The sequence below is a fragment of the Ruegeria sp. HKCCE4148 genome (assembly GCF_017872495.1).
Classification (GTDB): domain Bacteria; phylum Pseudomonadota; class Alphaproteobacteria; order Rhodobacterales; family Rhodobacteraceae; genus Ruegeria.
This window is the reverse complement of the sequence record NZ_JAEDOS010000010.1, coordinates 1-57671: the sequence shown is the minus strand read 5'-3', so window position 1 is coordinate 57671 and position 57671 is coordinate 1. Positions and strand designations below refer to the sequence as shown.

Genomic DNA, 57671 nt, shown 5'->3' with positions numbered 1-57671 from the left:
CTCTGGCACGCCAATTGGGTACGTCAACGTAACCCGCCCATCCAACTGAGAAATTCGCAAACTGATACGCCGTGCCCGGGCTGATTTGCGCAGCCTCAGCGGCACCGGCGGCGTCCCTGGCAATGCGTGCTCTCCCATATCGCGACCTCTCTTGCGCAAAGACTTTGACAGTGCCCTCTGCCTGTGGCAGGTGAGCTGAATCATTTAGACGACTCACCTGATATCAAGGGGATTTGACATGCCCAAGGAAGAATGGGGCGTAAAGCGCGTTTGCCCGACAACCGGTAAGCGGTTCTACGACCTGAACAAGGACCCGATCATCAGCCCCTACACCGGCGAGATCGTGGAGCTTGAAACATCCAAAAGCCGCATGATCGCGGCGGATGCGGAAGATGCAGCTTCGGTCAAGGCGCGTGAAAAGGCGTCAGAAGAGGATCTGGTTCTGGACGATGACGATAATGTTGACGTCGAATTGGATGACGATCTGCTGGACGACGATGACGACAACAATGATGACGTTTCTTTGGACGACATTACCGACATGTCCTCGGAAGACGACAACTGATCAAGCAGAAGGCGGCCCCAAGGGTCGCCTTTTTCATTTGACCTGAAGGCGGGGCGGAAATTCACGCTCAAATCCAATTTTGGACTTGCACTTGCCGTCACTGTCTCCTAAACGTCCGCTCACCGCATCGACGGTACCATGATGGGGCCTTAGCTCAGTTGGGAGAGCGCTTGCATGGCATGCAAGAGGTCAGGGGTTCGACTCCCCTAGGCTCCACCAAAACCTAACAATACAACTAGATAGCAAGCATTAGAGCGGTGTGACACACAGGTGTGACACAAAATGAAGCTGCATGCGTATCTCTCACTGTACAGACACTGCATTTATAACTTCCGTCGGCCACTGTCCTATACGACACCACCACCCCCGCACGAGACCAAGCACCACACCTAGAACCGTTAGGATGAAGTGTATGGCGTTGTCATGGACGCTCCTGTGCAGTAGCGTCCAGCACCATGGTCATCCGGCGATACCCATTTGTGCTTTTGGTTAGCTTTCTGGTCATCCTGACCGGCATAGCTGGCGTTGCTCACGCGGTATCAAATGGTTGCATTGGCATTCATTGTGAAGAACATGCGCAAACTGCGAAACACTCTGTATCAGCAATGAGCAGCGGTGACATCTCGGTTCCAAGTCATCATCATGACCCAGAGAGTTCTGGAACCGGAGAATGTAATCCCTTTATCTGCCAAGTAGTGGTATTGCTCGTCGAGAACGGTGAACCCGCTCAAGGTCAACGTGATATTGACCTAGAGCTCCAGGATAGTGCCCAAGCCAAGCTGAATGAACCAGATAGCCCATACAGGCCCCCTGACCTTTGAAGCAGCGTAAATCCTTGCGGACGCAAGCGACAAGCCCGTGCGGCTGTTCGCGATGTTTCGCAGCACTAACAGCTTCCAAAATGTCAGGACCAATCTATGAAAAAAAGATACTTAACAATAGGCCTATGCACCGTCGCTGCTGTCGCCGCTTTCACAACTCTTCGGCCCGGTTCAATCGAAGAGGCCGCACCACAGGAACCACTTGAAGGCGATGCTATGGTCGCAATTCAGATGCCGCCCATCGAGGGTAACGCTGAAATCGGCCAGCGTGTCTTTGAGGTCTCCTGCGCCTCTTGCCATGGTGTCAATGCGGTCGGTGTGGAAGGCGCAGGACCGCCTCTGATCCACAAGATCTACGAACCCAGCCACCACGCGGATGAAGCCTTTCAGAGGGCAGTTTCACAAGGTGTGAGAAGCCACCATTGGCAGTTTGGCGACATGCCGCCCGTGGAAGGTCTGACGCGAGGTGACGTTGCCATGGTGATCGCGTACATTCGTGAAATTCAACGTGCCAACGGGATAAATTGAGGACAGGACCATGAAAAAGTTCATAACACTCGCACTCATGGCTGCCCTTCCCAGCGGCGTACTCGCGCATTCCAAGATCGAAGAAACAACTCCTGCCGACGGAGCCACAATAACCACTGTGCCCGCTGAAATTGGCCTCAACTTCTCTAAGGATATCCGGTTGACACGGATACAGATGGCCCATGAAGAACACTCGGCCGTAAGCCTGGATTTGGGCGACCAGACAAATTTTGGTCAGGAGTTCACGATCCCACTGCCGAGCAATGGAACGGGCACCTATGTCATCGAATGGCGTGGTTTAGGTGAAGACGGCCATGCGATGCAGGGCAAGTTTTCCTTTACCGTGGAATGAGCATGCCAGACATTTGGGGTATTGCCTCGATCCTCGCAAAGCTAGGGCTCTACATCGGCTTTGCGGGGTCCACCGGGCTTGTGATTGTTAGTTACCTCTATTCCGGCTTTGTCGCACCGATTAGCCTCGGGATAAAACGCCAAGCTAGAGCCTTAGCGTGGCTTGCTCTCGCCGCAACGGTTGTTGGTTTCCTGCTTCGTGGAGCCGCCTTAACAGGCGGAGTTGACGGCATGGTCGATCCAGAAATGCTTGGTCTGCTTTGGCAGACATCCGTGGGAGACGCCTTTGTCTACCGCCTTATCGGCGCAGTGTTGATCCTTGTGGGGCTGTCTGTTCCTCGCTTTGGTCAATGGATCGCACTGTTGGGTGGCACAGTGGCTTTGTGGTCCTTTGCACAGATCGGGCACGTACCCGAGCTAGAGAGTGTCGGCATCCAGCTCTTGCTGCTATTGCACCTGCTATGTGTAGCCTTCTGGGTGGGCATATTTAGCCCGCTGCGGAGTTTGGCTCTCATGCCTGAACATCTGACAGATGCTGCTGGACTGGGGCACAGGTTTGGACAAGCTGCTGCATTGATTGTTCCGACTTTGATCGTGGCAGGTCTCTGGATGGCTTGGTTGCTTGTTGGCAATCTCCAAGGGCTCTTGTTCACTGGCTACGGGCAGGCACTGTTGTTCAAAGTGTTGCTGGTGGGGCTTTTGTTGATACTCGCCGCAGCGAACAAGCTCCGATTTGTTCCGTCCATGCAAAGCGGAGATGCTAAAGCAGCGCGACACCTCGCCCGATCTATCGAGGTGGAGGCAATAGTCGTATTAGTGGTTTTGGCGACAACAGCCACACTCACGAGCGTACTAACGCTTCCGAGTTAAGGTAGGCAGAGATGAAAAAACACCTTTCCGCACTTGCTATATGCTGCATTGGTACCAGCGTCGCTGCAGACCATGAGTTGTTAGATAGAGACCTTGCGAATGGGCAGGAACTCTATGCAGAGCACTGCGCCTCATGCCATGGAGTTAATCTGGAAGGCCAACCCAACTGGCAGACACCCGACGATGACGGAGTGTTGCCTGCTCCACCACATGACGTGACAGGGCACACATGGCACCATGATAATCAGCTGCTGTTCGAGTATACCAAACTAGGTGGGGCAGACGCGTTGGCAGCACGCGGTGTTAAAGACTTTAACAGTGGCATGCCCGGCTTTGAAAGCACCCTGACTGACGAAGACATATGGGACGTGCTGGCCTACATACGTTCCACTTGGCCTGACGATGTTCAACAGATGCAGGCTAGTCGCAACCTGCCGCACCAATAGAAGACATTATTCCAGAGTGGGTTTGGGTACTGGCCGCAGAAGGCGTCTCGGGTAGTGAACTAATCAGCATACACCAATTACTTGAGAACTCGAACTGGAGTTTTGATGCCGCGCACCACTGTTTTGATGCGCGGCTTGCGACATTACTCGCTCCGAACGATGTCCGAGTAAGCACCATTTAGGTTGAGTGTGACGGTTACCGCCTCATCGTCCCTGTTTCGCCAGAACCAGCCGTGATCACCGGCGAAGGGGGTTTCAAAACTGCCCTCGCCTTCGTTTTGACCGCGCCCCTTCTCGTAGGTCACGTTTTGGTCGCCCGCATGCGCGTGGAGGTCGAAGTTGATACGACCACCTTCAGCCGCCCACGCGTAAAAGAGGGTCGCGCCCTCTTCCATAGTTGCCTTAATCTCGGTGAACTCGCCAGGTTCGAGCGTGAACGTGATTGTATCCTGCCACGCCTCCTGAGCAAGTGCTGTGCCAACGAACAGACCGAATACGTTATCCCATAAGCTTGACGACTGATCGGCCCCATGAAGCTGTTGGTCTTGTTCGGCTTCATCCGCCAGGTCCTGTTTGATTTCACCCATCTCGGTCAGGCCAAGCACGCGCCCTGCACCCGTTGGGTCGATCCCGTATTCCGCAGGCAGCACAACAGCGACCAGTATTGCCACGGCGCTGACAGCCGCGATGATGGTGGACCGAAGGAGTTGGGCTGAGCTTGGTAACTCTTCGAGGCTCGGTTTCTTTGCGTTAAACATTTGTGGGGTTCCTTATGCGGCCACAAAATAGCCGGTGAGTTGGTATCCCATCAGCACAAAGCCGATGGTCATCATGACGACATTGACGGTGTAGGCTTGTTCGAAAAACTTGGCGCTCTTTCGCCAGTACCCCATGACGATGAGGATGGCAGCCAATGCCAGAAGTTGCCCGATCTCGACGCCAACGTTGAACGCCAGGAGGTTGGGCAGAAGCCCGTCTGGTGCGATCTGGTAGTCGAGTATCTTCGTGGCCAAGCCGGTGCCGTGAAACAGGCCGAAGATGAAAGTCGCCGCCTTGGTGTTGGGCTGAAAGCCGAACCAACGTTGATAGGCCCCTAGGTTGTCGAGTGCCTTGTAGACAACGGACAACCCAATGATGGCATCCACAATGTATGAACTGATGCCCCAGCCAAACCAGACGCCTGCAAGCATCGTGATGGAATGCCCCACTGCAAAGAGGCTCACGTAGACTGCAACGTCTTTCGACCGATAGAGGAAGAAGACGACGCCAAGGAGGAACAGGATATGGTCGTAGCCCGTCACCATATGTTTGGCGCCGAGGTACATGAAGGGGATGATGTGCACGCCCCAGATTTCTTGGATGTAGCCAGCATCGCCGGGCGTAACATCATGCGCCAAAGCTGCGCTGGTCGATAGCAGCAACATGGATAGGACGAAGAACGCGAGACGCTTAGAATTGCGTCTGACGCCTTCAATGAAGGTTCTCATGGAGTAACTCCGCTTAGTATTTAGATTGATCGGTGATGCGCATGAACTGCGCAGTGCCGATCAAGCGCGCGGAGGTCGGTCTATTCTGAACTTACGGGTGGGGCCGTTGGCCGAAGCTAGCCGCCGCCACGCCTCGCCTATGTGCAATTCAGGAGCAGTGCTGGGACCACTGGAGAGAAACGCCTGGTTGTGGTCATGATCGGCCACATCGTGGCTATGACCGTGCATCGCCCAAAAGAGGTCTTCTTCAAACCCATGTGAGTGGCCATGATCTTCGACCATTTCCAGATGATCTTGGATTGTCTCAAAAATCGCCGGTGCGTGCGAGAATGATGGCGTTACGGACCAAACGACCAACGCGAGACAGAGGACAGCTAGGCCAGCCCTCAAAAAGTGTTGGTATGCCCGTTTCATTGCATGTGCCCGCCTGTCAGTCACGACTTTCTCGCCGCCGTCGAAGTTATGTTTTGTCTACAATAGTGCTCGCCTCATGGTCAATTGCGTCTAACTACCCTGCGCAATGTGCAGCAGGGGTGACTGCGATACTGCGCGACTATAGTTTCGATAGCATCAACTTCTCCTCGATCAACAGAACACTATAAATCACTGTTGGGAGCAATAGACGACCACATGCTGCATACTACTGTGGAAGGGAACAGGGTGTTAACCAACTGATAGAGCAAACAAAAAACCAGACCCATAGATGCACTGACAAACAAACATTTGTACACACTTCGGTGTGGCACACTGTAAACCAACACACCACAATAGTGTTTACTATCAGTGCATTAGGCGTTCGGCGGCATTTCCCTAGGCTCCATCAAGACTTTCACGTGACCACACACCCCTCGCCGAAGCCATCAGGTTTCATTGCCACTGCTGAAGTGCGCAACTTTAGCGCGAGTTGCCTGGTCGCCAATTGGCCTGTCTCATAGCCTCACCAAGGTCTTTCCCATATTTTGGGTCCGCGAACAGCTTTTGAAACAGCGCGTCCACGCGACTGTCGGGCCACTCACGTGACAGTTTTTCTGACAGGGCCTGCGCTTTGCTTTCGTTGCCTAACATCTGATAAGACGCCATCAGGTAAGCAACAGACACAGGTCCGACAGGGCCGCCATTTTCGGTTGCTTGTTCAAAGGCTGATACAGCGCCTTCGTAGTCCTTCAAATGAAACTTGGCCGACCCCATTGCGTTTTGAAACACATATCCACGCTCGAGGTCGAATTTCGACCGCGCGTCCTCACTGATCACAATGACTTCTTCAAACGAACCCGAGTACAGCATTATCAGTGACACAAACTCCAATACATGAACGTCATTGGGCGCCAAACGCTGTGCTCTTTGGGCAGCCTCCATGGCCTCTGGCCAGTTATTTTTGGCGAATTCGACCCAAGCTTTTGCGGATTGGCTCCAACCCGTTTCCGGGGCCAACTCGACGGCCCTATTGGCTCGCGTGTCTGCGTAGCTCAACATGCTACTGGCCAGATCGGGATCCGGTGTCAGCACAGCAATCGTCGCCGCAACCTGCGCGGCGCCCGCATGGCCGCCAAAATAGCTTTCGTCGTTCTCGATCGCCCCTTTGAATATGGTCAAGGCCGCGTCAAGTCGCGCGGGTTCCAGGGCCGGAAAGATCAGGTCCCGACCAGTATTGGCCAGATTTACAGCCTGAAGGCGCATTGGAGAGGCATCAAAAATGGCGCTGCGCTCATCTCGGCTCAGGCCGTCGACTGGCAAATCGGTTGCGCTGTCCTGCCATGTCGAAGCCAACCAAAAAGCAATCACACAACAGCCCAGTAAGAAAACCCCAGCGATCCCTGCACCTGGCTTTACCCATGCAGTCGCCTTGGTTTCAAACTTTGGGGTCTCAGGCAGAGCCGCCTCACCCAACCTTTTCGAGATCAGCGGGGCGTATCCGCCCTTTGGCAGGTCGAACACCGTTTTCTCGTCGCGCCCATCTGTGGCGTAGTATTCGGCAAGCTTGCGGCGCAAGCGACCAGCATCCACCCGCACCACGTTTTCGCGGCGCGGCATCTCGGACATTGATCCGCCATAGACATCCATCGCAATCGTTTTGGCCCGAATGTCGTCGGCCCGACCGTTCAGAGATTCCTCGACCACATACACAAGAAAGTCCTGCAATCTCTGTGATCCCTCGAAGGTCGAAGACCTCACAAGCCGCTGAAGCGCGGCCTGAACATCCTCGGCACTAGGGTTTTTCCCCTCATTCACCACTGCTGATGATCCTCGGATAACACAATTTTTTCAAAAAGTTACACCCCTCGTTATACCGTATTATGCCCCGATAAACCTATTGAAAGAAGTGAATTTGTTGTTCGATCGAGAAAACGTCTTACCCATCAAACGTGCCGCCCAAATGAAAAGCAACGCCATTGAGACATTGTTTCCCAAGAACAAGGCCGCAATCGCGGACTTACGCCGTAGGGATCCTGTATTCGACGAGATTTGCAGGGACTACCAGCTTCTGAGTGAAGAATACCTCTCGATAAACGCTGAGCCGGGAAGTGAATCCGACCGGTTCGCCTGCGATATCCGTGAAACCCTGAATGGGCTTCGAGATGAAATTGCCCAATCGCTGCGGCGCGCGGGGAAGATGTAATTCAAACACGGGGAAGGGATACCAATGAGGTCAGTATTGATACACACCGCGGCCATGGTGCTGACGGCAGGCACGAGCTTTGCTCAGGATGCGCCTATCATTCGTGACGGAGAATTTGAATATCTTCGCGCACAGTTTGGAGAGCAATGGGATGCTCAGGATACAGAAATTGAAGCAAAGCTTGCCGAGATCCGAGACGCCAATGGCGGCAAGCCACCCAATATCCTCTACATTCTGATAGACGATGTCAGCTTTGGTCAGATGGGCAACCGGACGATGAACTACGTCACCGGCTTTGACACGCCCAACATCAACGACTTTGCCACGCAAGGCATGTCTTTGATGAGAATGTATACCGAGCCCTCCTGCACACCGACACGAACGGCCATGCTGACCGGTCGCCATCCGGTACGTGCCGGTGTGGAGGAGGTCAAAGTAGCGTTGGTTGGCGAAGGTCTTTCAGCCGAGGAGGTCACGATTGCCGAAATCCTGAAGGAAGAAGGCTATAACACAGCGCATGTCGGGAAGTGGCATCAGGGCGATATAGAACAGGCCTACCCGCACAATCAGGGTTTTGATTGGGCGGCCTTCCCCTTGCATCAACAGGTTCAGCTCAGCCTGATGACACGGGACGCCATGGTTGCAAACAACATGCTTGGCTTCCATCCGTCGGGTCAGTCGAACCAATTCCAGCTGGACGAGCGGTTCAAACCCTACGGCCTGGTAACCGGCGTGGAAGCGGAAGCTGGCGGTCTGGCGCGCGAAGTCGACATGGCGCCGGGCGAAGAGTGGACTCAGGCTAAATACGAGGAAATGAACCTGCGCTATCAGCGGCAAGCACTGGAGCAGCTTGAGCGGCTCGCAGCACAGGACAACCCGTTTTTCATGCAGTATTGGCCGCTCTATCCACTGAACTTTGCCTATCCCGATCAAGCCGTATCCCGCAATGGAGGCTTCCATGCCGACAAGTTGCAAGTTCTGGACGGCTGGATCGGGGATGTGCTGACCAAACTTGATGAAACCGGCAAAGCAGACAACACCATTGTCGTGATCATGGCTGACAATGGCTTGATGTATCACTACGAAGAAGCGTCCGGCCTGAACCAACTGATTTATCGCGGCGGCAAGACACAGCATCTTGAAGGCGGCGTGCGCACAGATACGTTCATCCGGTGGCCCGCCGCGATTGAGCCGGGCAGCGCAGCAGGTGACATCGTGCATGTCTCGGATCTGTTTACAACCTTTGCCCGTATCGCAGGCGCAACGGACCACATTCCGCGCGACCGCGTGATTGACGGTATTGACCAGACGGCGCTGTTGCTTGAGGGCGAAGGCAATTCGCGCCGCGACTTTGTTTATGTTTACGAAGGGCCCGTCTTACGCTCGGTGGTCAAGCAAGAGTTCAAGATGCATCTTCCAGCCCCTGGACAGCCCGGCGCTGCGGCACCCGTTTTCAATGTCTATCGCGACCCACGTGAAGAACATCCGCTTGTCGGGTACTCGCTTTGGTCCGGGGCGTCCTTCCAGGACATGGTCAAGCGCCACCAGAAAACCATCGCAAAGCACCCCCATCTGCCACTCGGAAAAGGTGTGCCTTATGAAGGCATAGAAAACCTTCGCCCTGAAAGCGAACTGACCCGAGACGTTTTCTCTAGCTGGCAATGACGAATTCAGACGGCGGTACCAAACCGCCGCCGTCTAATTACCCGCACCCATTCCGTCAGGTGAACTATGTCACGAATTTCCCTTTGCTCTGCTTTCCTGACCTCAGCGCAGCTTATGGTGGGTGCTGCCGCCGAAGCCGAAGAAAATGCTTCAAATCCACTGGCTGCAGTGAACAACACCGACATTCGCTATCAGTATTTCGATCTCGAAGGGGATGTCGACCGTCAGGATGCTTTCATCGACGGTGCATACATGTTGCGCCCCAATCTGAAACTGAAATATGAGCTTCACTACAACTCGACGAACGCGACCGGCACGCGGTTCAGTGGATTTGAAAAGACCAATTTCAAGCTGATCTATTTCCCCTCACAGCAGCCCCTGAATGACACCTGGAGCGTCAAATCCGCGCTTGGTTTGGAGTGGATACTTGATTTTGGCGAGCCGAACGAAGGCATCGGAACCGGATCGGATCAGATTGCACCATTTGGCGGGTTCGCCTTCGCAAATGCGAACACCGGATTGACTTTGATCCCTTTGGTCCAACACTTCGCTTCCTATAACGGTCCGACCGATATCAGCCAAACAGCGATGCGCCTGATTGCGCTTCAGCCGTTTGGTGATGGGTATTGGATCAAAGCGGATATCAAAGCGCCATACGATTGGGAGAATGACGCCTGGCCCGCCACTGCAGAATTCCAGATCGGTAAGAACTTCAGCCCCAGAGTTGCTCTCTATGCTGATATTCTGATCGGCATCGGTGCAGACCGCCCCTATGACCAAGGTGCCGGAATTGGGCTGAGATTCAACTACTAGCCTTCGCGACTGAAATGGGTCGCCCCAATACTCCATTCCCGGTCAACTTTCGCCGTAGGAATTGCCACGGTTTTGTAACGCCTGCGGAGTCTTACCTGCGCTCACATTCAAATATTGTTACTTTAGCGTCGACCATGACTATACCCAGAGCGCCGGAGCATTTGCCCGTGACCTAGCCCATCGTGGCCCTGTTTTAGCATCAAGAGTTTTCTAAAGTGAGTTTGTGAAGCCCGCGCCCCGCCCAAACAAAGATGTGGAAATTGTCTGGCTATTGATTTTCTTGGCGCGCGCAAAGAATATGTAAAAACATGATAAGATTAAGGCGGCTGAGTTCCGCAGGCAGACTGGCATGACCAAAATTAAGAACATGGAAGAATTCGCGGCCCTAAGCGGGATATCGCGGCCTACAGTTTCAAAGTATTTCCATGATCCCGATAGCGTTCGCCCAACAACACGGGCGCGCATAGAGGAGGCGCTGGAACGGTTTGACTACCGCCCGAACATCTATGCAGTGAACCAAAACCGGAAGCTTACAAAGAATATTGGCATCGTCGTGCCCTATCTGGCCGATCCGTTCTTTGCCGAAATCGCGCGCTATCTGGAACAATCCTGCATTGCAGCCGGCTATCGCCCATCCCTGTTCAGCTCACATGGCGAACAAAAGCTCGAGAACGAGATCCTGGATGGGCTGCAATCCTTGAAACCCGCAGGAGTGCTTTTGGCACCTTTGGGGCGTACCTCGGACAGATCTACTATCGAAAAGTTCTGTGCCAATGTGCCGACAATCCTGTTCGACAGTAACCTTGATGGCCTGGGGGCAGCCTTTGTCGGTTCGGATAACTTTAGCTTTGTGTCGCAGACCGTGGAGTACATGACAAGGACAGGTGAGCCACCTTCCTTTTTTGAAATGCGCACGCCCGCAAACCCAAACGCGAATAAACGACGTAAGGCCTATGTCGACGTGATGGAGCGGTTGGGCTTCGAGCCACATATCATTAAAGTCGATGGCACAGGCTGGGCCTTTGAAGAGATCGGCCACCGAGGCGCATTGAAAGTCCTGCAAGAGCGCGGGCTGAAGACAGATTCTGTTTTGTGCAGCAACGACCGGTTGGCCATCGGCTTTCTGGCAGCCTGTTTCGAACAAGGGATTCGGGTTGGTCGGAAAGAAGATTGTTCGCTTCGTGTCGCCTCAAACGATGACCACCCATTCGCAAAGTTTACCTGTCCCTCTTTGACGACAGCTGCGCATGACTACGATAATGTAGCCGGCCGAAGCGTCGAAACTTTGTTCGAACTCATTGAAAGTGGTGGGAAATTCTCAACGCGCACTGAAACCTTGTTCCCCGCGCGACTTGTCTTGAGGGATTCTGCATAATTTAACTTTTTAACGCGCGTAAAGTTTTTATTGACGGCGCGACAACTTACACTCTAGGCTCTCTGTACGACATCCAAGCTCAGGGAGGACAGGGATGTATCTGAAGAACGCACTTCGTGCGGCGACTGCACTGACTTTCGTCGCAACGGCAGCGGCTCATGCACAATCCATCACGATCGCCACTGTGAACAACGGCGACATGATCCGGATGCAGGGCTATACCGACAAATTCACCGAAGCGACCGGCATTGATGTGGAATGGGTGACGCTGGAAGAAAACGTACTGCGCCAGCGCGTGACCACCGACATCACCACCAAAGGCGGTCAGTTCGATATCATGACCATCGGCATGTATGAGACGCCGATCTGGGGCGCAAATGGCTGGCTGGTGCCGCTGGACGGCATGTCAGACGAGTATGACGTTGACGACATCCTGCCTGCTATGGCTGGCGGTCTGAGCCACGATGGAACGCTTTACGCGGCACCTTTCTACGGCGAAAGTTCGATGATCATGTACCGAACCGATCTGATGGAGAAGGCCGGCATGGAAATGCCCGAGGCACCGACCTGGCAGTTTATCCGGGAAGCCGCGGCTGCGATGACGGACCGCGACAACGACATCAACGGCATTTGCCTGCGCGGCAAGGCCGGATGGGGTGAAGGTGGTGCCTTCATTACCGTCACCGGAAACTCATTTGGTGCGCGTTGGTTCGACGAGGACTGGAAACCCCAGTTCGATCAACCCGAATGGAAAGAAGCGCTTACATTCTTTGTCGATATGATGAGTGAATCGGGTCCGGCAGGCTATGCCACCAACGGGTTCAATGAAAACTTGTCCCTGTTCCAGCAAGGCAAGTGCGGGATGTGGATTGATGCCACTGTTGCGGCGTCTTTTGTGACCAACCCGGATGACTCGACCGTTGCAGACAAGGTCGGCTTCGCTCTGGCTCCTAACTCGGAAGGCGTAGACAAGCGCGCCAATTGGCTCTGGGCCTGGGCGTTGGCAATTCCGGCCGGCACACAGCAAGAGGATGCGGCGAAACAGTTCATCGAATGGGCAACTTCGAAAGACTACATCGAATTGGTGGCCGAAAACGAAGGCTGGGCCAATGTACCACCCGGTGCGCGGACCTCGCTCTATGAGAACCCGAACTACAAGGAAGTTCCCTTTGCGAACATGACCTTGGAGTCGATCCTGATGGCCGACCCGCAAAACTGCTGCGCACAACCAACGCCTTACACAGGCATTCAGTTCGTCGCGATCCCAGAATTTGCAGGCATCGCCACGCAGGTGAGCCAGGAGTTCTCGGCGGTCTATGCCGGACAGCAAACGGTGGAAGAAGCGCTTGAAAAAGCTCAGGCCTTTACTGCCGAAGAAATGGAAGCCGCAGGCTACTGAGGCCCCAGCTGAAGCGGGCGGGCAGCCCCCTGCCCCCCGCCACACCAGACCCTTCCCTAACCCGCGTTTATCTCGCAGGCTAAGCTACGCCTGAACAGAGAGGTTTTGCGTCATGGCTACCGAACATTCCCGATCCGTTGCTCGCCTTATGATGGCACCCGCAGTGGTCCTGCTGCTTGGCTGGATGCTCGTGCCGCTGACGATGACGCTGTACTTTTCTTTTAAAAAATACCTGCCCCTGCGTGGTGGTGACTTGGGCTGGGTTGGCTTCGACAACTATGTCCGATTTGTCTCCTCAAGCTCTTTCTGGCCAGCGGTGCAGGCGACATTGATGATCGTTGGCGGCGTTCTAGTCATAACGGTCGTGCTGGGTATCCTTCTGGCGATGCTCCTGGACCAGCCGATGTGGGGTCAGGGCGTTGTCCGCATCCTCGTGATCGCGCCCTTCTTCGTAATGCCGACCGTATCCGCGCTGGTCTGGAAGAACATGTTCATGGACCCGGTCAACGGCCTGCTGGCGCATCTGTGGCGTTTTTTCGGGGCCGAGCCGATCTCGTGGCTGTCCGAGGCGTCGATGACCTCGATCATCATGATCGTTTCGTGGCAATGGCTGCCTTTTGCAACGCTCATCCTGCTGACAGCGATCCAGTCGCTGGACAGTGAGCAGCTTGAAGCAGCGGAAATGGACGGCGCGCCGGTGCTGAAGCGCTTCTACCACATCATCCTGCCGCATCTGAGCCGCGCGATAACGATCGTGATCCTGATCCAGACCATCTTTCTTCTGTCAATCTTCGCCGAGATCTTCGTGACCACCGGCGGCGCATTCGGCACCCGTACACTCACCTACCTGATCTTCCAGCGCGTGCTGGAAAGCCAAAATGTCGGCCTTGGATCAGCCGGAGGTGTCTATGCCATCATCCTTGCCAATATCGTTGCGATCTTCCTGATGCGCATCGTCGGCAAGAACCTGGACGCGTGAGGAGGTAAGACCATGGCCCGCGCCGTCACAACCCGCCGCAAATCGCTGAACACTGCCCTTGCCTGGGCCGTCGGACTGCTGATCTTCTTCCCGATCCTCTGGACCATCCTGACCAGCTTCAAGACCGAGGCGCAGGCCATTGCCAGCCCACCGCTGTTTTTGAACTTCGACTGGACACTTGAGAACTATGCCATCGTGCAAGAACGATCGGACTATATGCGGTTCCTTTGGAATTCGGTCATCATTGCTGGTGGCTCGACCATTCTGGGTGTGATCATTGCCGTCCCCGCTGCATGGGCAATGGCCTTTGTGCCTTCAAAGCGTACCAAGGACATCCTGCTTTGGATGCTGTCCACCAAGATGCTGCCTGCGGTTGGGGTACTCTATCCCATCTACCTACTGTTCATCAGACTTGGCTTGCTGGACACGCGTGGAGGGTTGGTCGTGGTCCTGATGCTGATCAACCTGCCGATCATCGTCTGGATGCTGTATACCTATTTCCGCGAAATTCCCGGTGAGATTCTGGAAGCCGCACGGATGGACGGGGCGACGCTGAAAGAGGAAATCCTCTACGTCCTCACCCCAATGGCCATTCCCGGCATCGCCTCGACCGTGTTGTTGAACTTCATCCTGGCTTGGAACGAAGCGTTCTGGACGCTCAACCTGACGGCCGTCGACGCCGCCCCCCTGACCGCCTTCATCGCCAGTTATTCCAGCCCCGAGGGCTTGTTCTTTGCCAAGCTCAGCGCGGCCTCGACCATGGCGATTGCACCAATCCTGATCCTTGGCTGGTTCAGCCAGAAACAACTTGTACGCGGCCTGACCTTCGGCGCTGTGAAATAAGGAACACGACACATGGGACGTATTCAACTCAAGTCCGTGACCAAAAGCTTCGGCGACGTGCAGGTCATTCCACCGCTTGACCTGACCATTGAGGATGGCGAGTTCACCGTTTTCGTCGGCCCCTCGGGTTGCGGTAAGTCCACGCTATTGCGTCTGATCGCAGGGCTGGAGGATATCACCTCGGGCTCCATCGACATCGACGGTGCGGACGCCACTGATGTCCCACCCGCAAAACGAGGGTTGGCAATGGTGTTCCAGTCCTACGCTTTGTACCCACACATGACGGTACGCAAGAACATCGCCTTTCCTCTGCGTATGGCGAAACTGGATCAAGCCGAGATCGACAAGCGTGTCGAAGGCGCAGCCAGCGTCTTGAACCTGACCGACTACTTGGATCGACGCCCCGGGCAATTGTCCGGCGGTCAGCGGCAGCGTGTCGCCATCGGGCGTGCGATTGTCCGCGAGCCGGCCGCGTTTCTGTTCGATGAACCGCTTTCAAACCTCGACGCCGCGCTACGGGTTGGCATGCGGTTGGAGATCAGCGAGCTGCACGAGCGACTTGCGACCACCATGATCTACGTGACCCACGACCAAGTCGAGGCGATGACAATGGCCGACAAGATCGTCGTTCTACAAGCCGGTGTCATCGAGCAAGTTGGAAGCCCGCTAGAGCTGTACCGATCGCCCCGCAACCTGTTCGTGGCAGGTTTCATTGGCTCACCGAAGATGAACTTCATTGAAGGGCCCGAGGCCGCAAAACACGGCGCTCAAACCATCGGGATCAGACCAGAACATATTGGGGTTTCTGAAACCGAAGGGGACTGGTCCGGCGTTGTGAGCGTCTCGGAGCATCTCGGATCGGATACCTTTTTCCACGTGCACGAAACCGGTCTGGCAGAAACAATCACCGTCCGTGCAGATGGCGAGGTTGGATTTCGTCACGGAGATCGCATTCACCTGACCCCACGGACGGATGTAATCCACCGGTTTGACGCGCAAGGTCTGCGTATCGAATGACACGTCTGGCAGGCAAAACCGCCCTGATCACCGGGGCCGCAAGGGGCATCGGGCTGGCCTTTGCCAAGGCCTATGTGGCCGAGGGCGCACGTGTTGCCATCGCTGACATCGATTTTCAACGCGCGCAGGTCGCAGCCGCCGAATTTGGCGAGGATGCAATTGCAATCGAGATGGACGTGACCAAACAGCAGAGCATAGACGCGGCCGTCGCCATAACAGCCTCCTGCCTTGGCCCCATCGACATCCTCATCAACAACGCGGCCATCTTCACGGCCGCACCAATCGTTGAGATCGAGCGTTCCGACTACACCCGTGTTTTCGACATCAACGTCGCTGGTGCATTGTTCACAATGCAATCGGTCGCGCGCCATATGATCGAACACGGCACCAAGGGCCGGATCATCAACATGGCGTCGCAGGCCGGGCGCAGAGGCGAGCCCTTGGTCGCGGTATACTGCGCCAGCAAAGCCGCGATCATATCTCTGACCCAATCTGCCGGGCTGAACCTGGTCACTCATGGGATCAATGTGAACGCAATAGCTCCAGGCGTGGTTGACGGCGAGCACTGGGACGGAGTGGATGCTTTCTTTGCGAAATACGAAGGCAAAGCCCCCGGTCAAAAGAAACGCGAAGTGGCAGCATCTGTGCCGTATGGCCGAATGGGTTGCGCCGAAGACCTGACCGGCATGGCGGTGTTTTTGGCGTCGGACGATGCGAAATACATTGTCGCACAAACCTACAACGTCGATGGTGGGAACTGGATGAGCTGATGGACCCCGTGGCGAACGCAAAAACTCCGGTACGATTGCGGCGTGACAGGCTTGAAGACCTGCCCGTAACAGTCAGGACACCTGCATATGCCCCCTCGGATCTGACGCCGGGCATAGTGCATATCGGGTTGGGAAATTTTCACCGCGCGCATCAGGCCTGGTACATTCACCAGCTTATGCAGCAAGGTCAGGCCCGCGATTGGGCGATCATCGGCGCAGGTGTTCGAAGCTACGACGCCGAAATGCGAAGTAAGCTGCTGGAGCAGGATTGCCTGACAACGCTGATCGAGCTGAATCCGAACGGCGTATCAGCCGAGGTGATTGGTCCGATGATCGACTACCTGCCGATTGAGCCGGGCAACACAGCGCTGACCGTCAAGATGGCAGACCCTTCCATCCGTATTGTGTCCTTAACTGTTACCGAAGGCGGGTACTATCTGGACGCCAATACCGGCGCTTTCGATACACATCACGAAGACATTCGTCATGACGCGGCCAACCCAAATCAACCACGCACAGTTTTCGGAGCCATGGTTGCAGCCCTCAGACAACGACGAATGAAAGGCATCACCCCCTTCACGGCGCTGAGCTGCGATAACCTTCAGGGCAACGGGACAATCCTGCGAAACTGCGTTGTAGGTTTGGCGCGGATGTCCGATCCTGATCTGGCCGACTGGATCGACCAAAACGGCGCGTTCCCAAACTCGATGGTCGACAGCATCGTGCCGGCGACGACGGAACAAGTAGTATCTCAATGCAGGGCACTTGGCATCGATGACCGCGCTCCGGTCTCGCACGAGAACTTCCGCCAGTGGGTGATCGAGGATGACTTTTGCGCAGGTCGGCCGCCATTGGAACAGGTCGGGGTGACGCTGACTCACAATGTTCACAGCTATGAGACGATGAAGCTGCGGATTTTGAACGGAGGACACCAACTGCTTGCAAATGTCGGGGAAATCTTGAACGTCCCGACGATTTCCGACTGTATGCAGGATTCGGACATCCTGGCTTTTTTCGGAAAGGTTCAATCCGAAGAAATTCTTCCTCATGTCGACGCCGTTCCCGGAACCACCGCGAAAGAGTATCTTGAGCTGGTCGAGACGCGATTTGCGAACACCGCGATTCACGATACGACGCGCAGGGTTGCGTTTGACGGATCGGCACGACACCCAGGGTTCCTGCTGCCATCGCTGCGCGACGCATTGGCGTCTGGATCTTCTGTGAACGGGCTGGCGCTGGCCGAAGCGTTTTGGTGCCGAATGTGTGCCGGTGTTCGGGAAGACGGCTCTGAAATCGTGCCCAATGACCCGCAATGGCAGAACTTGCAAAAAACCGCATTAGCGTCCCGATCTGACCCAGAGTGTTGGCTGCAACAAGCCCAGTACTATGGTGAGATTGGGCGCAATACACGTTTTGCCGATGCCTTTACGTCCACGGTGTCTGAGATATGGCAAAACGGTAGCCGAGCAGTCCTATCAGAATACGTCGCTGAAACCTCAATACCGTGAGGATCGCAAATTGAAAAAACGGTCAGCTCTGTAGGCAACTTGCTGCTTTTACAGCAGGAACCGAGGCATTGGTTCAGGTTTGGGTATCTTCCCAGGCAAATACTGTCGCAAGTATTTCTTTCATCATACTGCGGCCAAAGCGAAGCAGCCATCAATCCTCCGCGCAAATGAGGCCTAGTGAAAGCCCACCAAGTACTTTGGGACTTGTTTCCGCGTGCATTCGCGTCAGTAGTTCTGAGCGTCGGCATGACACTGAACGCAGCAGTGCGGCCGCTCACCTAGCCACTGGTGATTCACGCAAAACTCGCGACCACGCTCTGGCAACCTAATTGTTGTCAGTCGGTCAGAACTCTCATCGGCTATTAATTCAACAGGTTTTCGTCGTAAGGATAGCTGTCGAGCTGTTCGAGACCTGTCGCGGTAACCAGAAACTGATGCTCGATCTTGACGCCGCTGCCGCCTCGATCTGATCCAACATACCCCTCAACGCAGATCATCATGTTTTCCTCTATGATCCCGTCATAGCCAATGTCGTCCCAGTCCTGCGGGTAGGGAACATAGGGGTATTCATCGCACATCCCCACACCGTGCATGATGCACGGATAGCGGTGCGCGTGGAATTCTTCAGGGTGGCGGAAGCTCTTGTCCACCAGTTCTTTGAACGACACACCGGGTCGCACATTGGCCTTGTTGTGTTCGATTTCGTCCAGAGCGCGTTTGTAGAGGTCTCGGAATGCGTTTGGCGCCTTCCCTTCGCCGCAGTACCAAGTGCGCGAAATGTCGGACATATAGCCAAAAGGGCCGACCATATCGGTGTCAAAGCCCATCAGCTCTCCTTTTTGAACGCGGCGTTCGCCTGCCTCTTGCAGCCAGGGGTTTGTCCGCTCGCCCGAGGCCAACATGCGGGCTTCGGACCACAGGCCGCCATGGGCGATGTTGACCTGGCTCAGGATGCTCCACAGCTCGTTTTCCGAAATGTCGGGCTGGAAGGCTTCGCGCATCCGGGCGATACCCAGCTGCGCCACTTCGATTGCATAGCGGCACAGCGTAATTTCTTCCTCTGATTTGATCGAGCGGGACTTTTCCAGAAAACCGGGCGCGTCGACGACCTCGAACCCGGCCTGCATCAAGCCCTGAACAGCAGAGGCGTCCAAACGGTCAAGCGCCACACGGCAACGCCCTTTGCCGGCCAAACGGCCGCGGACGAAGTCTACGAATTTGCGCGTATTCTCCACCTGATCAAAGCCCGCAAGGAATGGCGCAAGCCCGAACATTGGGATGTATTCCGTGACATGGTCCAGATCCTTGATGAACGCGCCGCTGAAGACCACCGGGCCGTCGGCAAAGACAAACAGCATCATCAGCGGGATACGCGCCTGGAACTGCATGTATTCATGGTAATTCACCGCATAGCGCATGGTCAGCGGGTTGGTAATGACAGCCAGTTCCACGTCCCGTTCGGCCATGGCCTCGCGGATGCGGCCCATGCGGTAATCGTTCAGTTTGGTCCAATCGATTTCGGGCGCTGGCAGTATCGCTTTGCCAAAGTCAGTAGGAGTGTTCATACCTTCAACCTTTCGTTTTTCGGATCGAACACCGCATCGGCCAGCACTTTGGCTTTGCACATCTGGCCAAATACGATCACCTCCAGCGCCGTACCGGGGTTCGCTGCCTTTGGTTTGACAAAGGCAAAGGCCAGATTGCGACCAGTTACCGGGCCGAACCCGCCTGAGGAAACCGACCCTACTTTCTCGCCATCCAAATAAACCGCCTCGCCGCCCAGCACGTCTGTGTCCACCAGCTCAATGTCGAGATACGCAATAACCGAACTGCTGCCGGTTTCGGCGAGGTTGCGCAGCGCGTCTTTGCCTATGAACTCTTTGTCGAATTTCACAAAGCGCATCTGGTCGGTGTGCACGGGACTGGTGTCATTGGCCAGTTCATGCCCACCGCGATAGGCCTTTTCCATGCGCATCATTTCCACCGCCTTCGATCCAAACGGGACCATGCCATGGGGTTTGCCCGCGTCCCAAACCGCATCCCAAAGCTCGCCAAGTTGGTCCAAGTTTGCGTGCAGTTCCCACGCCAGTTCGCCCGAGAATGACAGGCGCATCGCGATCAGCGGGATGCCCGCCACAGCGATTTCGCGCGCCTTGAGCCACCTGAAATCGGAGTTTTCCAGAAACGCATCGCTGAGCTGACCCAGCACCGCGCGCGCCTTGGGTCCGGCCACGGTCAGGATACCCCAGTCATCGGACAGGTTCCTGACCGTCACGTCTTCGGACCCGCGCTGATGAACCGTGATCCAGTCCCAGACCCGGCGCTCTGAGGGGCCGCCGGTGACGAACCAGAACCGATCTTCGGCCAGCCGGGCAATCGTTGCCTCGCCCTCAATCGTGCCTCGTTCATTCAGCAAAAGGGTCAGGCACGTGCCGCCCACCTTTTTCGGCATTCTGTTCGCACAAAGGCGGTTCAGATAGGCCTCGGCCTCGGGTCCGGTGATTTCGAACTTGGAAAAGGCCGAGAAGTCGCCAATGCCGACGCTTTCATGCACCGCAAGCGCCTCGGCCAGCGCAGCCTCCCACGACGGGCCACGCTTCCATGATTGCGGTTCTTTGCCATCCCATTCCGGTTTGCCATAGACCCGCGGGCGTTCCCATCCGCCCGCTTCCTCAAACACCGCGTTCAGCGCCTTGGTTCTGTCATGCACGCCAGAGGTTCGGATCTCGCGGCAGGTTTCATATTGCAACTGTGGATAAGGCAACGACAGGCGCGTCATGTAATTTTCGCGGCAGCGCTGATAGGTGTAATCTTTATCAACGCGCGAATGGAACCGACGCGGATCAAACCCGCGCATCGAGATATCGGCCGTGCCATGCACCATCCATTGCGCCAGCGCCCGGCCCAGTCCCGGCCCCCAGGCAATGCCCACGGTCGCACCGCAGGCCAGCCAATGATTGCGCAAGCCCGGCGCAGGCCCGACCAACGGGTGCCCGTCAGGTGTATATGTGATTGCGCCATTGACGATGCGTTTGATGCCGCGCTCCATCAGGCAGGGATAGCGTTCAAAGCATTTCTCCAACCACGGCATAATACGGTCATAGTCGGGTTCAAACAGTTCGTTCTCGCTGTCCCAGGGGCAGCCATCGCGCCATTTGGCCAGCGCATCATGGGTGTCATAAAGCCCGATCAGCGCCCCACCCTGTTCGCGGCGCAGATAGCCGGTGAAGTAATCATCGCGGGTGACGGGGATTTCATGACCCATCGCCTCGAACTCGGGCACCGCATCGGTGACCACATAGTGGTGCTGCATCGGGACAATCGGCAGGTCGAGCCCGCTGAAGGCCCCGATCTGGCGCGCATGGTATCCACCGGCATTGACCACATGCTCACAGATGATGTCGCCCTGCTCGGTCACCACCTTCCATTCGCCCGAGGGCATCTGCTGCACATCCGTCACCCGGTTGCGGCGCAGCACTTTGACCCCCCGCATCCGCGCGCCCTTGGCCATCGCCTGACAGGTGCCCGACGGATCAACATGGCCGTCATCGGGCGTATAAATCCCGCCGATGATATGCGACGTGTCATAGATCGGGTTCAGCTTGGCGATTTCTTCGGGAGTAACCCAGCGACACTCCTGCTCACGGGCCAGTACCGCGTCACGCGTGTGCATCAGCCAGGCACGATGATCCTCGGTCGCGGCCACGCGCAAGGACCCGCAATTGTGCCAGCTGACGCCCTGCTCGGTCTCATCCTCAATGGTTTTATACAGATCCACCGCATAATCGTGACAGATCCCCAACGCATGGCCCGCCGTCATTCGGCTGACCAGCCCCGCCGCATGCCAAGTGGCCCCCGATGTCAGCTCGGCCTTTTCAACAAGAACAACGTCTGTCCATCCTTCTTTTGCCAGATGGTACAGGACGCTCGCCCCCATATTGCCGCCACCGATTACAACAACACGCGTGTGTTCAGTCATCTATTGTCTTTTCATGGTAACGGGAGTGTTGGCCCAGACGACCTGGGCCTCGACTTTGCCGGGATTGTGGTAACGGTGTGGGATGTCAGCGGAAAAGCTAAAGCTATCACCAGCCTGAAGGCGAAAGACCTGGCTATCCAAGGTCAGTTCGATTTCACCCTTCAGCACCATCCCGGCCTCTTCCCCTTCATGGGTATAGAGGTCGTCGCCGGTGCTGCCTCCGGGCTCATAGGTGGAAATGCCCATCGCCAGCTGCCGGTCAAGGCTGGCGGACAGCAAGTGATCTTCGAACCCCATATAGTCTGTCCCTGAAAGCCCGGAATAGGTCAGCTTGCGACGCCTGTCGGCGCGCACGACAAAGGGGCGTTCTTCGGCGGGAGCTGGGCCATCGGTCTCAAAGAACCATCCGACAGGTACTCCAAGTGCTTCGGCGACCTCCTGCAGCGCCGTGACTGAGGGTCGGGCCAGACCGCGTTCAATCTTTGACAGAAACGAAACCGAGCGCCCCGAAGTTTCAGACAGGTCGTTCAGGGTCATGTTCTGTGCTTTGCGCAGGGCGCGTAAGTCTTCACCCAACTTATTGAGCGACTCTTGATTGCGTGTTTGAAGTTTTTTCTTGACGATCATGAAAATTTACCGTGCATAATTTTCCCAGTTGCGCAAGAATTATCCGAATGGAGGCCTCATGAGTGGCCAGTTCCCCGATACACCGATCCTCAAAAAGGTTAAGGCATTGCTGGGTGAAGAAGGGTTAGTCCAGACATTTGCCCCGATTGAGGAAGCCAGCGGCCTTCCAAATGCAGCCTATTGGTCCAAAGAATGGTTGGCATTGGAGCAGGAGCATTGCTTTCGCAGGTCGTGGGTATTTGCGGGGGCTGACGCGGAATTGCCCGAGCGCGGCGACATGAAACCGGTCGACATTGGTGGTGCGCCACTGATCATCCTACGCGACCAGGACGGAGCCATTCGCGCACTGCACAATGTGTGCCGGCATCGTGGCGCAAAACTTGTCACTGAACCCTGCAAGAGATCAACCCTGACTTGCCCATATCATGCCTGGGTTTATGGTCTGAACGGCAAGCTGCGAGCACGGCCCCATTTCAACGGACCGGATATAACGGACCACTTCAAAGACGGAGGTGGCGACAAGCTCGATCTACAAGAGGTCCGGTGCGAGGTCTGGAACGGCTGTGTTTTCGTCAATATCTCAGGGGATGCAGAGCCGCTGGAGGACTGGTTGAAACCGATGCTTGCACGTACGCCGGGTTATGATTTCACATCGATCCGCTGGGCCGGGAAAATCGATTTCGAAGTCAATGCCAATTGGAAGTTGGTCTACGAGAATTACATGGAGGGCTATCATGTCTTTGCCGTGCATCCCAAACTTTTGAAGTTTGCACCGATGAACGTGCGGTGGTCGGGTGAATGGGACCAACACGTATTCTACAACGACTACATCTTTCCTGAATTGGGTGAAGGGCGCGGTGATCGTCTGCCGCACTATCCCGATCTGTCACAAGAAGATGCCAAACGCGGTCTTTGGTTCTTATGCTTCCCACATTTCGCCGCCGAAGTCTTCCCAGACCAATTTACAGTTCTAGTAAGTTATCCAATTGCACCGAACAAAACGCGTGAAGAGCTGCATGTTTTCCTGATCGGAGATGCTGCGACGTCAGAGGACCATGCCAACGCAAGGGCCGAACTCATGCAAATGTGGGATGATCTCAACCGAGAGGATCTTGGTATGCTCGAACTGCTGCAGCAGGGGCGCCTGTCGCCTGCCTATGACGGCGGTCGCCTCAGTCCGTATTGGGAAGGACCGACACATGAATTCGGGCGGCGCGTGGTTGAACGTATACTTTCTTGAAATTTCGCGCCGTGTTTTACCGATTTGACGAAGATCTCGTCAGCAATCGGTTTTGACGCCAAGGCTGCTCATCATCGGATTTTGCGCAGCGTCTGAGACGCGGGCAAAAATTGTTAACAAAGTGTGAATCAATTGGCGCTTCGGATCAAATTCATGCTTTGACAACCAACTTCATTTTGTCGTTCGATTGCGCAAAAGTGTCTTTTTGCAAGATACGCGACGCACCCTCTTTAGCTTTCCAAAACCACCATCGCGACAGCCTTAATTGGTTGATCGACTTGACGACTTCGTCGCAACTCGCCTTCAGAAGTTCTTTAAACTCCGCAAAGGAGCACCTTCGAGGATCATTGCCCTCATGTCCGTTTCTTCTCTGAAACCGATATGGGTGTAGTAGGCAAGAGCAGAAGGGTTGGTGCGATGGACCGCCAGTTTAAGGAAGCACGCGCCTGAAGATTTGTCCGCATCGAAAACCGCACGAGACAACAGTTTGTTTCCAATACCTCGCCCTCGCGCCGAAGAGGAAACCCAAAGATCACTTACAAACAAGCCGCCACCCCCCTTGGTCGTTGAAAACACTGGCGTCCAAACAATTGCGCCGACGACCTCGGCTTCATTGTAGGCGAGCAAAGCATTGAAGGCCGGATGGTTACCAACAAATGCAGCTTTCAAAACGTCAACATTCGCGACGTGCCTGTCGTTCATTTCAGCCGACAACGCCCTTAGCGCAAAATCCAGATCGTTTATTTTGTCGAGCGTCACCGGAGAGATGGCAACCTGTGTCATTCGAAACCTAACCTATGTTTCGCAACCGCCAACAAAAGACTGTCTGACCCTTCACAGTGCATCATAATCCGCCAGTCGGTCCTTGAGGAATGTATAGTCTTTTCTTGCTTGTAAGAGCTGGCCCTTGTTGATGGTCACGTGACGGAAATCTTCAGCTGTTTCGGCAAACCGCACAGGCAGAATATTTTCATCCATCCAAGGCCAACAGAAGATCGAATTGCCCCAGGTTTCTCCGGCCCGGTTAAGGGACAAGAAAAAGATCTGATTTTCCATCGCGCGCGCCATGGCGAAATTGTGCCAGGTTTCGAAGGACTCGTCGCGATAATATGCCCCGCAATGCAGGATGAGATCGACGTCGTGCCTTAGTGTCAGGGTGCGTGCCAGTTCGGGAATTCGGATATCGTAGCAAATGATTGGAGAGATAGTTATTCCATTGATTTTGAATGTGAATATGTGATCCCCAGCGTCAAAATATTCCTTCTCCATCGAAGCGCCATATTGGCAAAGGTGAAGCTTGTCGTAATAGCCGGTCAGCGCACCGTCCGGGTTGACGACCGCAATTGAAATATGCGTCCCCAATGCCCCCCGGCGCGCAAAACTGTAAGTGACATGGACACCGAATTCTTTGGCGACCTCGCGCCATTTTTCAAAAGAAGCGCCTTCCAGGGGTTCCGCGATCTCATTGAGCCGGTCGAAGGCCGAGCGGGCATAATCGATACTGGATAGCTCAGGCAAAACCACGAGGTCCACGTTCCGGCGGCTGAGCTGATCTCGCACTTTTGCGGCGCTTTCCGCAAGATGTCTGTCTCTCGCGGCGGCGCTCTTGGTGGCGGGGATTTCGATCTGACAAGCCAGCAGAGACAGGGTGTCACTTGATGTCATTGTTTGGCTTACCCCTCTTGGATCCTTGGCTCGATTGTTTCGGTTGGATTGTAGCTGCGCTGTTCAAGCGGCACCGATGCAAGCCGGTTTCGAAACATGTCAAGCAGTGCTTTTTCCGCGCGATTCAGGCGGGCGCTTTTGTGGTGCACCAGATGAATATCAATTGCCAACGCATTTTCATAAGGTGGCAAACGCCACAGTTCGCCGCGATTGACGAAGCGTTCGGCGATGTGAACAGGCAGAGGGCCAAACCCGAGCCCCGCGCCGATCATCCGCTGTGCCTCGCCCAGGTCAGAAGTGTAACCGATCACTTTGTTGTCGAGCTTGTGCTGCGCGCGCAGCAACGCCACCGGACGTAACGCATCCCAAAGCTGGTCTGTCCGGAATGAAACCGACGAATGGTCTCGCAAGTCGTCGAGTTTCAGATCGCGTTGCCCGAACAATGGGTGGCTGGGACCACAGTAGAACCCAAAGTAGGACCGATAAAGAACCTCATGCTGCAGACTTGGATGGGTGTCATGCACCAAGCAGACGCCAAGTGTCGCGGATTTTTCAAGAACCGCCTGCCTGACGGCTTTGCTGGACATAACCTCAATATCAAAGCTGACTTCGGGGAATTGGCGATGAAAGTCCGCCAGTATCGCATCAAAAAAATCGCTTTCAATCCTACTGAGAAGCGCGAGTTTGACGGTACCCGTCACGATGTCTTCCGTTCCCTGTGCGCTTTGGATAGCCCGCGCCAGGCTTCCAAACATGTCCAGACATTCCTGGTACAGTGTCTGCCCGGCTGGTGTGATGCGGAAATGCGATGGGCTGCGATCAATCAGCGGCATTCCAAGCCGTGTCTCAAGACGTTTCAGGGCTTGGCTGACGGAAGGTTGTCGCCGCATCAGGCGCTGGGCCGCCAGGGTGATGCTGCCTTCCTGAACAATGACCATAAAGGTGCGAAGCAGATTCCAATCCAGCTCGCGGATCAATTTGTCCTGTTCAGCGGCGTTATCCATTGATTCAATCAATATGCTTAATTCTCATTATCTATTTGCCCTATAAAAGAATCCAACACAAGGTTGGGTATCGCTCCTGCATCGCCACACCTGTCAAAGAAGAAAAACCGTGAAGGCATCGAACCTTTTCTATCAAAGTCGCGCGCGCCGCCCCGAGGTCGATCGCGCAGAAGGAATCTATATTTGGGGCAAGAACGGCCAGCGTTATATTGATGGTTCGTCCGGGGCGATGGTCAGCAATATTGGCCATTCAAATCCCAATGTTCTGGCTGCAATGAAGGCGCAGATGGACAGCGCAACCTTTGCCTATCGTCTACATTTTGAGAACGCCCCAGCAGAAGACCTGGCCACAGCCATCGCAGATCGCACACCGGCAGGCCTGGACAAGGTCTTTTTTGTTTCTGGCGGGTCCGAGGCCGTGGAGTCTTGCGTGAAATTCGCGCGGCAATGGGCGGTTGCTGATGGGCAAGCCAGTCGGTGGAAAGTCATCTCGCGCTTTCCATCTTATCACGGTTCTACCTTGGGCGCGCTGGCGATTACCGGATACGGGCCGCTGACGAACGCGTTTGCGCCGCTTTTCAAGGAAATGCCGAAAATTCCTGCGCCCACTTGCTATTTGGACCGCGACAACCTGTCCGACCACGATCGTGGTCTGAAATATGCCGAGATGCTAAGGGATGAGATCATTGCACAAGGGCCCGACACGGTTCTGGCTTTTGCCATGGAACCGGTGGGCGGTGCATCTACCGGGGCGCTGGTTGCGCCCGACAGCTACTATGGGCGGGTGCGCGAGATCTGCGACGAATTTGGCGTCCTGCTGATCATGGACGAGGTCATGTCTGGTGTCGGACGCACTGGTACGTTTCTGGCTTCGGAGCACTGGAACATCCGCCCCGATCTTGTGGCCCTGTCCAAGGGATTTGGCGCAGGCTATGCCCCGTTGGGGGCCATGATCGCCGACAAAGCGATGGTTGAAACCGTGCTGGACAGCGGCGGATTTGCCCACGGCCACACTTATGCCGGTAACCCGCTCGCATGCAGCGCTGGGTTGGCTGTTCTGAACGAAATCGACCGGCTGGACGTGATGACCAATGCGCGGATCATGGGCGAAATCCTGATGGCGGGGCTCATGGACCTCATGGCGCGTCACCCGTTCATCGGTGATGTGCGGGGAAAAGGCCTGCTAACCGCCTTTGAAATGGTCTCGGATCGGGACACCATGTCACCATTGCCCAAGGACCTGAACGCCTATGAACGGTTCGTGGAAATCTGCTACGAGCGCAACCTGATCACTTATTCGCGCCGCACTCGCGGCGGTGTTGAGGGCGATCATTTCCTGATTTGCCCGCCTTTGATCGCGACCGAAGCGCAGATCAACGAAATCCTGAACATACTCGACGACAGTCTCCGGGACTTTGCCCGTGAATGTGCATTGGAGGTTTGACCCATGGCGCAAAAAATTATCCTGACTTGCGCCGTGACAGGCTCGATCCACACGCCGACCATGAGCCCACACCTGCCGGTTTCGCCTGACGAAATAGCTAAGTCTGCAATTGAGGCAGCAGAAGCTGGCGCATCTGTTTTACACCTGCATGCGCGCGACCCCGACACCGGCCGCCCAAGCGCGGATATCAATGTCTTTCGCCAGTTCCTGCCAAGGATCAAGGACGCGAGTGACGCGGTTATAAACTTGACCACGGGCGGCAGCTCACAGATGAGTGTGGAACAGCGGCTTTCGGCCCCCGTGGAACTGGCGCCCGAGATGTGTTCGCTCAACATGGGCTCCATAAATTTCGGCCTCTTCCCGATGAAGGATCGCTATTCCGATTGGACCCATGATTGGGAAGAGTCCTTTTTGGAGAACACACGCGACACTGTGTTCAAGAATACATTCCATGACATAGAAACCGTGTTTCGAATGCTGGGCGATGCTGGTGGCGCGCGGTTTGAATGTGAATGTTACGATGTGGGGCACATTCAGACGCTGGCGTTCTATCTGAAGCAAAAGAGCATTGTGCCACCGGTCTTTCTGCAATTTGTGATGGGTGTACTGGGCGGGATCGACGCCAGCCCGCACAGCCTGATGTATTTGAAGGAAACGGCTGACCGATTGTTGGGCGACGCCTACGAGTTTTCGGCGCTTGCCGCAGGGCGACAGCAGATGCCACTGGGCACTATGAGCGCCATCCTGGGTGGGCATGTGCGTGTTGGTCTTGAAGACAGCCTGATGATCGAACGCGGGCAACTTGCTACCAGCAACGCTCAACAGGTCACTAAAATCCGGTCGGTTCTGGAGGAGCTGGGATACGAGATCGCAACACCTGACGAGACGCGCGCGATGCTCGGTCTTAAAGGGGCAGACAAGGTAGGGTTCTGACACATGAAAGTCTTTTCTGACCAGAAACAGCAGGGCCAGCATAATCCCAGCGGGTTTCTGGTTAACGGAGTTATGCAACCCAACCCCGAAAAACCTGAGCGGTTGGAGCGCCTACTTGCAGGCGTCGCGGCGGGCGGTCACGCTGTGCACGCCCCGACTGATCATGGCCTAGCTCCGATCGCGGCAGTACACACTCCGGCCTACCTGAAGTTCCTGTCGACGGTTTATGAACGGTGGGCGCGCATTCCCGACGCCACGCCCGAGATATTCCCGAATATCCACCCGGATCGCCGCACGGCCAGCTATCCCTTGTCGGCAGTCGGTCAGGCAGGATTTCACGTCACCGACATGTCCTGCCCTATCGGTGCACACACCTGGGAAGCAGCGCGCTGGTCCGCAAACTGCGCCGTGAGCGCAACCCAGGCAGTATTGGACGGGGACAACGTGGCCTATGCGCTCTGCCGGCCGCCGGGGCATCATTGCTTTAGCGATCTAGCTGGCGGATTCTGTTATCTCAACAACAGCGCTATTGCTGCACAATACCTACGGCAAACTCATGACCGCGTGGCGATCATCGATGTTGACCTGCACCACGGCAACGGAACGCAAGGCATCTTTTACGAACGTAACGACGTATTCACCCTGTCTATCCACGCGGACCCGGCGCGGTTCTATCCATTCTTCTGGGGTCACGCTCATGAGGTCGGTGAAGGCGCGGGGCACGGATACAATTTGAACATACCGCTCTTACGTGGCACCGGGGATGACGGGTTTATGAAGGGTCTGAACGAAGGTTTGAACGTCGTCAGGAACTTCGCGCCCGGTGCAATCGTCATAGCCCTTGGACTTGATGCCTTCGAAGGCGACCCCTTTGGTGGTCTGGCGGTTTCGACACCTGGATTTGCCAAGATGGCAAGGATGCTGGCAGCGCTCAACCTGCCTACCGTGATCGTGCAGGAAGGCGGGTATCTCTGCAATGAATTGGGCGCAAACCTGCAGTCTTTCCTCGACGGCTTCGAGGGCAGGTCCGCATGAGTCAAGGGGATACATTGCAGGCCGGACACGTGGACCGACTACAGCGACTACATGAGACATGATGGCCTTTAACGATACACTGGATGCCACCCTGGCCGCGAAGCACAGGCATATCGCCCTTGCGGCCAAGCCCGGCCAAACAATCGCGCTTTCCCGACAATGATGAAGCAAAGCCTTGTTGCCACGAGCTGCGAAACCAAGAGTTACTCAAAAAAATCAACTGAAGGAGGGGCTAAAATCAAAAAAACCAGCAGACGTGAATCAAATTGCACTGTGCAATTTGTTTGCTTAGGCTGGCCGGACAGATTGACCAGCTAAGGTCAGCAAAAATATCTGAACGAACAAACGTCAACAGGGAGAGTATTCCATGAACTTTGCGAAATTAACCACGGGCATCGTGGTTGGTGCAATGAGCGCGCTGATGTCGACTGCCGCAATTGCTGACGATGTCAAGCTGCGCTTTGCCGGCGTGTTTCCAATTGATCACCAAGGTACCAAGATGATGGAGCAGGTCGCCGCAGATGTTGCAGCGGCAGATGTCGGCCTGACAATCGAGGTGTTCCCAGCCAACCAGCTTGGTTCGGGCGAAGCGCTGTTCGAAGATGTTGCGCGGGGCAATATCGATCTGGCTGCGGCCTTTATCTATGCCGATACCGACCCGCGCCTGGAGTTCCTGTCGATGCCGTTCCTTGTAGGGGGCTGGGACGACATGGACAACATCATGCGCAACATGGATTCTGAGTATAATCAGATCTTGCAGGAAATCACCGACGAGTACGGCGTGAGGGTCATGGCCCAAAATCCCGAAGGGTTTGTGGGTATCGTGGCCACGCAGGAACCGACCAACTGGAACAACTTCGACGACAAAGGCATGAACATTCGTGTTTGGTCGTCGCCCGCCGTGAAAGCCATGGTGGAAGCGCTTGGTTACCAGGCCACGACCATGGCGTGGGGTGATATCTTCCCCGCGATCCAGTCAGGTATCGTTGATGGCGCAATCTGCTGCACCAAGACGGCAACCTACTCGATCTTCGCCCAGTCGGATGTTGGTACGCACTTTGTCGAGTACAACTCGATCTCGGAACTGACCACATTCTACGCGTCACAGCGCACGCTGGATAAGCTGAACGATGAGCAGCGTGCAGCGCTTCAGGCCGCGATGACCAAGGCCTCGGATGACTTCTTCCAGTATAACCGCGACAATGACGCGGCCTTTGGACAGAAGCTTATCGACAAGGGCTACACAATCCTGAGCCTGAGCGACGAAGAGCAGGCTGCCATGGCCGCTCATATCCAGGAAAACATCTGGCCTATGATGGCCCAAAGCGTCGGCCAGGACGTGATCGATCGCTTGCTGGCGGCGAAGAACTGATAACCTGACCACGGAAGGGCCGGCATATTTGCCGGCCCTTTTTTTTGCTAATTCCTCAAAAAAATGTCAAAATGGGGGGGACAGATATGCCGAATGACGAAGACGGCTTGCCGCGGTTCGTCGGCGATGAAGACGAGGGCAAACCACAAAAAATCACAGACGAACTTCCGCCAATCATTGGGTATCCTATGAAGGTGATCGCGTTCGTTTGTAGACAGCTCGTAATGTTCTGCGGGTTCTTGATGGCATTCACCTTTGGCGCTGTTGTCGTGATCAGATACGGCTTTGGAGGCGACCTTTTTGCCTATGAGGAATGGCTTTTGGCCTTCTCCATTGTCGGTTTTTTTGCCGGTGCCGTTCTGGCTTCTGCCCGCAATCTGCACATCAACGCTGATATCCTCAGCATTGTAATACATAATCAACGGTTGATTTGGTGGCGCAGCTTCGTGGTGTTGCTGGTTGAACTCGTGGTTATCTTGTTTCTCTTTTACGCCTGCTATGTTTCGCTGCTGGACGACTTCTCGTTCCCGCGACTACGGTCCACCCCGGTGTTGCGCATTCCGTTTGTCACCTGGCGCATTGCGATCATGTGTGCCTTCGGCTTCATGGCGATGTTCACCGCTGCGTATCTCTACGTGCACATCCGAAAAGGCCTTGGGTTGCCCCTTCGGTCTGAGACGATGAAAGGAGCCGCCAAATGATTATCACCGGAAGCCTGATTATCGTCTGCCTAATGCTGCTGCTCGGTGTCAGCGTCTACGTGGCCTTTGGATCGGTTCTGATCTTTATTGCCATTGTTGGGGATCAGTCCATTACCGGCTATCTGCCGACCGGTGCGACTGGAATCCGTTCGCTGGTGCTGTTGGCAATCCCACTCTTCATGATCGCTGGCGGCATCATGGAAAAAGGTAAAATCGCAGCCCCCCTTGTGGCGCTGGCCGAGATGTTCATCGGCCACATAAAGGGCGGCCTGAATGCGGCCTCCGTACTGGCCTGTGGGGTCTTCGGCTCGATCTCGGGGAGTGCGAATGCGACACTGACCTGCATTGGCGGTATCATGATGCCGCATCTGAAAAAGGCGAATTATCCTGGCGGGCAATCGGCGGCGCTTATCGTCAGTGCAGCACCCTTGGGCCTTTTGATCCCGCCCAGCTCGTCGCACATTCTTTATGGCTGGGTGGCGCAACAGCACGTGCTCAAGTGTTTTCTGTCAACCGTGATTCCGGCGATCATCCTGATAACTCTTCTGATTGTCACCAACCAGTTCATGTTGCGGAAGTATGACGACATTCAACTGAAGGAGCGTCCAGATCCGTTCATGCCCGCGCTCTTGGGTCAGGGCCGTCTGGCGGGTCCAGCGCTCTTGATGCCCATCATTATCTTGGGTGGAATCTATGGCGGGGTCATGACCCCGACCGAGGCCGCAGGCATTGCGGTATGCTATGCTATCCCGGTTGCGATCTATTTCTATCGTGGGCTAACCTGGAAAACGCTTGCTCAGACCATCCAGACTTCGGGTGTGACGATCGGTGTGGTCATGGTCATGATCTTTATGGTGCTGATCGTTTCGGACAACCTGATCTCGCAGGGTGCGCCTCAGTTGGCCAAGGATATGGTTTACTCGGTATCGGACAATCCGATCGTGATCCTTTTGATGATCAACGTGGTCATGATCCTGATCGGCATGCTGATGGACGATATCTCGGGCTTGCTCTTGGCCACGCCAATCCTGTTGCCGATTGCCCAAAGTGTAGGTGTCGATCCAATCCACTTCGCTGCGATCATCGGTGTCAATCTTGGTATGGCCAACATCACGCCTCCGACGGCGCCGTTGCTCTATCTCGGTGCGCAGATTTGCGACACGTCCGTGTCCAAGATGCTGTGGCCAACGTTGATCTTCATCGTGTTCGCCTGGTTGCCGACGCTGATGCTGACCACCTTTGTCCCGTCATTGTCGCTCTGGCTTCCGGAACTGCTGCTCAGCCGGTAATGGATTCAACTAGAAACAAAGAAAGGAGCCCGGGCTTCGGGCTCCTTTTTCATTCGCAAACGGCCATGCAGCCAACCTGTTCCAATCAAATCAATCTGCATTCATCAGATCAATCGTGGTTAGGTTTGAATTACTGAACATAAATCCAGGCATGCACACCAATCAGCAGGGCGGTTGCAGCGATCAGGCTCAAGAGGCTGAACGCATCTTTGATTTCTTTTGCCATCGTCTTGGTCCTCATCAGGAGTTTCATTTACCGGACGCATATATGAGAGCATCGCGATTCCGACTACCAAGATTTCTCGAATACTCGCTTTGCAATTTTTGCATAGCAGTCGAGGCCTTTCACCAAGCCAATTTCACGTTTGGATCGCTAGATGAAAGCCAAACGTTAGAAACCAAAACGCAGGCACGGGCGGCCCGAGAGGTAACCAGATTTCTTGCCCTAGTAGATTGGCGGCAACGCCCGATGCGACAGCAAAGGAACCTGTCATCAAGGCATTGGGGTTTTGAGCACAGCAGAACATCGAAGCCGAGGTGGCACTGGCATGCGCATTGGCATCCAAGATGGTGTGGAAATGCCAAAGCGTCCTTCAAGTCGGTGCCTTGCCCGACAAGCGATCCGTGATCCGGTTTCACTTTCGCGATGAGCCGACGGTTTACGACACATTCTGGTTTCCGCCGCAGCGATGCGCGCCACCTTAGCTTTGTGCGCACAATCCAGAGCTGGAGGCTGACCTTTACGTAGAAACACTGTGATCGCGGTGGGTGGTATCGCTATGGGGCGAACAACCTTGGCGAAAGAGACCGAGCTTGGGCCGTTTTTTGAGCGGCGATCATCGACTTGCGAAGGCGTTTCAGAATTGGCTTCCGACAGCACCCTATTCAAAAATTCCCGATTTTTTTGCTCGAGATCTCAATAAAATATTGGGTGTTCGTTGTCTGCGCAAATCCCGTCGAGGTTGGATATTAGTTGCCACAGCTCGTCATTCAAAAGATGGCTGCTGCTGCACTACAACCAGACTGAGCCTGCCTCAGAGACCGGTAGAAGGCTCAAAGCTGTGAAGTTCGAAAGTTCTTTTTCCGTCGGCATTGAATTTTTGTATCGAGCCCCCAACACGCAGCACAGTCATACAGCGGTAGCGCCCCTTGTCGGCAACCATTGAAACGCAAACCTTGTCTGTGTCTGTGATGGCAAAGGCACCCGCTCCGCTCCAACCACCGTTCGTCAGCTCTCCGCTCACGATGTTATTCGGGTCATAGAAGAAGCGAAACGTCTTCTCTCCGGACGTGGCTGTGACGGTTTTGCCGATCAAAAGTTCCGCGATCTGTTCAGCATCGAGACGCTCGGCTCCATTGTTCAATGCCGCTTCAAGATCAGATTGAGCGAATGCAGGGCTTCCCGCCAGGGCTACAGCAGCCGCTACGCAAAGTGTTTTTAAGTGTACCATATCCTATCTCCATAAAGTGTTGGGCAAAGCAAAAGAGCGTTAGCCAAGTAAACGCTAGTTGCAGCAGGCACGTCGGGCTTGATCAGAAGCTGATTTTTTCTGACATTCTTCTGACAATCCCCAAACTTCGTTGAGCCAAGGATAAAGCGGGGTGTAGGTTGCAGTATGTACCGTTTCTTGGAGTTCCGACTTGATCCGACGCAGGGTTTGAACCGCCTTGGCCAACCTGTTCCTTTGGAACCACAGGCCCTGCAATTGCTTGAGTTTCTGGTCAGGAACCGAGACAGGATCGTCAGCAAACACGAGATTATTGACGAGATTTGGGGTGGGGCCGCAATCACAGACGCTGCCTTGAACACGCGCATCCGGTCCGTACGCAAGGCTTTGGGAGACACCGCGGCAAATTCGGATTATATCAAAACCTACCCCAAGCGCGGGTTTCAATTTATGGCCCCGGTTGAATCGGATGACGCCCTGCCCGAGCGTGATGCCAACACGCCGAAAACCGGCCTTCTCATCGCGGGTGCTCTGCCGGGTCTGGCCATAGCGCTGTTCTCAATCTCCTTTTTTGCCGACCGACAGAGATTGCCGGACAATGGAAAGCCCTCTTTGGCTATCGTGCGGTTTGACAACATTGGGGGCGAAAGAACAGGGCAGTATTTCGTCGATGGTCTCACCGACGACCTGAGCGCGCATCTTTCGCGCAATCGCGAACTGTTCGTCGTGTCCAGTGCAACCATGTTCTCTTACGCGAAGGATCAAGCAACCCCGCTCGAAATCGCACGCGATCTTGGCGTTGAGTATGTGGTCCGCGGTAGCGTTCGCCGCGTGGGTGGTCAGATGCGCGTGAGCGGAGAGCTTATCGATGTCGACAGTGCCGAAACCATCTGGGCCGAGGTTTTCGATCGCCAGGTGACAGATATCTTTGACGTACAGGACGAGATTAGCCAGGCCATCGCCGGCCAATTGCTACCCAAAATCTATGAGTCTGGCGAAACGAGATCGCTGGGAAAACCAACCCAGGATATGGGGGCATGGGATCTGTATCTGCGTGGTCGGGCCCGGCAGGCGATCTTTTCGCACGAGGCGCAACAGGACGCGGTGGCATTTGCGCAGGAAGCCATCGACACTGATCCTGGGTTCGCTGCGGCACACAGTCTGTTGGCCCGCGCGTTGGGCACGATTTTCTTCTTTCAGTGGTCAGACACTCCTCAGGATACGCTGATAGCCGCAACCGAAGCGGCCAAACGGGCGATTGAGTTGGATGATCAGGACGCGCAGGCGCATGCAGCCCTTGGCTATATCTACCGCTTTACCGGTGAAGCAGATCCTGCCATCGCTAACCTTGAACGCGCCGTCGCACTTAACCCTAATGACGCACGCATTAGACTGGAACTGGCGCATACCTATGATTGGTTCAGAATGCAGGATCGCGCCCTGCCCGAGATAGAGATGGCGATCAGACTCAGTCCGCGCGATCCAATGTTGCAAAACATGTATTTTTATAAAGGGCACATCCTGTTTCACCTTGGACGCTACGAAGAAGCGCTGGACGCCGCCCGTAAGTTGGGCGCAATGGCGACGAGCAATACGTGGCGGCTGTTTCATCATCTGCTGAGCGCCGCCACTCTTGCCGAAATGAACAAACCAGAAGAGGCACAAAAAGCCGTCGACGCTGCGCTGAAAATTAACCCAAAACTGTCGATTTCAGCGATGCGTAGGCAATTCGTAGGGTCCAAAAACCATCCTGAAAACCGCCGAGTCTGGTTGGCGAGCCTGCAAAGAGCGGGCGTGCCTGAATAGTGCTTAGTTCTTTGTGAGCAGTCGGATGCAATAAACGCTCTGAACCGGCGGCTAGACGCGTTAACCTCCGTTTTCCACTTCCAAAGGGGCGTACTGTCCTTCGGGTAATCCCACAGCTCTATATGCTTCAACAAATGGACGAATAAGTTCATCCGGTCGCGCAAAACGCCGGTACATCCAAACGATATCGGCGATTTTAATATTTGGGCGGATTCTGTTGAGCCTGTCTCTCGCCGCCAATGCGGCGCTATGTGGACCAAGCTCGGCCAAAATCGCGACCTCAATCGAAACCGACCACCACAGATCAGGCTGCGCACCTTTGCCGTACGTTTCCAATGCTGTTTCATAATCCTCATTTAGGAAGTGATACTCGGCAAGCGCCTGGAACCAGTTCGGGTCTGCTGCATTTGGGTCAAGGGCAATTGCGTTATCAACAAGAGCAGCGCCCAATTCCAGACGCCCGGACCAAATGAACTCGTAACCGATCTGGCCCTGCAGATAACGGTCTGTCCCTAACGCGAGTGCGGTCTCGGCAGATGAGAAAAACCCATCAAGATCGCGCTGAATCTGCAAAACAAGAGCCAACAGGTAATGACTACGCGCCGAATACGGATTCAACGAAACGGCCCTGCGGGCGGCATCTTCGGCCCGAGCGATTTTTTCGTCCTGTGTGCCGTCATACAAACCGGTAAAGAACTTGACGTCCGTCAGAAGCGCCTCGGATAACTGCGCCCAGCCGCGCCAATAATCGGGTTCGTCCTCGACGACACGTTCTATACAACCACGGACGCGCTCTTGAATGTCTCGCCTGTTCATAAACCCGACACGCATCAGAGAACATTCATAAGACGACAAGTGTTCAGGAGATTTCGCGCGCGCGTGCCCGGCATGAATGCGTTTAATCGCGCCACCGGCGTCCCCGACTGCAGAGGCAACTTTTTCAGTAATTTGTAATTGAACGTCGAGAATATTCGATGTTGTGAGACTTTCGTCATACGCATCCGACCAGACCTGAAGGCCTGATGTTGTGTCGATCAGCCGTGCCGTCACGCGAAGGCGTTCTGAAACCTGCCGGACCGAGCCTTCCAGCACATAGTCCGCTCCGAATTTCTGCCTGATACTGCGCGGATCACTTTCTTTCGGATCAACAGTATGGGTGGACTGGCGGGACAATACATTGAGGTCCTGATAACTTCCTAGTTCAACGATGATGTCTTCGCCAATGCCTATCGCCAACAAATCGCGAGCATCAGTGTTGCTAAGGTTTTGAAATGGCAAAACAGCAACCGTCGGGCCAGTTGGTTCCGCCAAAATTACCCTGTCATCGAAAGTCGTGACGTTGGACTGCTCGCGACCAATTCCGATCCACCACGCCAAGAAACCCACCGCGCACAGGCAAATCAGCGCCGATGTGATTGCCATCAATAGGCGTTTGTTTGATAGCCGCCGAGGGGTAGAAGCTCCGTCGTACAAGACCCGGAAAACGCGAACTGGTTCTGCAATGTTCTTAAGTTTTTGCAGGCCAAGATCTTCAAATGCGGCTTCGACCTTGCCCATTGCCTGACCCACGACACTCTCGGAGACCGCGACACCACCAGGGTCGGCCAAACCTTCAAGACGCGAAGCAATATTCACCCCATCACCAAAAAGATCCCCGTCAGCAATCAGGACATCGCCGAGGTTAATACCGATCCGAAGCTGCAGCCGGGATCCATTGGCAAGTGTCGGCGCGGTCCTGGCCACAGCACGCTGAATATCGACACCACAGTTTACGGCATCTACGACCGAAGAAAATTCGACAAGGGCACCGTCTCCCATCAACTTGACGATGCGCCCATTATATCTGTCGATCGTAGGATCAAAAATCTCCGAACGCAGCAATTTGAGAGCGGACAATACCCCCGCTTCATCGTCTCCCATCAACGACGAATACCCGACGACATCTGCAGCCATGATTGCGGCAAGTCGGCGCTGCATAGGACCCTCCTAATCGCAGTCTAACTGATGTCGTAAATTCACGACAGTGCATGCCATGCCGGCTCGCTGCATTCGCGATTAATGACGGCTTTGCCCCCATCCTCTGTCGCCACGCGGCAAATCAGCCAGAACAGGCACCTTTATCGTCTGACCTGCACATCAGCCCAGTTTTTTCCCAAAAGGAAGTCAGGATCAAACAGATCGATTTAGATGCCGGATGAACGGTGTAAGGCGAAAATGGCAAGGTTATGCCACTGATGGAAGAACTATCCATCGCCCAAAATCTACTGTGAAACGACATTAACCTTTGACTCCATTGGCAGCCAAAACGTCGTCGAAGAATTCGTTCTCAGGCTTTTTTCAGGGCCGACCGCTCAGAGCTATCCTGACGCGCTGCAGATCAACCGATCAAGCGTTTCGAACTTCTGCTTGATGAAATCGAGCACACGGTTTGACGAGGCTGACGTGCTACGAGCATTTAGTGTGACGCAGCCCAAGTGACGATCGGGATCACCGATTTTTATCGGAAGTGCCGTCAGAGTTTTTTGCCTTTGCATCATGAAGACCACTGAAAACGGCAGAACAGTCAGGGAATCCGAGCCTGTTAGAACGTTCACAACTGCACTCAGCGACCCGCCGGTAAAACTTATTTTGAAGTCTCGCATACCGATACCATCAAGCGTGTTTCGCAAATCACGAAACAGCGGACTGTTGGCGGGTGGCGCAATCCAGGAATACTCGGTGATATCTTCCAGCTTCACCTCTTTCTTGCGCGCCAATGGGTGCCCAACGCGGCAAGCAATGACGTTTCGACCCGGTAGGATTTGACGAAACTCGTACTCATCTGACACGTCTGCCGGGCGCATAGGGAGAATGGCCAAATCCAGAGTTTCGGCGGACAACTGGGACAAAAGCTCGGTAGGGTATCCATAAGATTGGTCGATCCGAATATTGGGGTACTCGGCTTGAAACTCTGCAATAACGTTCGAGATGACACCGTCCATGAAGATCGGCGTGCCAGCAACCCGTACTGCACCGGCAAGACCTTGACGGTGTTCGTCGACAAGACGGCTTGCATGGCGACCAGCGCTCAGAATTCTTTGACCTTCCTGGGCCAAAGCAAGTCCCAGCTCAGTGGGTTGCAATGGCCTTCGGGTTGGCAGGAATAGAGGCTCCCCCACCCTATCCTCCAACAGAGAGACGCTTCTGGAGACACTGGGTTGCGATTTCCCAAGTAAAGCAGCGCCTTCGGTCAATCCGCCGGCTTCGACAATAGCGGCAAGAATCTCGAGATGTCTTGGATCAAGCTTCATAACCCAAAGTTATATTGAGCGTCGATAATTCGATCAAGAGTGCTGTCTTTGCCTGCTAGCGTTTCCTTCAGATCTGCAATCCAGCGCTTGTCAGGAATTCGCCCAATGGCTCTCAGTACCATCAGTATCAATGGCCAGAAAGTCCGGTTCGGCGTAGGTTTGCGTGACGACATCTGCACGGAACTAACAGCGCTGAGATCGAACAAAGCGCTCATCCTTTCGACACCTCAGCAAGTCGATATGGCCATGGAACTTGCGACAACTGTTGGGGATCGTGCTGCGGGTGTCTTTACGCGAGCAACGATGCACACCCCGGTCGACGTGACGGAAGAAGCGGTTGAACACGCCCTGTCTGTAAATGCGGATAGCATCGTGTCTATCGGAGGAGGCTCAACGATTGGCTTAGGCAAGGCGATTGCCCTTCGGACCGATTTGCCGCAAGTCGCCATCCCGACCACATATGCCGGCAGCGAGGCTACTCCGATCCTGGGTCAGACTGAGGATGGCATCAAAACTACCCTGACAGACCAGAAGGTTCTGCCGCGGGTCATTCTGTACGATCCGGAACTTGTTGCCTCATTGCCGCCCGCAATGACCGTGACCAGCGCCTTGAACGCGATGGCTCATGCCGCCGAGGCGCTTTATGCCAAGGACCGAACTGATGAGACCACGGAATTGGCTATCGACGGTCTGAAGGCGTTTGCAGAGGGACTGCCAACCGTTGTCGGAAACCCCAACGACCTGAAAGCCAGAGAAGAAACGCAGCGTGGTGCATGGGCCTGCGGTACGGTGCTTGGTCTGGTCGGAATGGCGTTGCATCACAAGCTTTGCCATACGCTGGGCGGGTCATTCAATCTGCCACACGCGGAAACCCATGCGATCATTTTGCCCCATGCCATCGCCTACAACGCGGTGGGTGTGCCAGAGCTGCTGGAACCCGTGTCAAATATTCTCGGTGGCTCTAAGCCAGGCCAGGCGCTTTGGAATTTTGCCAAAAGCATGGGCGCGCCGATGGCTTTAAAGGACCTTGGACTTTCTAAGGCCGATCTGGATCGCGCCACCGAAATCGCACTCAACAACCCGTATTGGAACCCGCAACCGGTCACTGCTGATGGGCTGCGGGCGCTTCTTCAAAACGCGTGGGCAGGCACTGCCCCAAGCGTTTGACTTCACCGTGTCAAGGGAGGGACACATGATCACACGACGCAAATTGCTGCAATCCAGCGCTGCAACCGGCCTGGGATTGGCCGCCGGCACGCTCGCTGCGCCCGCTATCGCTCAGGGCGCCAAGATCAAGTTGGGCTATGTCAGCCCGCAATCAGGTCCTCTGGCCGCCTTCTCCGAGGCAGACAAGTTTATTCTGGAGAATTTCGCCGCATCCGAAGCCGGTGCGAATTTCGAAGTCATCGTCAAAGACAGCCAGTCGAACCCGAACCGAGCGGCAGACGTCGCGGGCGAACTGATCGTGGATGATGAGATCGACCTGATGCTGGTCGCTTCGACACCCGAAACGACCAACCCGGTTGCCTCGACCTGTGAGGCCGAGGAAGTGCCGTGTATTTCCACCGTTGCGCCCTGGCAGCCATGGTTCATCGGCCAGCAGGGCAATCCCGGTGATCCAGCCAGCTGGGAGCCGTTCTATTACGCTTATCACTTCTTCTGGGGCCTTGAGGACGTAATCTCGGTTTTCACGGCAATGTGGAACCAGTTGGAGACCAACAAGCAGGTCGGTGCGCTGTTCCCGAATGACGGCGATGGCAACGCTTGGGGCGACCCAAATGTAGGTTTCCCGCCTGTTCTCTCAGAGTTGGGTTACACATTGACGGATCCCGGGCGGTACCAGAACCTTACCGATGATTTCTCGGCCCAGATCAACGCGTTCCGGCAGGCGAATGTTGAAATCGTAACCGGCGTTCCGATCCCGCCTGACTTCACCACTTTTTGGAGCCAGGCCAAACAGCAAGGCTTCACCCCGAAAGCCGCGAGCATTGGCAAGGCCATCTTGTTCCCGCAAGCCGTCGAAGCTTTGGGCAACGCAGGCCACAACCTGAGCTCTGAAGTTTGGTGGTCCCCCACCCATCCGTTCTCGTCATCGCTGACCGGCGCAAGCTCGGCTGAACTGGCGCAAGGGTACATGGCCGCCACCAACCGTCAGTGGACCCAACCCATCGGCTTTGTGCATGCGCTGTTCGAAATGGCAGCAAACGTCATGGGCCGGGTTGATGACGCGGGTGATGGGGATGCAGTGGCCGAAGCCATCGCAGCTACGCAGCTTGACTCCATTGTTGGCCGGATCGCGTTTGATGGTGCGGGCCTGCCGCCCTTCGCTGCGCAGAACGTTGCCAAAACGCCCCTGGTCGGGGGGCAATGGAGGCTGCTCGACAATGGCAGCTATGACCTTGTGATCGTCGACAACTCTTCCGCGCCCGAAATTCCGACCGCGGGTGTGATGGAAGAAATCTCCTGATCGCAATGAAATCAACGCCCCGGATTTATTCCGGGGCAGGAACACCGGTATGACCATTCTTTCGCTTAAAAACGTCTCGAAAAGCTTCGGTGCTCTGACCGTCACCGACGATGTCAGCTTCGACGTCGAGCAAGGCCAAGCCCTTGGGATCATTGGCCCAAACGGGGCCGGGAAGTCGACGCTGTTCAACCTGATCACGGGCAACCTGACCTCTGATGCGGGATCGATCCATTTCGATGGTGCTGACGTTACTCGGGTGCCACCTATGCAACGATGCTTGTCGGGCATAGGGCGATCGTTCCAGATCCCTCAGCCGTTTGATCATCTGACTGTATTCGAGAACCTGCTGGTGGCTGCGACGCATGGACAGAACAAGTCCGAACACGAGGTCGAACAGAACTGCGCCCGCATTCTTGAGCAAACGGAATTGCTGGAAGTGGCCAATGACACAGCTGGTGGATTGCGGCTGCTGCAACGCAAACGGCTAGAGCTGGCGCGCGCCATGGCAACAAACCCAAAGCTGTTGCTGCTGGATGAAATCGCCGGAGGGCTGACCGATGCGGAATGCACCGCGCTGATCAACACGATCAAGGGGCTGCATAGCAGTGGCGTCACGATCATCTGGATCGAACATGTCCTGCATGCGCTCACATCGGTCGTTGAACGGCTGCTGGTTCTGGATTTCGGGAAGGTGATCGGTCTGGGCGATCCGGACGAGATCATGAACAGCCGGGAAGTCAAAGAAATCTATCTAGGGATCGAAGTCTGATGAGCCTGCTACAGACCCATTCGCTGACCGCCCACTACGGAGATTTCCAAGCCCTTTTTGGCGTGGATGTGCATCTGGGTGAAGGCGAAACAGTTGCCATCATCGGTGCAAACGGGGCGGGCAAATCGACCCTCATGCGCTCGATCTCGGGTGTTCTGACCAACGGGACAGACCAAGTGCGCTTTGACGGACAGCCCATCGGAGACCTCGGTGCGGACGAGATCATGGCGCGCGGAGTGGCCATGGTACCCGAGGGGCGTCGGCTGTTTCCTTCCCTAAGTGTCGAGGAAAACCTACTGATCGGAACCTATGGCCGAAAGGTATCGGGCCATTGGTCCCTGCAAACAATCTACGACCTGTTCCCAATCCTGAAAGAGCGCCGGAACCATCCCGGTACAGCCCTGTCTGGCGGGCAACAGCAGATGGTTGCAATCGGTCGCGCGCTGATGAGCAATCCCCGCGTTCTGCTCTGTGACGAGATCAGCCTTGGCCTCGCGCCGGTAGTCATCAAAGACATCTACGATGCCGTCCCTCGCATTCAGGAGGCCGGCGCCAGCCTCATCGTTGTGGAACAGGATATTGGCCAGGCAATGAAGGTCTCCGACCGCGTCTATTGCATGATGGAAGGCCGCGTCACGCTGGAAGGCACAGCAGACACGCTCAGTCGCGAGGCCATACACGACGCCTATTTCGGAGGAGCCGCCGCATGATCTGGATCGATACCATCATTCAGGGTGTTTTGCTGGGCGGGCTTTATGCGCTGTTTGCAGCAGGCCTTAGCCTTGTGTTCGGGATCATGCGCTTGGTTAATCTGGCCCATGGTGATCTGATCGTCTTTGCCGCCTATCTGATCCTTCTGTTGGTCTCGCTGCTAGGGCTCTCTCCGTTTCTGGCAGCCATCCTTGCCGCGCCGATCATGTTTGGCGTGGGTTGGGCTTTGCAGAGACATGTGCTGAACCGCGTGCTGGGGCCTGATATCCTGCCGCCCTTACTTGTGACGTTCGGTTTGTCGGTCGTCTTGCAGAACGCATTACTCGAAGGCTTCTCGGCGGATAGCCAGCGGCTCCCTGCGGGCGAAATCGCAACGGCGTCCGTTCAGATGGGCGGGCTGAACCTCGGCGTTCTGCCGTTGCTGACCTTTGCCTCGGCGATCCTTGTGATTGTCGGTCTGAACCAGCTTTTCTATCGGACGGAACTGGGCCGTGCGTTCCGCGCGACCTCGGATGATGCGGTGACGGCGGGTTTGATGGGCATCCGCCCAGAACGTATTTTCGCGACCGCGACAGCCATCGCAATGCTCGTGGTGACCTTGGCAGCGCTTTATCTGGGAATGCGGGCGAATTTTGACCCCAATATCGGCCCAGCGCGCCTGATCTATGCCTTTGAGGCTGTGATCATTGGTGGCCTCGGCAGCCTATGGGGCACGCTTGTCGGAGGCATCATTATCGGTGTCGCTCAGACTGTCGGCGCGGCGATCAATCCCGAATGGCAAATCCTGGCCGGTCATCTGGCCTTTCTCATCGTGCTTCTGATCAAGCCCAGAGGCCTGTTTCCAAGGGCGGTGGACTGATGACTGATACTGCAATGTACCGCGTCCAGACACAGACCCGCGCGTCCTACAGCGCAGGAGCGGTCTGTATCGCTTTGATCATCCTGTTCATCCTGCTGCCGACCTTCGCTAGCCGGGGATTGATCCAGGACCTGTTCTTTATCTTCACGATGCTGGTGTTGGCACAGTTCTGGAATTTGCTGGCTGGTTACGGCGGTTTGGTTTCAGTCGGGCAGCAAGCCTTCGTGGGCATGGGCGCTTACGCCATGTTTGGCGGCGTGATCCTGTGGGGCTTGGACCCGGTTCCGGCAATCCTTTTGGGCGGCGTCGCAGCCCTGATCGTCGCTATCCCTACGGCCTTTTTCACCTTCCGACTGCAAGGGGCCTATTTCGCCATTGGCACCTGGGTCATCGCAGAGGTCATGCGCCTGCTGGTGGCCCAATGGAAAATGCTCGGCGGCGGCACCGGAACCTCTCTGCCAAGAACCGCAACGCGTGAGATGTGGGCGACCGAGTGGATTCAGACCACCTTCGACGTTCGCGGTGCTGCAGCGCGCGATATCTTGACCTACTGGCTGGCTTTGGCGCTTGTGATCGCAACGATTGCGGGCATCTACTGGCTGCTCAGAACAAAGCGCGGGCTGGCGCTGGCTGCAGTACGTGACAATATTGAAGCCGCGAAATCCGTTGGCGTCGATGCGGCGCGGATGAAATGGCTGGTCTACTTGGTCTCCGCCGCAGGAACCGGGCTGACCGGCGCTCTGATCTATGTGCAAAAGCTGCGGATTTCGCCGGATGCGGCGTTCTCGGTCACCGACTGGACTGCCTATGTGATCTTCATCGTCGTGATTGGTGGAATTGGCACCATCGAAGGCCCGATCCTGGGCGTGCTGATCTTCTTCATCTTGCAAAGCCTGCTGGCCGACTACGGCTCCTGGTACCTCATGGTGCTTGGTCTAATCGGGATCGCCGTCATGCTCTTCGCCCCCCGCGGTCTGTGGGGGCTGATCTCAGAAAAGACTGGGCTGCAGATTTTCCCTGTGCGCCGTCGCCTTGTGCTGACGAACCCAAAGGACGGCCTCAACTCAATTCAATCTGACAAACAGAGGGAGGCGTAACATGGCCACCATCACAACGGATGTCCTGATCATCGGGACCGGCCCAGCGGGGTCTGCAACGGCGGCTTTGCTGTCCAGCTACGGCGTCGAGAATATGGTCATCAACCGCTATCGCTGGCTGGCCAATACGCCGCGGGCACATATCACCAATCAGCGCACGATGGAGGTGCTGCGCGACCTTGGTCACGAGGTTGAAGCAGAGGCCTACATGCACGCAGCGCATCAGGACTTGATGGGTGAAAATGTGTTCTGCGAAAGCCTCGCGGGCGAGGAAATCGGACGGATGAAAAGCTGGGGTAATCATCCTCTGTCCAAGGCCGAACACCTGCTGTCCAGCCCGACGATGATGAACGATCTGCCACAAACATTCATGGAGCCGATCTTATTTGGCACGGCCTGCCGCCGAGGCACGCAAGCGCGGATGAGCACCGAATACTTGCGACATGAGCAAGATGCAGATGGTGTGACAACGACGTGTTTAGATCGTTTGTCCGGCAAAGAAATCACGATCCGGTCGAAATACCTGGTCGGCGCGGATGGGGGCAATTCTCTGGTCGCCGAACATGCCGGTCTGCCTTTCGAAGGACAGATGGGCGTCGGCGGGTCCATGAACATCCTGTTCCGCGCAGATCTCAGTAAATATGTCGCGCATCGGCCGTCGGTCCTCTACTGGGTGATGCAACCAGGCGCGAATGTCGGTGGCATCGGCATGGGTCTGGTCCGCATGGTCCGCCCATGGAACGAATGGCTCATCGTCTGGGGCTATGACATCAACCAACCAGCGCCCGAAGTTGACGAGGCCATGGCTACGCAGGTTGCGCGCCAGCTTGTTGGCGACCCCGAGCTTGAGATCGAATTGATCAGCGCCAACACCTGGACCGTCAACAACATGTACGCGACCCATATGCAGAAGGATCGCGTGTTCATCATGGGTGATGCGGCACACCGACACCCACCGTCGAACGGGCTGGGGTCGAACACGTCGATTCAGGATAGCTTCAACCTCGCCTGGAAACTGGCGGCTGTCCTGAAAGGTCATGCCGGAGAAAACCTGCTGGACAGCTACAGCGAAGAACGTGCGCCAGTGGCAAAGCAGATCGTCACACGGGCCAATCAATCCATCGGTGAATTCGGACCGATCTTTGAATCGCTCGGAATGGCCGAAGGCGTCGACCCAGAGGTCATGCAAAGCAACCTTGAGGCACGCTCGGGATCAACGCCTGAAGCTGCGGCACAAAGACAAGCCATTCGCGACGCGATTGCCTTCAAGAAATATGAGTTCGATGCGCATGGCGTGGAAATGAACCAACGCTACGACTCCTGTGCGATTGAAACGGATGGTCAACCCAATCCCGGTTTTGATCAGGATCCCGAGCTGCACTACCAGCCGACGACATGGCCCGGTGCGCGCATTCCGCATGTCTGGGTGTTCGATCATGACACCGGGAACAAGCATTCAACGCTGGATCTGTGCGGTCGTGGAGAATTCACTGTGCTGACCGGAATTGGTGGCGAGGCCTGGGTAAAAGCAGCCGAGATGATCGCGAAAGAGCTGGGCATGCCCATTCGCTGTCACGTCATCGGCCCGCGCCAGACCTATGTTGACCACACCGGGGATTGGGCGCGGGCGTCCGAGATTTCAGATACAGGCTGTTTGTTGGTCCGTCCTGATCAACATGTGGCGTGGCGCTCAGCCGATATGGTTGCGGATGCCGAAGCCGAACTGCGTCGCGCGCTGACAACAGTACTTTCGCGATGAGCCAATCTGGAGCAAACTTACACAAGTCAGGAGGCCAAAATGGGCTCGCATGAGATGGGATACTTTACCGAAGAAAACTCGGCCGAGGTCGTCACCGCACGGAACAAAAACGCAGAAAGCGAACGGCTGAAGCAGGTGATGGAGGTCATCACGCGAAAGCTCCATGAAGCCGTGAAGGAAATCGAACCAACGCAGCAGGAGTGGTTTGAGGCGATCATGTTCCTGACCAAGGTCGGGCACATGTGCGATGACTGGCGGCAAGAATACATTCTCCTGTCCGATGTTCTGGGCGTGTCGATGCTGGTGGATGCCGTGAATTCTCGTCGTCCAACCGGTGCCTCCGAGAATACTGTTCTGGGTCCTTTCCATGTGGGCGGCGCGCCGGAATATGAGATGGGGCACAACATTTGTCTCGACCAAAAGGGTGAGGACATGGTGGTGCGGGGTCGTGTCACCGATGTGGAAGGCAACCCGTTGGAAGGCGTCAAGATTGATGTCTGGCAAGCCAATGATGACGGGTTTTACGACGTACAACAGAAAGGCATTCAGCCCGATTTCAACCTGCGCGGCGTCTTCACAACCGGTGTTGATGGGACCTATTGGTTCCGTGCGGTGCGGCCAAAGAACTATCCAATCCCGGATGACGGGCCGGTTGGCGATCTGTTGAAGCGTCTGGGACGGCACCCGTTTCGGCCAGCGCATCTGCACTATATCGTGTCGAAAGACGGGTATGACGACCTGACAACCCATATCTTTGATCCCGATGACAAATACATCAACTCGGACGCAGTATTTGGGGTCAAAGAGAGTCTGATCGCAGAGTTCAATCGCGTCGATGACCCGGCACGATCTACAGAAGTTGGCTTTGAGGGCCCGTATTGGGACGTTGAATTCGATTTCGTTCTTGCCCCCAAAGAGGCGTGACATGGCAGAGCCTTGTATAATTTGCGTCGCGATCACCGGGTCATTGCCGACCAAGGCCAACAACCCGGCGGTGCCGATAAAGGTCGAGGAACAAATCGAAAGCACACACGCGGCATTCGAGGCAGGAGCGACGATCTGCCATGCTCATGTTCGCAACGATGATCAAACACCGTCGAGCGACCCTGAGAAGTTCGCAAGGTTGAAAGAGGGGCTGGAGAAACACTGCCCCGGTATGATCATTCAGTTTTCAACCGGAGGACGGTCCGGAGCGGGCAAGACGCGTGGTGGCATGTTGCCGTTGCGACCGGACATGGCCTCTTTGTCGGTAGGATCGAACAACTTCCCCACACGCGTCTACGAAAACCCGCCCGATCTGGTCGACTGGTTGGCGGCTGAGATGGTGACGTATGACATCAAGCCTGAGATCGAAGCCTTCGATCTCAGCCATATTCTGAAAGCGGCTGAGATGCACACGAAAGGGCAGATAAAAAACACGCCCTATGTGCAGTTCGTCATGGGTGTCAAAAACGCAATGCCTGCTGATCGGGACGTCTTTGATTTCTACGTGAAAACTGTCAACCGGCTGTTTCCGGGGGCACCTTGGTGTGCGGCCGGCATCGGTGCGCAACAAGAGGTTCTGAACCACTGGGCGATTTCCTCAGGTGGTCATGCGCGAACAGGGTTAGAAGATAACGTGCGCCTGGATCGCAATACGCTGGCACCATCAAACGCAGCGCTCGTGATGCGGACTGCTGAAATCTGCGCCCAGTACAATCGTCCGGTTGCCACAGTTGATCAGGCACGAGACATTCTGGGGCTGTAAATCGGGATTACGGACTATCAAGAAATGACTACCCCGGGCCAAAACGACAGGTCTAAGGCTCGAATTTACTTTGCGGCGGTGTTCGCTCAAGTTCTTGCGTGATCGGGATATGGTCGGCAACATCACCCGGCGGTAGCTGGAATTGACCTTTGAACCAATCCGCCGCCTTCCATGCCTTTTTGACTTGCTCAATCATGTCTCTGGACAATGAAACGAAGTTCCACCAGCCACAACGCACCTCCCTCAGCGATGCGCGTAAGGTTGCGATAAGACGCATACCCTATTCACCTGTGCGAACGCTTGTTTTGCCACCAGGTCCAAGGATCATCATTTGCCCCAGCAACTGAAAATGCACATCTGGCGAAAGTATGACACCGACGCAGAATGTCTCAGACTGCATCGTAATGGGGCTGGATTTTCCACAAGCCGCTCTTGGCTGTGTTCTGGCACACAGTAATCTCTGGGTATTTGTCTTCCGGCGCAGCTTCTCCAATTTCAAAAAAACAGCCTTCTGCACGATCGATAAGACAAACGGCAGCATCAAGACGACGTCGTGTTGCGAAGTTGTCAGCCTAAAATTTTGGTCGCCTGAATAGGTTTAGTCAGAATTCTCTTCTTCGCAGTAAATAAATTCGGATTTTTGACTTTGTTAAATAAGCGCGTACAATTTCAACAGCTTTAGACGCAAAATCCGCAAGTTGAGCCACCTTCACAGAGACGAAGAGAGAAATGCGGGTCGTACGGGAGGGGGATATGAGGAAACTGTCTGTTTGGCTTTTTGCTTTCGTGTTGCTTACCGGCTGCTGGGAGAAGGAAGAAGAAGCGACCGAAACAACAATCCGACCTGTCAGAGCAACTGAGATTTCTGACCTTTCGAGTTTGCATGATCGTTACTTTGTGGGAACGGCCAGAGCTGCACGCGAAGTATCATTGGCCTTTCGCGTGCCGGGCAATGTTGTTGGCGTCGACGTTCAGGTTGGTGACCTTGTGACGAAAGGTGCTGTTGTCGCGGCCTTGGATCCGGCCCCCTACCAGGCTGAAGTCGATCGGCTTACTGCTGAGCTTGAGAGCGCGCAGGCGACGTTCGAAAACGCCAAATTGCAAACAGATCGGCAGCGATCGTTGGTTGAAAAAGATGTTGCCGCTCAGGCGACACTCGACCGGTTTGTTGCAGGCGAAACGTCGGCTCAGGCAGCAATCAATTCTGTTCAAGGCGCACTGGACAGAGCGACTTTGGATTTAACCTATACGAGCTTGGCCGCACCGTTCGATGGTCGTGTTGTCGCCAAATACATTGAAGATTTTGAAGAAGTCGCAGCACAAACTCCAGTGCTGCGCATTCTGGATGCCGAGCACATCGAAGTGGTGATCGATATCCCCGAACGATACATTGCCCTGATCCCGCACATTGAAGACATAACCGTCACTTTTGACGCTTTGGGGGACGTTGTTCTACCCGCAGAAATTAGTGAGATTGGATCAGAGGCTTCGGCGACGACGCGAACATTTCCTGTCACATTGATAATGGAGCAGCCCGAAGATGCACTTGTTCTTCCGGGTATGGCGGGGCGCGTTCGCGGCAAGCCAAAGGAGGGGCACGAACCATTCGATGCGATCATGGTTCCTGCCAGCGCGGTTTTCGTGCCTGAAGGGGAAACCGATCCGCATGTCTGGGTATTTGATACCGGCTCAGAAACTGTAACGGCAAGGAAGGTTTCGCTTGGCACTCCACGGTCGCAAGGGGTGGCCGTTAGCGAGGGGCTGGAATTTGGTGACGTGGTTGTCACTGCCGGGGCAAACTCTCTGCGAGAAGGTCAGAAAGTTTCGCTGCTTTCTGAGGACACGGACTAATGGGTTTGGCGGCTTTTTCGATCCGCAACGCCAAATTTGTTTGGTTCACTGTCGTCATGCTCACGTTGGGCGGCATTTCAGCATTCTTTAGCCTTGGGCAGTTGGAAGACCCCGAATTCACAATCAAGACTGCTGTTGTGACCACCCTCTATCCCGGTGCCAGCCCGGCCGAAGTTGAGCAGGAGGTTACCGAACGGATCGAACTAAAACTCCAAGAGATCAAAGAGATTGACTACATCTCGAGCGAAAGCAGAGCGGGTGTGTCGACAATCATAGTCGAGATCCGCCCGAACTATTGGTCGGATCAACTACCGCAGATCTGGGACACGTTGCGTCGCAAAGTCAGAGACGTTGAAACAGACCTTCCACCAGGCGCTGGTCGTCCTGCGATCAATGATGATTTCGGTGATGTTTTCGGTCTACTTCTGGCGATGACGTCTGATGGCTTCTCCGCCCGCGAGCTTGACGATTTTGCCGAAGACTTCAAACGAGAGCTTTCGTTGATCGACGGCGTCGGCCGAGTCGATCTTTGGGGGGATCGCGATAGGGTCATCTATTTGGAGACACGGGAAGAAGCCTTGGCAGCATTGGGTGTTTCGGCTCAGACCATCCTCAATACCTTGCAAACCCAAAACGCGATTGTGGATGCAGGCCGCGTAAATATCGGCGACTATCGCATGCGCATTGCGCCAAGCGGCACATTCACCAGCCCGAAAGACATCGCTGATTTGGTTGTTCGGCCAAGCGGTCTGGACCAAGCTCAAAGCGGCCAGCGCCGTGGACCAGAGTTACTAAGGCTTGGTGAAATCGTTGAGGTCCAGGAAGGCTATGCTGATCCACCGACGACCATGATGCGTTATAACGGCCTTCCGTCTATTGGTTTGGCGATATCCTTCCAGTCTGGTGTCAACGTTGTCAGCGTTGGTGAGGCCGTAGACGCCAGAGTAACGGAACTGATCGCAGGCCTGCCGGTAGGCATCGAGGTCGAACGGGTTCATTGGCAATCTGACGACGTGAATCTGGCAGTCAGCAGCTTCTTAGTCAGCCTTGGACAAGCTGTCGCGATTGTTCTGGTCGTTTTGACCCTGGCGATGGGTGTTCGCATGGGGATCATAATAGGTAGCGGATTGATCCTGACGATACTTGCCACCTTTATCCCGCTCGCGATGCTAGGAATAGATCTTCAACGCATGTCCTTGGGCGCGTTGATCATTGCGCTTGGTATGATGGTCGATAACTCGATCGTGGTTGCAGATGGCGCCATGGTTCGAATGTCACAGGGAATGGACCGGGCGAAAGCCGCTATCGACGCTGCCACGCGCCCCGCTATGTCGCTGCTTGGTGCAACATTTGTTGCGGTTATGGCTTTCTACCCAATCTTTGCCTCCGTTGAGAGCGCGGGAGAATACTGCCGGACGCTGTTTTCGGTGGTCGGAATTGCGTTGTTGGTCAGTTGGTTGTTATCGATGACAGTCACGCCTTTACAGTGCGTGGCCATGCTGCCGGACCCAAAGGGTGGAGCCAAAGAGACCTTTGACACCGGTCTATACGCCGTATACCGCCGCTTTCTGGCCGCCGCGATCCGGGTTCGCTATCTGACGATCGGAGTGGCCGTCGCTGCGCTGGTTATTGCCGGGATCGGGTTTGGGACCGTTACACAGTTGTTCTTCCCGACCTCTTCGATGACCAAGTACATGATCGACTATTACGCCCCTGAAGGAACCCGGATCGAAGCGGTTTCCGAAGCCATCACGCGGATCGAAGCGCAGGTGGAAATGGATGATCGCGTGACCGGTATCGCAAGCTTTATCGGCGCTGGCCCGCCGCGTTTCTACTTGCCGGTCGACCCTGAAGGAATAAACCCGTCCTACGCGCAAGTCATCGTGAACGTCGAGGATTATCGCGTCATTCCAGAGATGACCAAAGAGATCTCGCTTTGGATTGCAGCCAATATGCCCGAGGCGACCTCCTTCACACGTCAATTCGGTGTGGGGCCCAGCAATACTTGGGCGTTCGAAAACCGCATCATCGGCCCAGCGGATGCCGATCCCGAGACTTTACGCGAAATTGGCGACAGAGCCGTCGCGATACTGGATCAGCACCCATGGACAAAGGTAGCACGCACCGATTGGCGCAACCGTGTCCTGAAAACAGTCCCCGACTATGACCAGGATCGGGCACGATGGACCGGCATCACATATGAAGATCTTGGGAATACGACAAAGCGTGCATTCGACGGACGCTCGGTCGGCCTCTACCGCGAAGGTGACGAGTTGTTGCCCATTATTGTTCGACCGGGCGCGGACGACGTGGCTGCCGTGGATAACTTTGAACTGCTGCAACTGCAGTCACCGTTTTCTGTCGAGCCTGTTCCACTGGCGCAGGTTGTTCGCGGTGTGAATATCCAACCCGAGGACCCCACGATCAATCGCCGCGACCGGCGCCGTGTTTTGACCGTTCAGGCCAATCCGATCGACAGTGTCACTCTGCCCAGCTATCGCGCTGCAGTTCTCGCTGATTTTGACGCTTTGGAGGCTGACTTGCCGCCGGGCTATAGCATGGAATGGGGCGGAGAATACGAAGACACGGTGTCTGCGCAAGCGTCCTTGATTCCGGGGATGATACCTGCGTTTTCGATCATGGCGCTTATCGTCGTCGGACTATTCAACTCATACCGCAGACCGCTGGTCATTTTCCTGACCGTGCCGTTTGTGCTGATAGGCATTGTTCCGAGCTTGCTGCTCACGAATACACCTTTTGGGTTCGTAGCACTGCTGGGGGGCATGAGCCTGGCGGGCATGATGATCAAAAACGCAATCGTTCTGATCGACCAGATCAACGATAACTTGGCCGAAGGTCAGCCGGGCTATGACGCGGTTTTGAATGCAGGGGCCTCACGGCTTCGCCCCGTGGTACTGGCCGCGGCCACGACAGTTCTGGGTGTGATACCGCTGCTGCCAGACGTGTTCTGGGTGGGTCTTGCCGTTACGATCATGGGCGGGCTAACGGTGGGCACGATGCTCACAATGATATTGGTCCCGGTTTTGTTCGCCACGCTGAGTGGCATTCGACATTCACCGAAAGCCGTTTGATATCGCCTTTCAAACGGTCTTTAGATCGCCTTTGCAAAGCAGGCGGCTTTTGAGTTTAGGTATTAATTTCTGGGGGGAGTAAATTGGACAATACGGTACTGTACTTCTTAGTTGGCATCTTCGTGGTTGGTCTAATCTCGTTGGGATACTTCGCCAGAGGTAGCGGAGCGCTTTGGGTGATTGTGGTGTTGTTGAGTGTGTTGGTGGTAATGATTGCATTTTTTGGAGGTTACTTCGGCGAAACTCCCAAGTGAGGCTGGTTGCGGGAAGCACCAGTTGAACCGAGCACAAGGCTCTTTGCTCCAAGCTTTTGCTTTTCGATCGAATAGATGGATTGCCTGTTTTAACTCACCACTTCTTTCATGGTGGCCGGGGTTGCAGCATGGCACCTGCTAAGTGGTAATCGCGCGGCCGAGGTCACCCGCATGTTCTCGATGGCAAAGTGGATGGCCGTTCTGGTCACCCCTCTGCAGATCGTTGCTGGCGATCTTCATGGTTTAAACACACTGGAGCATCAGCCGCAGAAAGTGATGGCGATGGAAGGTCCGTATTGAGGCCCAGATCAACCGCTACCACCCTCAACGGTGCCAAACTGTGCCGGGTAATGGCTGAAAAGTGCCCGTTTGAACGTTTCAGGTCGGACAGACTTCAAGATGCGTCCAAGTTTTGGCCGATCGTTCAACCAGATTGGGGTCTTCGATGGATCGAACACCATGACCGATCCTCTGCGGGTTCAGCTTTTCAATTGTCTCTACGACGCTGTCTGCTCCTGCCAACTCGCCCGCATGGGCAATACAATTCAGACCGGCTTATCTGACAAGTTTGAATGCTGGAATATGCGGATCAATCGGAAAATTGGCTTCATCGCCTGCACATCTCGACACGCCAACATGCAAGGTTCGTCCGCGACTCGGTGACATCGTTCAGTCTCGAGGCGAGCGCCTACGGCGCCCATCCAATGAGGAGAACCAAAGTCACTCAGATTTACACGAAGGCCGGAAACCGTCGAACTGTTCGGCTCCTTCTTGGCTACACCAAGATGGACAGCACCGTCCGATACCTTGGTGTGGAACTTGAGAATGCCCTGGCTATCACCGAAGCCATTGAAATCTAGGACGTGGGGCCGTCTGAGAGGGGCGGCCCAAAAGAGATATTCCCCGTCCCTACGCGTTGCTGTGTTTGCCGCCCGTGTTGCCGACAATCGCTACGAGCGCAAGATTGGACACCAGAGAACTCAGTAAAGGCAGGTATTGCTGACGACGGTCGGATTGAGTGGTTCAGTTACTGGTGGTCGTATAGCCTCGCAAAAGGTATTCAGTAGATGGGAGGGAAAACGTGGAGAGAAAGCTGGCGGTTATACTGGTGGCCGATATGGTCGGCTATGCAGCCCGAATGGAGCGGGACGAAACCGGCACGCTTGAAACTCTGTCAGCCCACATGACTGAATTTGTCATCCCGCTTGTTGAACGGAATCGCGGCAAAGTCATAAAATTGCTTGGGGATGGCCTTTTGGCTCAATTCGAAAGCGCCTCAGATGCCGTTTCTTGCGCGCTTGATTGGCAAAAAGCACCGCCAGACGGCAGTGATCCACTTTGCTTCCGCATAGGCATCAATCTAGGTGATATAATTTTGCGCGATGGAGACGTGTTCGGCTCAGGTGTGAATTTGGCTTCACGTCTGGAACAACTCGCTCCACCCGGTGGCGTGCTTGTGTCTGACGCAGTGTATCGCGCCGCAGGCAATCGTCTGACAATCTCTTGGGAAGACGCGGGGACTTTCAATGTCAAGAACGTTGCCGAGCCCGTACACGCATGGCGATTTGGCGGATCGGATAGGTACCACAACCAACGGCCGCATTCGGAGGCAAAACTAAAACCGACAATCGCTGTTTTGCCGTTCCACAATATGAGCAACGATCCAGAACAGATTTTTTTTAGCGATGGCATAGCAGAAGACATCATCACCGGCTTGTCGCGTTTTCGCACTCTCCAGTTGGTCTCAAGAAACGCCTCCTTTCGTTTTAGAAGCCAAGAGGCCAATCCGGCTGAAACCGCGGAAGCTTTGGGTGCGGATTATCTTGTGCAGGGCAGTGTACGGAAGGCAGGGAGCCGCGTCAGGATTTCGGTACAGCTTTCCGACGCTAATTCCGGATCACAATTATGGTCGGATCGATATGATCATGAATTGGAGGACGTTCTGGAGGTTCAAGACGATGTGACACGAAGCATCGTGGCGGTCCTTCCCGGGCGCGTCCAGCACGATGTAGCCGATCGTTCAACCAGAAAACCGGAAAATGAAATGAAGGCTTACGAGCTGATGCTGAAGGGCAAAGCCCTTCGCGACGGCCTGAATGCACGCGATACTGCAAAAGCTCGGGCCCTGCTGGAACGGGCCGTCGCTCTCGATCCGTCAATCGCGAGGTCATTCATGTACCTCTCAGATACATATGTCATAGATCTTTGGCTGGGATTGGCGGACTCTGACGCGGCAGACCATGCATTGCATATCGCTCGAAAGGGAGCGGCGTTGGATAACCAGGATGTCTACATCCAGGACCAACTCGGTTTCGCCTATTTGTGCGCCGGCCTTTGGACGGAGGCTGAAACCCAATTTGAAAAAACGCTGTCTTTGATCGAAACCGAGGCGGAGTCCATGGCTTGGTGCGGATACGCGTTTCTTTTGCTTGGAAGGCATGAGAAGGCGCGAGACGTCGTTTCTGAGGCAATGCAGATGGATCCTCTGCACCCCCCGGCTATCGACTGGATAATGGGACAGATACAATTCTTCTGTGAAGACTTTGAAGCAGCTCTCGGGTTACTGATGGGAGAGGCCCGGCTCAATTCCTTGGCGACGGCTTTCGTGGCTGCCTCCTTCGCGAAGCTTGGTCGCCAGGTCGAAGCCGAGGCAGCCCTACTTGACTTCACAACCGAACGTCGCGACGAACTCATGAGCCGAGACATCCAAGTAAATGAAGAAACCGTTTCTGCCCTCGCTCGTGGATTCCAGACCATGTGGCGGCGACCAGATGATTTCGGACGCCTTGCTGCTGGTCTGCATGCGGCCGGTTTGCCCAGCTGAACTCAAGTGTAAAAAACACGTTGCAACTCAGTCGGGCTCGAAGCAGACCCTGGACACATTATAACCTTTGGGGCTCAGACATATTCCGCTTGGACGAGGACGGCCCAACCCGGGCATTCAATCGAGCATTGTAATGCTGCACTTGCATTAGGCATCGCGGACATTGTTTTGAGGCATTGGCTTATGGGTTTCGCAGATTGGCGCATGTTACAGGGGCTGTTTTTTGGCGTGATGTACTCCAAAAACGGCTCGTTGCAGGTTCTAGCCGCGGACCAGATGACCACCGTCTATGTCCAGGACGGGGTGCTGTCAGACAAATTCGAACCAGTCTCAGCTAGGCCAGTAGAGCTGTCC

At 55.1% G+C, this 57671-nt stretch carries 49 protein-coding genes, 1 tRNA gene and 2 pseudogenes (1 of these 52 running past the window's edge); 38 read left to right on the top strand and 14 right to left on the bottom strand.

Annotated elements, in window-relative coordinates:
* A protein-coding gene (locus tag I9187_RS19045) for a SprT family zinc-dependent metalloprotease (protein ID WP_245223304.1) crosses the window boundary here: on the bottom strand, nucleotides 1-138 show its start. 558 nt of this gene lie to the left of the window's left edge; 138 of the gene's 696 nt are visible here — the first part of the coding sequence; its start codon is at nucleotides 136-138; the stop codon falls past the left edge of the window.
* Between the two features lie 100 nt (nucleotides 139-238).
* Between I9187_RS19045 and I9187_RS19040 the strand changes: the two genes are divergently transcribed.
* The 6 genes from I9187_RS19040 to I9187_RS19015 all read left to right on the top strand — a co-directional run bounded on the left by I9187_RS19040 (nucleotide 239) and on the right by I9187_RS19015 (nucleotide 3581).
* Nucleotides 239-565: a TIGR02300 family protein gene (locus I9187_RS19040; protein ID WP_171181290.1), complete on the top strand. Its 327-nt coding sequence runs from the start codon at nucleotides 239-241 to the stop codon at nucleotides 563-565.
* Nucleotides 566-708: 143 nt separating this feature from the next.
* Nucleotides 709-784: transfer RNA gene (locus I9187_RS19035), tRNA-Ala, on the top strand.
* Between the two features lie 698 nt (nucleotides 785-1482).
* Nucleotides 1483-1914, top strand: coding sequence for a cytochrome c (locus I9187_RS19030; RefSeq protein WP_170787093.1), 432 nt, complete (start codon nucleotides 1483-1485; stop codon nucleotides 1912-1914).
* Nucleotides 1915-1924: 10 nt separating this feature from the next.
* Nucleotides 1925-2266: a copper resistance CopC family protein gene (locus I9187_RS19025; protein ID WP_171181708.1), complete on the top strand. Its 342-nt coding sequence runs from the start codon at nucleotides 1925-1927 to the stop codon at nucleotides 2264-2266.
* Nucleotides 2267-2268: 2 nt separating this feature from the next.
* Entirely contained in the window at nucleotides 2269-3135 is an 867-nt protein-coding gene (locus I9187_RS19020) for a CopD family protein (RefSeq protein ID WP_171619873.1), read from the top strand.
* Nucleotides 3136-3146: 11 nt separating this feature from the next.
* On the top strand, nucleotides 3147-3581 hold the full coding sequence (locus I9187_RS19015) for a cytochrome c (protein WP_171181712.1): 435 nt from the start codon (nucleotides 3147-3149) through the stop codon (nucleotides 3579-3581).
* Between the two features lie 143 nt (nucleotides 3582-3724).
* On the opposite strand, the gene I9187_RS19010 is transcribed toward I9187_RS19015, so the two are convergent.
* The 3 genes from I9187_RS19010 to I9187_RS19000 all read right to left on the bottom strand — a co-directional run bounded on the left by I9187_RS19010 (nucleotide 3725) and on the right by I9187_RS19000 (nucleotide 7207).
* Nucleotides 3725-4339 carry a transmembrane anchor protein gene (locus I9187_RS19010; RefSeq protein WP_171235952.1) on the bottom strand — a complete coding sequence of 205 codons (615 nt, stop codon included), beginning with the start codon at nucleotides 4337-4339 and terminating at the stop codon, nucleotides 3725-3727.
* A 12-nt stretch (nucleotides 4340-4351) separates the two neighbouring features.
* A complete protein-coding gene (locus I9187_RS19005; RefSeq protein ID WP_245223309.1) occupies nucleotides 4352-5005 on the bottom strand; it encodes a HupE/UreJ family protein in 654 nt (217 codons plus the stop codon).
* Between the two features lie 957 nt (nucleotides 5006-5962).
* On the bottom strand, nucleotides 5963-7207 hold the full coding sequence (locus I9187_RS19000) for an adenylate cyclase (RefSeq protein ID WP_171181720.1): 1245 nt from the start codon (nucleotides 7205-7207) through the stop codon (nucleotides 5963-5965).
* A gap of 235 nt (nucleotides 7208-7442) precedes the next feature.
* Between I9187_RS19000 and I9187_RS18995 the strand changes: the two genes are divergently transcribed.
* The 10 genes from I9187_RS18995 (at nucleotide 7443) to I9187_RS18950 (ending at nucleotide 18054) form a co-directional block, all read left to right on the top strand.
* Complete coding sequence (locus I9187_RS18995) at nucleotides 7443-7685, top strand: hypothetical protein (protein ID WP_171181722.1); 243 nt, start codon at nucleotides 7443-7445, stop codon at nucleotides 7683-7685.
* Between the two features lie 36 nt (nucleotides 7686-7721).
* The gene (locus tag I9187_RS18990) at nucleotides 7722-9350 is read left to right on the top strand and encodes a sulfatase-like hydrolase/transferase (RefSeq protein WP_245223303.1); all 1629 of its coding nucleotides are present in this window, start codon (nucleotides 7722-7724) and stop codon (nucleotides 9348-9350) included.
* Between the two features lie 66 nt (nucleotides 9351-9416).
* Nucleotides 9417-10163 (top strand): hypothetical protein, encoded by a 747-nt coding sequence (locus I9187_RS18985; protein WP_171235947.1) that lies wholly within the window; start codon nucleotides 9417-9419, stop codon nucleotides 10161-10163.
* A gap of 349 nt (nucleotides 10164-10512) precedes the next feature.
* Entirely contained in the window at nucleotides 10513-11538 is a 1026-nt protein-coding gene (locus I9187_RS18980) for a LacI family DNA-binding transcriptional regulator (protein ID WP_171181728.1), read from the top strand.
* 94 nt (nucleotides 11539-11632) lie between these two features.
* A complete protein-coding gene (locus tag I9187_RS18975; protein WP_171181730.1) occupies nucleotides 11633-12937 on the top strand; it encodes a sugar ABC transporter substrate-binding protein in 1305 nt (434 codons plus the stop codon).
* Between the two features lie 112 nt (nucleotides 12938-13049).
* The gene (locus I9187_RS18970; RefSeq protein WP_171181732.1) at nucleotides 13050-13916 is read left to right on the top strand and encodes a sugar ABC transporter permease; all 867 of its coding nucleotides are present in this window, start codon (nucleotides 13050-13052) and stop codon (nucleotides 13914-13916) included.
* A 12-nt stretch (nucleotides 13917-13928) separates the two neighbouring features.
* Entirely contained in the window at nucleotides 13929-14759 is an 831-nt protein-coding gene (locus tag I9187_RS18965; RefSeq protein WP_170614620.1) for a carbohydrate ABC transporter permease, read from the top strand.
* A 12-nt stretch (nucleotides 14760-14771) separates the two neighbouring features.
* Complete coding sequence (locus I9187_RS18960; protein ID WP_171619879.1) at nucleotides 14772-15776, top strand: ABC transporter ATP-binding protein; 1005 nt, start codon at nucleotides 14772-14774, stop codon at nucleotides 15774-15776.
* Entirely contained in the window at nucleotides 15773-16546 is a 774-nt protein-coding gene (locus I9187_RS18955; protein ID WP_171728179.1) for an L-iditol 2-dehydrogenase, read from the top strand. The genes I9187_RS18960 and I9187_RS18955 overlap by 4 nt, the downstream gene beginning before the upstream one ends.
* On the top strand, nucleotides 16546-18054 hold the full coding sequence (locus tag I9187_RS18950; RefSeq protein WP_171728180.1) for a mannitol dehydrogenase family protein: 1509 nt from the start codon (nucleotides 16546-16548) through the stop codon (nucleotides 18052-18054). Before I9187_RS18955 ends, I9187_RS18950 begins: the two co-directional genes overlap by 1 nt.
* Nucleotides 18055-18416: 362 nt before the next feature.
* On the opposite strand, the gene I9187_RS18945 is transcribed toward I9187_RS18950, so the two are convergent.
* The 3 genes from I9187_RS18945 to I9187_RS18935 are packed head-to-tail and all read right to left on the bottom strand — an operon-like array spanning nucleotide 18417 to nucleotide 22660.
* On the bottom strand, nucleotides 18417-19619 hold the full coding sequence (locus I9187_RS18945) for a Xaa-Pro peptidase family protein (protein ID WP_171728181.1): 1203 nt from the start codon (nucleotides 19617-19619) through the stop codon (nucleotides 18417-18419).
* Nucleotides 19616-22033 carry an FAD-dependent oxidoreductase gene (locus I9187_RS18940; RefSeq protein WP_209509731.1) on the bottom strand — a complete coding sequence of 806 codons (2418 nt, stop codon included), beginning with the start codon at nucleotides 22031-22033 and terminating at the stop codon, nucleotides 19616-19618. The genes I9187_RS18945 and I9187_RS18940 overlap by 4 nt, the downstream gene beginning before the upstream one ends.
* Entirely contained in the window at nucleotides 22034-22660 is a 627-nt protein-coding gene (locus tag I9187_RS18935) for a cupin domain-containing protein (protein ID WP_171238415.1), read from the bottom strand.
* 58 nt (nucleotides 22661-22718) lie between these two features.
* On the opposite strand from I9187_RS18935, the gene I9187_RS18930 reads away from it, so the two are divergent.
* A complete protein-coding gene (locus I9187_RS18930) occupies nucleotides 22719-23900 on the top strand; it encodes an aromatic ring-hydroxylating dioxygenase subunit alpha (protein ID WP_171619888.1) in 1182 nt (393 codons plus the stop codon).
* A gap of 303 nt (nucleotides 23901-24203) precedes the next feature.
* Here I9187_RS18930 and I9187_RS18925 read toward each other — a convergent pair whose 3' ends face one another.
* Genes I9187_RS18925 through I9187_RS18915 form a run of 3 tightly spaced genes read right to left on the bottom strand, consistent with a single transcriptional unit; the run spans nucleotide 24204 to nucleotide 26569 of the window.
* Nucleotides 24204-24683, bottom strand: a complete 480-nt coding sequence (locus I9187_RS18925; protein ID WP_171238417.1) for an N-acetyltransferase — start codon at nucleotides 24681-24683, stop codon at nucleotides 24204-24206.
* A gap of 51 nt (nucleotides 24684-24734) precedes the next feature.
* Complete coding sequence (locus tag I9187_RS18920; protein ID WP_171238418.1) at nucleotides 24735-25565, bottom strand: carbon-nitrogen hydrolase family protein; 831 nt, start codon at nucleotides 25563-25565, stop codon at nucleotides 24735-24737.
* Nucleotides 25566-25573: 8 nt separating this feature from the next.
* Entirely contained in the window at nucleotides 25574-26569 is a 996-nt protein-coding gene (locus I9187_RS18915; RefSeq protein ID WP_171619890.1) for a LysR family transcriptional regulator, read from the bottom strand.
* 109 nt (nucleotides 26570-26678) lie between these two features.
* On the opposite strand from I9187_RS18915, the gene I9187_RS18910 reads away from it, so the two are divergent.
* The 6 genes from I9187_RS18910 (at nucleotide 26679) to I9187_RS18885 (ending at nucleotide 33343) form a co-directional block, all read left to right on the top strand.
* Nucleotides 26679-28013, top strand: a complete 1335-nt coding sequence (locus I9187_RS18910) for an aspartate aminotransferase family protein (protein WP_209940294.1) — start codon at nucleotides 26679-26681, stop codon at nucleotides 28011-28013.
* Nucleotides 28014-28016: 3 nt separating this feature from the next.
* Nucleotides 28017-28946, top strand: a complete 930-nt coding sequence (locus I9187_RS18905; protein ID WP_171238420.1) for a 3-keto-5-aminohexanoate cleavage protein — start codon at nucleotides 28017-28019, stop codon at nucleotides 28944-28946.
* 3 nt (nucleotides 28947-28949) lie between these two features.
* On the top strand, nucleotides 28950-29981 hold the full coding sequence (locus I9187_RS18900) for a histone deacetylase family protein (protein WP_209509729.1): 1032 nt from the start codon (nucleotides 28950-28952) through the stop codon (nucleotides 29979-29981).
* A 367-nt stretch (nucleotides 29982-30348) separates the two neighbouring features.
* Entirely contained in the window at nucleotides 30349-31353 is a 1005-nt protein-coding gene (gene dctP / locus I9187_RS18895) for a TRAP transporter substrate-binding protein DctP (protein ID WP_171238422.1), read from the top strand.
* Between the two features lie 86 nt (nucleotides 31354-31439).
* Entirely contained in the window at nucleotides 31440-32054 is a 615-nt protein-coding gene (locus I9187_RS18890) for a TRAP transporter small permease subunit (protein ID WP_171238423.1), read from the top strand.
* Nucleotides 32051-33343, top strand: a complete 1293-nt coding sequence (locus I9187_RS18885; protein ID WP_171181766.1) for a TRAP transporter large permease — start codon at nucleotides 32051-32053, stop codon at nucleotides 33341-33343. Before I9187_RS18890 ends, I9187_RS18885 begins: the two co-directional genes overlap by 4 nt.
* Before the next feature lie 1034 nt (nucleotides 33344-34377).
* On the opposite strand, the gene I9187_RS18880 is transcribed toward I9187_RS18885, so the two are convergent.
* Nucleotides 34378-34794, bottom strand: coding sequence for a hypothetical protein (locus tag I9187_RS18880; protein ID WP_171238424.1), 417 nt, complete (start codon nucleotides 34792-34794; stop codon nucleotides 34378-34380).
* Between the two features lie 165 nt (nucleotides 34795-34959).
* Between I9187_RS18880 and I9187_RS18875 the strand changes: the two genes are divergently transcribed.
* Entirely contained in the window at nucleotides 34960-36597 is a 1638-nt protein-coding gene (locus I9187_RS18875) for a winged helix-turn-helix domain-containing protein (RefSeq protein WP_209509728.1), read from the top strand.
* Nucleotides 36598-36657: 60 nt separating this feature from the next.
* Here the strand turns inward: I9187_RS18875 and I9187_RS18870 are convergent, their stop codons facing one another.
* Nucleotides 36658-38574: an adenylate/guanylate cyclase domain-containing protein gene (locus I9187_RS18870; protein WP_171238426.1), complete on the bottom strand. Its 1917-nt coding sequence runs from the start codon at nucleotides 38572-38574 to the stop codon at nucleotides 36658-36660.
* Nucleotides 38575-38954: 380 nt separating this feature from the next.
* On the bottom strand, nucleotides 38955-39887 hold the full coding sequence (locus tag I9187_RS18865) for a LysR family transcriptional regulator (RefSeq protein ID WP_171238427.1): 933 nt from the start codon (nucleotides 39885-39887) through the stop codon (nucleotides 38955-38957).
* 105 nt (nucleotides 39888-39992) lie between these two features.
* On the opposite strand from I9187_RS18865, the gene I9187_RS18860 reads away from it, so the two are divergent.
* The 9 genes from I9187_RS18860 to I9187_RS18820 are packed head-to-tail and all read left to right on the top strand — an operon-like array spanning nucleotide 39993 to nucleotide 49296.
* A complete protein-coding gene (locus I9187_RS18860; protein ID WP_171235929.1) occupies nucleotides 39993-41054 on the top strand; it encodes a maleylacetate reductase in 1062 nt (353 codons plus the stop codon).
* 25 nt (nucleotides 41055-41079) lie between these two features.
* Nucleotides 41080-42354, top strand: coding sequence for an ABC transporter substrate-binding protein (locus I9187_RS18855; protein WP_209509727.1), 1275 nt, complete (start codon nucleotides 41080-41082; stop codon nucleotides 42352-42354).
* Between the two features lie 49 nt (nucleotides 42355-42403).
* Nucleotides 42404-43123 (top strand): ABC transporter ATP-binding protein, encoded by a 720-nt coding sequence (locus tag I9187_RS18850; RefSeq protein ID WP_171235927.1) that lies wholly within the window; start codon nucleotides 42404-42406, stop codon nucleotides 43121-43123.
* Entirely contained in the window at nucleotides 43123-43833 is a 711-nt protein-coding gene (locus I9187_RS18845) for an ABC transporter ATP-binding protein (RefSeq protein ID WP_209509726.1), read from the top strand. The genes I9187_RS18850 and I9187_RS18845 overlap by 1 nt, the downstream gene beginning before the upstream one ends.
* Entirely contained in the window at nucleotides 43830-44693 is an 864-nt protein-coding gene (locus tag I9187_RS18840; RefSeq protein ID WP_171619907.1) for a branched-chain amino acid ABC transporter permease, read from the top strand. Before I9187_RS18845 ends, I9187_RS18840 begins: the two co-directional genes overlap by 4 nt.
* Nucleotides 44693-45790 carry a branched-chain amino acid ABC transporter permease gene (locus I9187_RS18835; RefSeq protein WP_245223302.1) on the top strand — a complete coding sequence of 366 codons (1098 nt, stop codon included), beginning with the start codon at nucleotides 44693-44695 and terminating at the stop codon, nucleotides 45788-45790. The genes I9187_RS18840 and I9187_RS18835 overlap by 1 nt, the downstream gene beginning before the upstream one ends.
* A gap of 1 nt (nucleotide 45791) precedes the next feature.
* On the top strand, nucleotides 45792-47549 hold the full coding sequence (locus tag I9187_RS18830) for an FAD-dependent monooxygenase (RefSeq protein WP_209509725.1): 1758 nt from the start codon (nucleotides 45792-45794) through the stop codon (nucleotides 47547-47549).
* A gap of 39 nt (nucleotides 47550-47588) precedes the next feature.
* The gene (locus I9187_RS18825; RefSeq protein ID WP_209509724.1) at nucleotides 47589-48473 is read left to right on the top strand and encodes an intradiol ring-cleavage dioxygenase; all 885 of its coding nucleotides are present in this window, start codon (nucleotides 47589-47591) and stop codon (nucleotides 48471-48473) included.
* 1 nt (nucleotide 48474) lies between these two features.
* Nucleotides 48475-49296: a 3-keto-5-aminohexanoate cleavage protein gene (locus tag I9187_RS18820; protein WP_171238434.1), complete on the top strand. Its 822-nt coding sequence runs from the start codon at nucleotides 48475-48477 to the stop codon at nucleotides 49294-49296.
* Nucleotides 49297-49348: 52 nt separating this feature from the next.
* Here the strand turns inward: I9187_RS18820 and I9187_RS18815 are convergent, their stop codons facing one another.
* Entirely contained in the window at nucleotides 49349-49573 is a 225-nt protein-coding gene (locus I9187_RS18815; protein ID WP_171235922.1) for a hypothetical protein, read from the bottom strand.
* A gap of 476 nt (nucleotides 49574-50049) precedes the next feature.
* Between I9187_RS18815 and I9187_RS18810 the strand changes: the two genes are divergently transcribed.
* The 5 genes and pseudogenes from I9187_RS18810 (at nucleotide 50050) to I9187_RS18785 (ending at nucleotide 57317) form a co-directional block, all read left to right on the top strand.
* Entirely contained in the window at nucleotides 50050-51147 is a 1098-nt protein-coding gene (locus I9187_RS18810; RefSeq protein ID WP_171181793.1) for an efflux RND transporter periplasmic adaptor subunit, read from the top strand.
* Complete coding sequence (locus I9187_RS18805) at nucleotides 51147-54239, top strand: efflux RND transporter permease subunit (protein WP_209940293.1); 3093 nt, start codon at nucleotides 51147-51149, stop codon at nucleotides 54237-54239. The genes I9187_RS18810 and I9187_RS18805 overlap by 1 nt, the downstream gene beginning before the upstream one ends.
* A 347-nt stretch (nucleotides 54240-54586) precedes the next feature.
* A pseudogene (locus tag I9187_RS18800) lies at nucleotides 54587-54790 on the top strand (cytochrome ubiquinol oxidase subunit I); the annotation flags it as partial.
* A gap of 314 nt (nucleotides 54791-55104) precedes the next feature.
* Nucleotides 55105-55353 (top strand): annotated as a pseudogene (locus I9187_RS18790) (integrase); the annotation flags it as partial.
* A gap of 221 nt (nucleotides 55354-55574) precedes the next feature.
* Nucleotides 55575-57317 carry an adenylate/guanylate cyclase domain-containing protein gene (locus tag I9187_RS18785; RefSeq protein WP_209509722.1) on the top strand — a complete coding sequence of 581 codons (1743 nt, stop codon included), beginning with the start codon at nucleotides 55575-55577 and terminating at the stop codon, nucleotides 57315-57317.
* The last annotated feature ends 354 nt before the right edge of the window (nucleotides 57318-57671 follow it).

Excerpts from the sequence above, each read along its gene's own strand:
- I9187_RS19040 (WP_171181290.1), top strand. The coding sequence starts at position 239 with ATGCCCAAGGAAGAATGGGGCGTAAAGCGCGTTTGCCCGACAACCGGT.
- I9187_RS19030 (WP_170787093.1), top strand. The coding sequence starts at position 1,483 with ATGAAAAAAAGATACTTAACAATAGGCCTATGCACCGTCGCTGCTGTC.
- I9187_RS19025 (WP_171181708.1), top strand. The coding sequence starts at position 1,925 with ATGAAAAAGTTCATAACACTCGCACTCATGGCTGCCCTTCCCAGCGGC.
- I9187_RS19020 (WP_171619873.1), top strand. The coding sequence starts at position 2,269 with ATGCCAGACATTTGGGGTATTGCCTCGATCCTCGCAAAGCTAGGGCTC.
- I9187_RS19015 (WP_171181712.1), top strand. The coding sequence starts at position 3,147 with ATGAAAAAACACCTTTCCGCACTTGCTATATGCTGCATTGGTACCAGC.
- I9187_RS19010 (WP_171235952.1), bottom strand. The coding sequence starts at position 4,339 with ATGTTTAACGCAAAGAAACCGAGCCTCGAAGAGTTACCAAGCTCAGCC.
- I9187_RS19005 (WP_245223309.1), bottom strand. The coding sequence starts at position 5,005 with ATGTTGCTGCTATCGACCAGCGCAGCTTTGGCGCATGATGTTACGCCC.
- I9187_RS18995 (WP_171181722.1), top strand. The coding sequence starts at position 7,443 with ATGAAAAGCAACGCCATTGAGACATTGTTTCCCAAGAACAAGGCCGCA.
- I9187_RS18985 (WP_171235947.1), top strand. The coding sequence starts at position 9,417 with ATGTCACGAATTTCCCTTTGCTCTGCTTTCCTGACCTCAGCGCAGCTT.
- I9187_RS18980 (WP_171181728.1), top strand. The coding sequence starts at position 10,513 with ATGACCAAAATTAAGAACATGGAAGAATTCGCGGCCCTAAGCGGGATA.
- I9187_RS18975 (WP_171181730.1), top strand. The coding sequence starts at position 11,633 with ATGTATCTGAAGAACGCACTTCGTGCGGCGACTGCACTGACTTTCGTC.
- I9187_RS18970 (WP_171181732.1), top strand. The coding sequence starts at position 13,050 with ATGGCTACCGAACATTCCCGATCCGTTGCTCGCCTTATGATGGCACCC.
- I9187_RS18965 (WP_170614620.1), top strand. The coding sequence starts at position 13,929 with ATGGCCCGCGCCGTCACAACCCGCCGCAAATCGCTGAACACTGCCCTT.
- I9187_RS18960 (WP_171619879.1), top strand. The coding sequence starts at position 14,772 with ATGGGACGTATTCAACTCAAGTCCGTGACCAAAAGCTTCGGCGACGTG.
- I9187_RS18955 (WP_171728179.1), top strand. The coding sequence starts at position 15,773 with ATGACACGTCTGGCAGGCAAAACCGCCCTGATCACCGGGGCCGCAAGG.
- I9187_RS18950 (WP_171728180.1), top strand. The coding sequence starts at position 16,546 with ATGGACCCCGTGGCGAACGCAAAAACTCCGGTACGATTGCGGCGTGAC.
- I9187_RS18945 (WP_171728181.1), bottom strand. The coding sequence starts at position 19,619 with ATGAACACTCCTACTGACTTTGGCAAAGCGATACTGCCAGCGCCCGAA.
- I9187_RS18940 (WP_209509731.1), bottom strand. The coding sequence starts at position 22,033 with ATGACTGAACACACGCGTGTTGTTGTAATCGGTGGCGGCAATATGGGG.
- I9187_RS18935 (WP_171238415.1), bottom strand. The coding sequence starts at position 22,660 with ATGATCGTCAAGAAAAAACTTCAAACACGCAATCAAGAGTCGCTCAAT.
- I9187_RS18930 (WP_171619888.1), top strand. The coding sequence starts at position 22,719 with ATGAGTGGCCAGTTCCCCGATACACCGATCCTCAAAAAGGTTAAGGCA.
- I9187_RS18925 (WP_171238417.1), bottom strand. The coding sequence starts at position 24,683 with ATGACACAGGTTGCCATCTCTCCGGTGACGCTCGACAAAATAAACGAT.
- I9187_RS18920 (WP_171238418.1), bottom strand. The coding sequence starts at position 25,565 with ATGACATCAAGTGACACCCTGTCTCTGCTGGCTTGTCAGATCGAAATC.
- I9187_RS18915 (WP_171619890.1), bottom strand. The coding sequence starts at position 26,569 with ATGGATAACGCCGCTGAACAGGACAAATTGATCCGCGAGCTGGATTGG.
- I9187_RS18905 (WP_171238420.1), top strand. The coding sequence starts at position 28,017 with ATGGCGCAAAAAATTATCCTGACTTGCGCCGTGACAGGCTCGATCCAC.
- I9187_RS18900 (WP_209509729.1), top strand. The coding sequence starts at position 28,950 with ATGAAAGTCTTTTCTGACCAGAAACAGCAGGGCCAGCATAATCCCAGC.
- dctP (WP_171238422.1), top strand. The coding sequence starts at position 30,349 with ATGAACTTTGCGAAATTAACCACGGGCATCGTGGTTGGTGCAATGAGC.
- I9187_RS18890 (WP_171238423.1), top strand. The coding sequence starts at position 31,440 with ATGCCGAATGACGAAGACGGCTTGCCGCGGTTCGTCGGCGATGAAGAC.
- I9187_RS18885 (WP_171181766.1), top strand. The coding sequence starts at position 32,051 with ATGATTATCACCGGAAGCCTGATTATCGTCTGCCTAATGCTGCTGCTC.
- I9187_RS18880 (WP_171238424.1), bottom strand. The coding sequence starts at position 34,794 with ATGGTACACTTAAAAACACTTTGCGTAGCGGCTGCTGTAGCCCTGGCG.
- I9187_RS18875 (WP_209509728.1), top strand. The coding sequence starts at position 34,960 with ATGTACCGTTTCTTGGAGTTCCGACTTGATCCGACGCAGGGTTTGAAC.
- I9187_RS18870 (WP_171238426.1), bottom strand. The coding sequence starts at position 38,574 with ATGCAGCGCCGACTTGCCGCAATCATGGCTGCAGATGTCGTCGGGTAT.
- I9187_RS18865 (WP_171238427.1), bottom strand. The coding sequence starts at position 39,887 with ATGAAGCTTGATCCAAGACATCTCGAGATTCTTGCCGCTATTGTCGAA.
- I9187_RS18860 (WP_171235929.1), top strand. The coding sequence starts at position 39,993 with ATGGCTCTCAGTACCATCAGTATCAATGGCCAGAAAGTCCGGTTCGGC.
- I9187_RS18855 (WP_209509727.1), top strand. The coding sequence starts at position 41,080 with ATGATCACACGACGCAAATTGCTGCAATCCAGCGCTGCAACCGGCCTG.
- I9187_RS18850 (WP_171235927.1), top strand. The coding sequence starts at position 42,404 with ATGACCATTCTTTCGCTTAAAAACGTCTCGAAAAGCTTCGGTGCTCTG.
- I9187_RS18845 (WP_209509726.1), top strand. The coding sequence starts at position 43,123 with ATGAGCCTGCTACAGACCCATTCGCTGACCGCCCACTACGGAGATTTC.
- I9187_RS18840 (WP_171619907.1), top strand. The coding sequence starts at position 43,830 with ATGATCTGGATCGATACCATCATTCAGGGTGTTTTGCTGGGCGGGCTT.
- I9187_RS18835 (WP_245223302.1), top strand. The coding sequence starts at position 44,693 with ATGACTGATACTGCAATGTACCGCGTCCAGACACAGACCCGCGCGTCC.
- I9187_RS18830 (WP_209509725.1), top strand. The coding sequence starts at position 45,792 with ATGGCCACCATCACAACGGATGTCCTGATCATCGGGACCGGCCCAGCG.
- I9187_RS18825 (WP_209509724.1), top strand. The coding sequence starts at position 47,589 with ATGGGCTCGCATGAGATGGGATACTTTACCGAAGAAAACTCGGCCGAG.
- I9187_RS18820 (WP_171238434.1), top strand. The coding sequence starts at position 48,475 with ATGGCAGAGCCTTGTATAATTTGCGTCGCGATCACCGGGTCATTGCCG.
- I9187_RS18815 (WP_171235922.1), bottom strand. The coding sequence starts at position 49,573 with ATGCGTCTTATCGCAACCTTACGCGCATCGCTGAGGGAGGTGCGTTGT.
- I9187_RS18810 (WP_171181793.1), top strand. The coding sequence starts at position 50,050 with ATGAGGAAACTGTCTGTTTGGCTTTTTGCTTTCGTGTTGCTTACCGGC.
- I9187_RS18805 (WP_209940293.1), top strand. The coding sequence starts at position 51,147 with ATGGGTTTGGCGGCTTTTTCGATCCGCAACGCCAAATTTGTTTGGTTC.